A 57,671-nucleotide genomic window follows, 5' to 3' on the forward strand; every position below is an offset into this window, starting at 1 on the left:
ATGGATAATTTCTGGCAGGCCTGTTCCGCGCAGTTGGAACTGGAGCTGACACCGCAACAATTCAGTGCGTGGATCAAACCGCTTATCCCTCTCGATTACGAGGAGGGCAAGCTGCGCATTGCTGCGCCCAATCGCTTCAAGCTCGATTGGGTCAAGACCCAGTTCGCCAGCCGCATCACGGCGCTGGCCATACAATACTTCGAAGCGCCCACGGAAGTGCAGTTCGTGCTCGACCCGCGCCTGGCCCTGCCGAAGAAACCCGTCACCGCCAGCACCCCGGCCAGCGATCCGAATGGCGGCGCGCCCAGCGCGCGCCCGGCGGAGCCGCAGCCGAGCGTGCCGGAACTGAGCATCGGCGCCGCGCCACGGCGCGAGCAGAGCCGCATCAACACCGACCTGACCTTCGACAGCTTCGTGACCGGCAAGGCCAACCAGCTGGCGCGCGCCGCCGCCATCCAGGTGGCGAACAATCCGGGCGTGTCGTACAACCCGCTGTTCTTCTACGGCGGCGTCGGCCTGGGCAAGACCCACTTGATCCACGCCATCGGCAATCAGGTGATGGCCGACAATCCGGGCGCGAAAATCCGCTACATCCACGCGGAACAGTACGTTCGCGACGTAGTGACCGCTTACCAGCGCAAGGGTTTCGACGATTTCAAGCATTACTATCACTCGCTCGACATGCTGCTGATCGATGATATCCAGTTCTTTGGCGGCAAGAGCCGCACGCAGGAAGAGTTTTTCTATGCGTTCGAGGCATTGATTGCCGCAAAGAAACAGATCATCATCACCTCGGATACCTATCCGAAGGAAATCACGGGCATGGACGACCGTTTGATTTCGCGCTTCGACTCGGGCCTGACGGTGGCCATCGAACCGCCGGAACTGGAAATGCGCGTGGCGATTCTGTTGAAAAAAGCCAAGCAGGAAGGCGTGACCTTCTCGGACGACGTGGCTTTCTTTGTCGCCAAGCACTTGCGCTCGAACGTGCGCGAGCTCGAAGGCGCGCTGCGCAAGATCCTCGCGTATTCGCGTTTCCATGGCAAAGACATCACGATTGATATCGTCAAGGAAGCCTTGAAGGACTTGCTGTCGGTGCAGAATCGCCAGATTTCCGTGGAAAACATCCAGAAAACGGTGGCCGACTTCTTCAATATCAAGGTGGCCGACATGTATTCGAAGCGCCGCCCCGCGAATATCGCCCGGCCGCGCCAGATCGCCATGTACCTGGCCAAGGAATTGACACAGAAGAGCCTGCCTGAAATCGGCGAGCTGTTCGGCGGCCGCGACCACACCACGGTGCTGCATGCCGTGCGCAAGATCGCGCTGGACCGCACCAAGAATCCGGAATGCAACCATGAATTGCATGTACTGGAACAAACCTTGAAGGGTTAAGAACACCTGACCAAACCTGCTGCGCGTCGCGCTTTGCGGCCTCCGATGCTCACTGTGCCAAGCACAGCTGCGCGTCTCGGCCACAACTCACTGCCGCTCGCTACGGTTTTGTCAGGCGTTGCAAGCACGACTGGGCAAGACTGGCTCAAAACGTGCTTTACCCTTATTATCTGGGAGGGCGCCGCAGCCGGTCTGTCGGGGCTCCCCATGGCAAGAATTGTTAAATTAATACGTTAAACGTCGTACTGTTCAACCTATACATTGAGGATAAATATGCAATTGGTCAAAACCACCCGAGATACCCTTCTCCGGCCACTGCAGATCGTGAGCGGTATTGTCGAGCGTCGGCACACTATGCCGATTCTGGCCAATATCCTCATCCGCAAAGACGGTGAAAATGTCTCCTTCCTGTCGACCGACACCGAAGTGCAGATCACCACGCACGCGGAAATCGGCTCCGGCGCGGATGTCACGGGCACCACCGTGGCCGCGCGCAAGCTGCTCGATATTTTGCGCGCGCTGCCCGAATCGGGCGACGTCACGATGACCCTGCTCAACAAGCGCCTGACCGTGCAAACGGGCAAGTCGCGCTTCGCGCTGCAAACGCTGGCGGCGGAAGAGTTTCCAACCGTGCAACAAGCGGAAAGCTACAACGCCTCCGTCACCCTGCCGCAGAAAACCCTGAAGCACCTGTTCAACATGGTGCATTTCTCGATGGCGCAGCAAGACATCCGCTATTACCTGAACGGCTTGCTGCTGGTTCTGGATGGCAATAATGTGATCGCCGTGGCCACCGATGGCCACCGCCTGGCGTTTTGCCAGGTCGCCACCGAGCAGACGTTTGCGCGCCAGGAAGTGATTATCCCGCGCAAGACCATCATCGAACTGCAGCGCCTGCTGGAAGAAAACGATGAGCCGGTGCAGCTGGACATCGCCGCCAACCAGGTGAAACTGACCTTTGCCGACATCGAGCTGATCTCGAAGCTGGTGGAAGGCAAGTTCCCCGACTACACGCGCGTGATTCCTAAAGGCTACAAGAACGACTTCACCATCGGCCGCGATGAACTGCTGCGCTCGCTGCAACGTGCCGCCATCATGACCAGCGACAAGTTCAAGGGCGTGCGCTGCATCATCACCCCGGGCAGCATGAAGATCAGTTCGACCAATGCGGACCAGGAAGAAGCCGTCGAAGAGCTGGAAATCGACTACGGCGGCGATTCCGTCGACATCGGCTTCAACGTGACCTACCTGCTGGACGTGCTGAACAACCTGAAGTGCGAATACGTCAACATCGCGCTGGGCGACTCGAACTCGTCCGCATTGATCTCCATCCCGGACAATGCCGACTTCAAGTATGTCGTCATGCCGATGCGGATCTAAAGACCATAGCAGTGACGTAGGTCGGATGAGCGCAGCGTCATCCGACATGCTGAGCGCCGTCTGTCGGGTTACGCCGTTCCGGCTAACCCGACCTGCGGTCATCAGCCAGCAGCCCCGAATCAATCAGCAATCGTTATTTGAGAAAGCAGTCCATGTCCGAGAATCCACAAGACACCCCGATCCAGGCCAAAACGGAAGAATACGGCGCCTCCTCCATCCAGATCCTGGAAGGCCTGGAAGCCGTACGCAAACGCCCGGGCATGTACATTGGCGACACCTCGGACGGCACCGGCTTGCACCATCTGGTATTCGAAGTGCTGGACAACTCCATCGATGAATCGCTGGCCGGTCATTGCACGGAAATCCACGTCACCATCCACAGCGACAATTCGATCTCGATCACCGACAATGGCCGCGGCGTGCCGACCGGCCTGAAAATGGACGACAAGCACGATCCGAAGCGTTCGGCGGCGGAAATCGTCATGACCGAACTGCACGCGGGCGGCAAGTTCGACCAGAACTCGTATAAAGTATCGGGCGGTTTGCACGGCGTGGGCGTGTCCTGCGTCAATGGCCTGTCGAAATTGCTGAAACTGACCATCCGCCGCGATGGCAAGATTCACCATATGGAATTCGTGCGCGGCGTGCCGCAAGACCGCCAGATCGTCATGGTCGGCGACATCGCCACCTCCCCGATCAAGGTCATCGGCGAAACGGACAAGCGCGGCACCGACGTGCATTTCTGGGCCGACGAAGAGATTTTCACGCACGTGGAATTCCACTACGAAATCCTGGCCAAGCGCATCCGCGAACTGTCCTTCCTGAACAACGGCGTCAATATCAAGTTGTCGGACCAGCGTACGGGCAAGGAAGAAGTGTTCGCCTTCGAAGGCGGCACGCGCGGCTTCGTCGAATACATTAACAAGGCCAAGTCGGTCTTGCACCCGACCATTTTCCAGGCCACGGGCGAGCGCATGTCGGACCAGAACACGAACATCTCGGTCGACGTGTCGATGCAATGGAACGATGCCTACAATGAACAGGTACTGTGCTTTACGAATAACATCCCGCAACGCGACGGCGGCACCCACCTGACGGGTCTGCGCGCCGCCATGACGCGCGTGATCAACAAATACATCGATGAACACGAGTTCGCCAAGAAGGCGAAAGTGGAAATCAACGGCGACGACATGCGCGAAGGCCTGACCTGCGTCTTGTCCGTGAAAGTGCCGGAACCGAAATTCTCGTCGCAGACGAAAGACAAGCTGGTGTCGTCCGAAGTGCGCGGCCCCGTCGAAGAGATCGTCGCCAAGACCCTGGCCGATTACCTGCAAGAAAAACCGAACGACGCCAAGATCATTTGCGGCAAGATCGTCGAAGCGGCGCGCGCCCGTGAAGCGGCGCGCAAGGCCCGCGACCTGACGCGCCGCAAAGGCATCATGGACGGCCTGGGCCTGTCGGCCAAGCTGGCCGACTGCCAGGAAAAAGACCCCGCCCTGTGCGAACTGTACATCGTCGAGGGTGACTCGGCAGGCGGCTCGGCAAAACAGGGGCGCGACCGCAAGTTCCAGGCCATTTTGCCGCTGCGCGGCAAGGTCTTGAACGTGGAAAAAGCCCGTTTCGAGAAAATGCTGTCGTCCGAGCAGATCACCACCCTGATCGCCACCTTGGGCACCTCGATCGGACCGGATGAATTCAACGTCGAGAAACTGCGCTACCACCGCATCATCATCATGACCGATGCGGACGTCGACGGCGCCCACATCCGTACCCTGCTGCTGACCCTGTTCTACCGCCAGATGCCGCAACTGGTCGAACGCGGCCACATCTACATTGCGCAACCGCCGCTGTACAAGGTGAAGGCGGGCCGCGACGAGCGCTATCTGAAGGATGACGCCGAGGAAGCGAGCTACATGATGACGGTGGCCCTGAACACGGCCGTGCTGGTGCCGCGCGAAGGCGCGGAAGGCATTTCCGGCGAGACCCTGGCCGAACTGGTGCGCAAGTTCAACCTGTCGAACACCATCATGACGCGTCTGACGCGCGTCATCGACCGCGCCGCTCTGACCGCCATCATGACGGGCACGCAGCTGGACCTGTCGACCCTGGAACTGGCGGAAAAATCCGCGCTGGCCCTGCAGACGGCCATCAACGACACGGCCGTGCAAGTGCACGTGCGCTCGGACGACCTGTCCGAAAAACACATGCTGCGCATCGAACGCATGCACCACGGCAACGTGAAAGTGACGGCCATCGACGCCGACTTCGTGCAAGGCCCGGATTACGCCGTGCTGAGCAACGGCGCCGCCACCTTCGAAGGCTTGATCGGCGAAGGTGCCTTCGTGCGCCGCGGCGAAGGCGAGCGCATGAAGGAAATCGCCGTGGTCGACTTCCACCAGGCCATGCAATGGCTGCGCGACGAAGCCGAACGCACGGTTTCGAAACAGCGCTACAAAGGTCTGGGCGAAATGAACCCGGAGCAGCTGTGGGAAACGACGATGGACCCGACCGTGCGCCGCTTGTTGAAAGTGCAGATCGAAGACGCCATTGCGGCGGATCAAATCTTCACCACCTTGATGGGCGACGACGTGGAACCGCGCAGGGCGTTTATTGAGAATAACGCGTTGCGCGCGGGCAATATCGACGTGTAAGCCAGCTTCGCTCGTTTGCATTGCACCAAGGCGGCCCTCTTCAGGGCCGCTTTTTTTATGCCTGCCAGCATCGCGCATCGCATTGACATGATTGCTAAAAGCAATCAATAATCTGCCATAAGCAAACATATTGGAGACATCAGATGCACACGAACCAACTCGGCGAACGCACGGAGAGCGTGCGCCGCTTCAACCGTTTTTATACGCGCCAGATTGGCGTGCTGCATGAACACCTGCTGGACAGCGCATTCTCTCTGACGGAAGTGCGCATCCTCTACGAACTGGCGCATCAAGCACAGCTGACCAGCGCGGACCTGTGCCGCGAGCTGGGCTTGAATGCGGGCTATCTGAGCCGTGTCATTGCCGGGTTCGAAAAACAGGGGCTGATCGCCAAGACGCGCTCGCCGACGGATGCGCGCGCCACGCAATTGCAGCTGACCGAACAGGGGCAAAGCACCCTCGCGCCCCTGGTCGACGCCTCGCGGCGCGACGTGGCGGCCATGCTCGAGCGCTTGCCGCCGATGGCGCAGCAGGAACTGGTCGACGCCATGGGGCAAATCCAGGGCTTGCTGGGGGAGCCATCGCCCAGCTCATCGCCCAGCTATATCCTGCGCAATCCGCAACCGGGCGACATGGGCTGGATCATCCACCGGCAAGCCGTGCTGTATGCGCAGGAATATGGCTGGAACAGCGAATACGAGGCACTTGTTGCCGACATCCTCGCCACGTTCGTGCGGGAATTTGACCTTGCCCGCGAGCGCTGCTGGATCGCCGAAAAGGACGGCAAGGTGATCGGCTCCGTCTTCATCGTGCACCAGGACGACACGACGGCCAAGCTGCGCCTGCTATACGTCGATCCCTGCGCACGCGGTCTGGGCATCGGCAGCCGCCTGGTCGACGAGTGTCTGCGCTTCAGCCGCCAGGTCGGCTACACGAAAATGGTGCTGTGGACCAACAGCATCCTCACCGACGTACGGCGCATCTACGACAGGGCCGGCTTCCAGCTGGTCGAGGAAGAAGCGCACCACAGCTTCGGCAAGGACTTGCTCGGCCAGGTGCTGGCGCGCGACCTGTGACAAGGCGCTTGCCTCGCGAGAATGAAAGCGACTGTGGCGGCGACAGGACAGTCGCCGCCGTTTTCCTCGCCTCGATTCCCACTGCCCCCAAGAAACCAGTACACTAGTTCTTGAGCGCAACTAATTTTGTACATGCGCCATGCCGCCTGCCGTTGCCGGGAGGCGTCCCTGCCGCAAGGCGTGTTGTTTGCCCGGACGAATGCAATGTGGACCTCGCGCAGCCTGTCTCCTGCCTTCTATTACCTGTTCTTTTCAGGAGAACGGGAGCAGCAGCAGCGCTTTTTCAAGGAACTGCATTTCATTTCGATAGCCATCCTGACATTTGGCCTGGCCAGCTGGATCGTTACGTTCAGTGTCGCGCAGCACCGGGCCACGATCAATATGACGCATGCCGCGCTGGCCGTCATGGGCATGCTGCTCGGGCTGGTGCTGACCAGGTATGCCAGGTCGCTGCAGGCCATCATCGTCAGCGGCACGATCAGCGTGCTGTTCATCAGTTTCGGCTTTCGCGTGCTGATACTGGGTACGGAAGACCCGGCTTTCTGGGTGCTGCCGCTGGGCGTGATGATCACCCTGACGACGGCGCCCATCTTCAGCGGCATCGCGTATTACCTGAGCGTGTCGCTGTGCGTGTGGGCCATGCTGGGGCTGGGGCAGTTTCCCGTGCATGCGGGCCAGGTCGACCAGCATTGGCCCATGCTGGCCGTCACCATCAGCGTGATCATCGGCCTGGCGCTGAACATCTATTTCCTCGTCTTGCGCATCCACAACTACCGCGCCCAGCGCGAACTGGCGACGATGGCCTACAAGGATGGCTTGACCGGGCTCAACAACCGCCGCATGTTTACGCAAAGCGCCCGCGTCCTGCAGCGCACGGCGCGCACGCCCGCCTATTTCCTGATGATCGACATCGACGACTTCAAGCAGATCAACGATGTGCATGGCCATGACGTGGGTGACGAGGTGCTGAAAAAGATCGCCGACGTCATCGCCGGGCTGTCCGGCGAGCACCTGTGCGGCCGCCTGGGCGGCGAGGAATTCGCCGTGATTTATCAGGGGGAAAAGCACGCGGCCTGCGCCTTTGCCGCGCAGCTGGTCGACAGCGTCGAGGCGGCTTTCGTGCCGGAACGCAAGGTGTCCGTCAGCATCGGCGTGGCGGAACTGATCAAGGAAGCGGACCTGTCGCACAGCTACCGGCGTGCCGACGAATCCTTGTACCAGGCCAAGAAGAGCGGCAAGAACCGCTATGTGCTCAACGCCGCCTAGGCGTTGCCGTCAGCCGTCGCATCGAGCAGCGCCAGCAGGGCTTGCGGCGCAATCTTCCACGGATCGCGAAGCTCGGCGTCCACCTCGTCCCAGCTGTCCCGGGCACCGATCTTGAGAATGGTCAAGGGGATGTCCTTGCTCTCAAAGAAGGCCAGCATGCGGCGGATCAAACGGCTCACCTTGGCGTGGTCTTCCTGGTACAAAGAACAGGTATAGAAGTAGCCCTTCTCTCCCATGCGCAATTTCCTGGCCGCGCCGACACGCGAGTGGAGCACGTACTTGTGCAAGAACTCGGTCACGACCTCATCGTCAACGGGAATACTGCAGGAAATGGTGATCTTGGCCATGGCAAGCGGGACAGTGCTTCAATAGCCTAGCTTAGCAGAAAGCGTTTCATTCCTAAAATGCTAAGATCGCCCCGCGCGCATGCCGGCAACCAGACCGGCATGGCGCCTCGACAAGGATTACCATTGAACCTACGCCTCATCTTGCCCCTGCTGCCGCTGTGTGCGGCCCTGGGTACGTCACCGTTTGCGCTGGCGCAAACGCCAGCGACTGAAGACGCCGCCTTCGTGGCCGCCACCGTGCCCGTGCCGTCGCCGCCGCTGCGCCTGAGCGAGCATCCCGAGATCCGCGCCGACGTCTTGAAACTGCTCGGCTATGCGCGCGGCAGCTATACGCGCGGGGATAGCCTGATCGCGCGCCAGGTGCTCGACAGCATGCGCTCGCTGTACGATATCTCGCGCACCATGCTGCCCGACGGACGCTCGGTGCTGGCGTCCATCAACCCGGCCGAACGTGGCGCGCAGCGCGCCGCCCTGCTGTTCGATCCGCAACGCAAGCTGCTGGCGCTGGGCCTGGTCAACGGCCATTGCCAGGCCGCCATCGGCGACGCCGCGCCCGCCTGCTTGCCCGACACGCATGCCGTGCTGACGGTGTTTTTACCGCCGGGTGCGGAAGACGAGATAGCCGCGCCACTGCTCGTGTGGGCGCGGCAACTGCCGCGCAAGCTGACCCTGGCCGAGCCGGAACAGCGGCAATCGATTGCTGCGGTGGAATACATCACGACCCGTCCGGGACAGCCCGGCTGGCAGCCGCGCGACGTGCCACCCGGCTTTCCTGCCAGCTTGCTGCACCTGCTGCTGCCACATGCGGAACTCAACAGCAGCTCCAGCGGCGGCAAGCTCATCGAGCCAAACGTCCTGGCCGGTTTGCCCATGCGCACGCCGACGGAAGCGGCCGAAGCCGGCGACGAGCCCATGCCCGACGCCCATGTCACCCTGCACAGCTACGCCGATTTCCACTGGGTGCTCAACACCTATGCCAAGCTGGCCCAGGGCGCGCAAGTGCAGGGCCATGACGAGAAGGTCGTGTTCAGCGGCAGCGATACGAGCGGCCGCTACACGGTGACCCTGCGCGAACAGGGCAGGGAAGACGGCGTCTTCATCACCGTCGCCAGCTGGCTGCGAAAATAGACGAAACGGTGCGCCAACCGGGGAAAGCATTGCCATTGCGCACAGGAGCATGGCATTTTGGCATTTTACGGTATGATTTCCGGCCGTGCGGCGATGCCTGGCCCCAGCCCTGCCCACCTCTTACGCTCAAGCTCAACCCGGCTTGAGCAGCCATTCTGCCTAAGGAACTCTTATGTTCGGTTTTAACCTGCGCGTCGCCAAGATGGTGTGGACGGCTTTCCTGATCGCCTTCCTGCTCTTCCTCACCTACAAGGTCTCGTCGACCCTGATCGTGGTGGTCTTTGCCATTTTCTTCAGCTACCTCGTGTATCCGCTGATCGGGCTGCTGGAACGCCATGGCCCGAAGCGCTTGCCGCGCACGGCCAATATCGGCATCGTCTTCCTCGTGGTGATCTTGCTGGTGGCGGTGCTGGGCTCGATCTTCGGTGCCCGCATCGAGGAAGAGGCGATCAAGCTCAGCGATCAATTGCCGACCTTGCTCAAAGGGAATAATTTTGCCGAACGCATTCCGCTGCCCGAGTTCATGGAACCCTTGCGCGCGCGCCTGCTATCGTTCATGCAGACGCAGCTGAGCAGCGGTACGGGGCAAGCCATGCCGCTGGCAAAAGAACTGGGCCTGACCGTCATGCATGCGGCCAGCAACCTGATCTATCTGGTGCTGGTGCCCGTGCTGAGCTTTTTGCTGATCAAGGAAGGTCCGGACATGCGCGACGGCTTGCTGTCCCTGCTGAATCGCCCGAACAAGAAGCTCTGGGGCGCCATCATCGATGACCTCGACATCTTGCTGTCGCGCTATGTGCGCGCCCTGCTGCTGTTGTCGATCGCCACGTTTGTCTCCTACAGCATCGCCTTTTCCCTGCTGGGCGTGCCGTACAGCCTGCTGCTGGCCGGCGCCGCCGCCCTGCTGGAATTCATCCCGTTTGCCGGTCCGCTGGCGGCCGCCGTCATTGCCGTGGTCGTGGCCGGTTTCAGCGGTTTCGAACATGTATTCTGGCTGATCGGCTTTATCGCCGCCTACCGTCTGTTCCAGGATTACGTGGTCAACCCGTATTTGATGAGCGAAGGCGTGGAAGTGAGCCCGCTGATGGTGATCGTCGGCTTGCTGGCCGGCGACCAGTTGGGGGGCGTGGTGGGCATCTTCCTGTCCGTGCCCGTGATGGCGGCCATCAAGATCGTCTTCGTGCGCGCGCGGGCGGCCTTGCAGGCGCGCCACGATGCATTGGAGAAAGCTGAACAGGCGGCGGAAGAAGCGCGCGCCCAGGCCCTGGCCGAGGCGGCGCTGCTGCAGGAACAGGGCAGCAAGGTGGCCCTGTAAGCGCAGTAAATTAAGCAGTAAATTAAGCAGTAACTTCAGCAGTAACTTAGAACTCTTCCCACTCGCCGCTGCTGTCTGCGGCGGGCTTGGCGGTACGCGGCTGGGCCGGGGCGGCGGCCGCGGCGGGGCGGCTTGGCGTCAGGCGCAAGGCCGGGCGTTTCAAGGCCGTGCTGGAAGCGGCCATGACAGGCTTGCGCAAGGCGGGCTTGGCCGCTGCCGGACCGCTGTGGGCGGCGTCGAGTGTAAAGATGCTGACCATCTCGGCCAGCGCCGCCGCCTGTTCCTGCATGGCTTCCGAGGCGGCCGCCGCTTCTTCCACCAGCGCCGCATTCTGCTGCGTCACGGTATCCATTTCCGCCACGGCTTGATTGATCTGGCCAATGCCCAGCTCCTGCTCGCGGCCGGCGGCGCTGATCTCTCCCATGATGTCCGTCACGCGGCGAATACTGGCAACGATTTCGTCCATCGTCGAGCCCGTCTGGCTGACCAGCGCGCTGCCGGCGCCCACGTTCTGCACCGACGCCTCGATCAACATCTTGATGTCCTTGGCGGCGGAAGCCGAGCGGTGCGCCAGGTTGCGCACTTCCGTGGCGACGACGGCAAAGCCACGCCCCTGCTCGCCCGCGCGGGCCGCTTCCACGGCCGCATTCAGGGCCAAAATATTCGTCTGGAAGGCGATGCCGTCGATCACGCCAATGATGTCGGCGATCTTTTTCGACGATTCGCTGATGCTGCCCATGGTGTCGACCACTTGCGCCACCAGCGCGCCACCTTTCACCGCCACGTCCGAGGCGGAGACGGCCAGCTGGTTCGCCTGGCGCGCATTGTCCGAGTTCTGCTTGACGGTCGAAGTCAGCTCTTCCAGCGAGGATGCCGTTTCTTCCAGGCTGGATGCCTGCTGTTCCGTGCGGCTCGACAAATCCAGGTTGCCCGAGGCGATTTCATTGCTGGCCGTGGCGATGGCGCCGCTGCCGTCGCGCACGCCGCGCACGGTGGTCGACAGGCGTTCCTGCATCTGTTTCAGGCCGCCCAGCAGGGCACCCATCTCGTCGTGGCGCGTGATGACGATGTCGTTGGCCAGGTTGCCGTCGGAAATGGCGCCGAAATGACGCAGGGCCTGGTCCAGCGGGCCGAAGATGGCGCGCAGCAGCAAGATGCTGGAAATAATCGTCAGCAAGGCGCCTGCCACCATGCCGGCGATGGCCATGGCCACCTGGGTGCGGTAGCTGGACTGGCTGGCCGCATACATCCTGGCGGCCGAGCTGACCTGGTATTGCGTCAAGGTTTCTGCCGCCTGGTCCAGGGTGCGGTAGAGGGCCGACAGGCCCGTCATCATCAGCTTGTCCGCCTGCTCGATATTGTTTTCGCGCAAAGCCTTGCTCATGGCCAGTATGCCATTGTTGATATAGTCGTTGCGCTTCTTGTCCATGTCGTCGGACAGGCCTTTTTCTTCCGCGCTTTGCGGCAGGGCAAGGTATACCTTCCAGGACTTGTTGGAAGTTTCCAGGAATTGCTCGGCGCGCGCCAGCGTATCCTTGGCATCGGCCGCCTCGGGGTGCACCATCACGCGGTCCATCGTGAACCGCGCGCGGCCCAGGGCGATCTGCGATTCGCCGATCGCCTGCGTCGATGCCAGCTGGTTGCTGTAGACCTCATTGAGGTTGCTGTTGGCCGATTTCAGGCTGATGATGCTCATCACACCCAGCAAGGCGATCAACACGCCCAGCACGCTCATGGTGGCGATCAGGCGCATCTTTATTGTTATATTCGACAGCATGCAGTTTTCCTTGGTAAGGGCGCGACCGTGCCACCGCCTGCCGGGTGGGTAGCGGCAAACGCCAGATGGGCGGATCACGTGAATTGTTCAGGGCAGGTCGATACGGCGTGTGCGGCGGCAGGGGGAAGGCGGCCCGCGCATATCGTCAGGAGTGCAATACAGGGCAACGAGGTTGAGGTTTCCTGTATTTTTTAATTTCCTGACTGCAAGATACAGGGAAAGATTACCAGTAGCAATATCCGTCTGGAATTTTCACGCTTTGTAACAAGCGGATGATGTTTTTTGCGCAGAACTGGCATTCCCCTGCCGTGCGTGGTCGCGCGGGAATGCCATTTATGCTAGTCAATTAATTAATACACGATTTCTTCGATCAGTTGGCCGTCATCGCGGAAAAACTGAAACCGGCCCGTTTTCCTGCCCATGTCGTAGGCGCCGATCTGCTTCGGTTTTCCGTTCTGGAAATGTTCGATGTTGACGCCATGCAGCACGCCCTTGTTCCAGTTGCGGTGAAATTGCGGCAGTTCGCCATCGGGATAAAACAATGTTTCCGCGCCATCGCGCTTGCCGTCGGCAAAGCTGCCCTGGTAACGCCGCTTGCCATCCGGATAAAAACTTTCCATCGTGCCATCGAGCACACCGAGGCGATAATGCTCGACCAGTTCCAGCTGGCCGCTGGCCGCATACTGCTCCAGCTTGCCGTCGGGCTTGCCATCGAGCATCGTCAACGCTTGCCGGCCACCGTCCGGCGTCGCCTTCTTCCACGCCCCCTGCTTGACGTCATCGACATACAGGCCGCCGCCACCGGGTTCCACCCACTGGCCCTGCTTTTTGCCATTCACATAAGCACCCTGCCATTGCACCACGCCATCGATGCGGCGCTCGCTGGGGCCGTCCAGGCGGTCTTTCACGAAATGGTCGTAACCGGTGAAGCTGTGCATGTCCGCTGCGCGCCATTCCTCCACGCCCGGGCGCACTTCCCAGCGCCCCGTGCGCTGGCCACGCTGCATCATGCCCGTGGTCGTTTCGTCGCCGCTTGCATACGTCCACGGCCCCTCGGCCTTGTCGTCGACAAAGGCGCCGGACGAGCGGATGGTGTTCGGCTCTTCGTAATGCCATGCGCCGGTGCGCTTGCCCTGCGCATACAGGCCGCGGGCAAACACGCTGCCCACGCAGCAATTGACGTCATATTCGATGAACATCCCGTCCTGGCTGGCGGCAAAGCGCTGCGGCTGCGTTTCCCAGGTGATCCACTTGACGTGATAACTGGGCGCGCGGCCCCCTTCCCAGCCCTTGCCCAGCAGATAGCTCACCGTGAGGAAATGGCCATCTTTTTCCAGGAAAGTTTTTTTATAGGCAAACGCGGGGGCGTCGGCCGGCTTGCCTGGCAATAACTCGCCATCGATATTGAAATAGCCGACCAGGGTGCCATGCGCATGCTCGATGGCGTCGAACTCGGCCACGCCCGAGGGCGCGTAGGCGATGCTGTAATCGATCAGCTGCAAACGGGCCAGCGCGGCGCGCACCTGCGCTTCATCGATGGACTTGGCGCCGCGCACGATGGCGTCCAGCGCCGGCTGCAAGGTCGCCACCTTGAACATCTTGCCGCCGCTGCGCTCGTAGCGGTAGGCATGCAGGCCAAAGGCGTTATCACTGCGGCTAAGCACGAACGTGGTTTCGCCTTCGCTGTCGAGGTCAAGCTGGAACACGGCCGCGATGTTGGCCTTGCCATACTTGTCCAGGTTCATGCGCTTTTCGCTATCCCCGTTGCACTGGCAGTAGTAACCGTTGACTTCGCCATTTTCCCGCAGGAAAGCCAGCACCACGCCGCCGTCGCGGCGCTCGACGGCGCTGGCGGTGGCCATGGACGCGCCTTCGTAGAAACGCGGCGCGGCCTGGGCCGGCGCCAGGGTTCCCCAGGCCAGCGCCATGACCATGGTACTCATCCAAAACGTTTGCCGCATGTCAACTCCACTGCCGAAAGCCGCCATTATGCATGGCCATTCAGGCATTCCCGGACACCCCAGGACGATAGCGGCCAAACAGGGGCCGCTGCACCGTCTGCGCCAGCAACACGCCCAGCAGCGAGATGCCGCCGCCGACCAGATGATAGAGATGCATGCTTTCATGCAGCCAGACGATGGCCAGCAAGGCCGTCAACAGGGGCAGCAGGTTGACGTAGATGCTGCAGCGGTTAGGCCCCAGCAACTTGACGCCTTCGATCCACAGGTAGGACAGCACGATGGACGAGCCGATGCCCGCATAGCCGATCAGCGGCAAGGTGGTGGCATCGAGCCTGGCGCTGCCGGGCGGCAACAGCAGGAAAAACGGCAGCATGCAGGCCAGGGCCGCCAGCGCCTGGCAATAGATGGCTTGCCAGGCGGGAATGGACAGACGCCAGCGGCGCAGCAGCACGCCGTACAAAGCAAAGCTCAGGCAGGCCAGCAGCATCAGCGCATCGCCCGCATGCACGCCCTGCTGCAGCAAGGCCAGCATGTCGCCGCGCCCCACCAGGTACAGCAAGCCGCCAAACGACAGCACGCCGCCGGCCGCCATGCCGACCGTCAATCGCTCGCCCAGCAGCAGCACGCTGAGCAGGGCCGTCATCAGCGGCGCCAGCGCCGTGACGATGGCCATGTTCGTCGCCGTCGTCGATTCGGCGGCGCGGTAGGACAAGCTCTGGAACAGCGCCATCGACATCAATCCGCACAGGGCCAGCTGCCACCACTGGCGACGCAGCGCATGACGGTTGCGCCACAGGGGACGGGCGATAAACGGCGTCATCACCAGCAAGACCAGCACCAGGCGATAAAAGGTGATGGCCGTGGGGGCGATGCTGGACGCGGCCAGCTTCGAGACGACGACGTTGCCGGCCCACAGCAGCATGGCCAGGAAGGGATACAGATAGGCGCGCACAGGCATGCGAAACTCCAGGAATAGTTACGGAAAACCATCATGCCGCAGGCGCGCCGCGCTTTCTCGCGCTAAGATGTCCATACCTAGCGTAAAACTGACCATATTGATGGATTGCTCCTCACCCGCCTTTCAGGAATTGCTGCCCGTCACGGCACGCGCCATGGCGCTGGCCGTCGACTATGCGCATGGCCACGTGATTTCCGTGCATCGCCACACGCATGCGCAATTGCTGTACGCCATCGAGGGCGTGATGACCATCGAAGCGCAGGGCGGGCGCTGGGTGGTGCCGCCTACGCGCGGCGTGTGGCTGCAGCCCGGTATCGCGCACCAGGTGCGCATGAGCGGCGCAGTCAAGATGCGCACGGTGTTCGTCAACTGCGCCAATTCGCCATTGCTGCCTGGCCACAGTTGCGTGCTCGACATCAGCCCCCTGCTGCGGCAATTGATCGTGGCGGCCGTCGACATCGCGCCCGACTTCGCGGAAGGCAGCCGCGACTGGCACCTGCTGCAATTGCTGTTGCACGAGCTGGACAGCCTGCCCGTGCTGCCCCTGTATTTGCCCTTACCCACGGATGCGCGCCTGCGCGGCATTTGCGCGCGCCTGATGGCACAGCCGGGAGAACAGCTGACGGTGGCGCACTGGGCGCAGGAACTGGCGATCACCGAGCGCAGCCTGCACCGCTTGTTCCAGAAACAGACGGGCATGCGCTTCGGCCAGTGGCGCCAGCAGGCGCGCTTGCTGCGGGCGCTGGAACAATTGGCGCGCGGCGGCAAGGTCATCGACGTGGCCATGGACAACGGCTACACGAGCCAGAGCGCATTCACGGCCATGTTCCGCAGGCATTTCGGCACGACGCCGACCGCGTTTTACCAGGCAAAAGTCATCGCGGCATAAAAAAAATGCTGCTATGCATCAATAATCATGGGCGGCAGCCGCCGCTCTTGTTATCATCGCAAGCCTTATCGCACCGCGCCCATCCTGGCAGCGGTGTTGACCTCAATCACACCACCATGACACAGAATTTCTTCCAGACTTTTATCTTGCTCTTGCTCGTCACCGACCCGTTCGGCAACGTTTCCCTGTTCGTCAATGCCCTGAAACGGGTACCCATCGAGCGGCGCTGGAAAGTCGTGGTGCGCGAATGCCTGATCGCCTTCGGCATCTTGCTGCTGTTTATGTTCTTCGGTCGCCATTTCCTGAACGCCTTGCAGCTGTCGGAAGTGGCCCTGCGCATCGGCGGCGGCGTGATTTTGTTCCTGATCGCCATGCGCATGGTGTTTCCACAACCCAACGCCGGCAATAGCGACCACGAAATGGGCGGCGAGCCGTTCATCGTGCCGCTGGCCATCCCCGCGCTGGCCGGCCCGTCGGCGCTGGCCACCGTGCTGCTGTTTTCCTCGCATGAAATGAACGAAGTGATCGCCCACGTGGCGGGCTTGACGGCCGTGGCCGTTGTCTGGCTGGCCGTCTTCCTGTGCGCCGAACGCTTGCAGCGGGCACTGGGTCCAAGAGTCATGACGGCCTTCGAGCGCCTGATGGGCTTGATCCTGACGGCAATGGCCATCGAAATGCTGCTGGCCGGCATACGCGCGTTTTTGAAGTCCGTATAAAATAGTATTTCATTCATTTACGGAGCTTGGTCCATGAGCCGTTGCGCCCACATTTGCCTGATGGCCGATTACAACCAGTGGATGAATGCCAAGGTCTACGCGGCGGCGGCCAGCCTGCCTCCCGGCGAGCTGCAGCGCGAGCGGGGCGCCTTTTTCGGCTCCCTGCTGGCCACCTTGAACCACGTGATGGTGGGCGACACCCTGTGGCTGCAGCGCTATGCGCAACACCCGGCCGGCTTTCCCCTGCTCGACCCCATCCGCGCCATCACGCCGCCCACCTCGCTCACGCAGCCGCTGTTCGCGGCCGACGATTTTGCCGCCATGCACGCGCACCGGCAATGGCTGGACCAGGTCATCGTAGCCTGGGCCGCCTCCATCCGGGACGAAGACCTGGACCACCTGCTCGACTACCGCAACAGCAAGGGGCCGAACCGGCGCCAGTTTTTCAGCCTGCTCATGCATTTCTTCAATCACCAGACGCACCACCGGGGCCAGGCCAGCACACTGCTGTCGCAAGCCGGTGTCGACCTGGGCGAGACCGACCTGCTGTTCCGCATTCCCAACCATCTCTGAGGAATGCCGGGAAAGTATTGTATATATGTTGATACCTGATAAAAATCAGGCAAGTTAAATAAGAAATGCCGCACGAAAAAGTCATGCTGAATAGTATTACCCTGCATACGAAAAAGAGCCGTGATCTATATCATTCACAAAAATTTTACAAGGATTTTAAAGCAAGATTCCCCATAATTTGATTCGTGCGCAATACCATTTTTTAAATGAATGCGTTACCATAGCGCTAGTTTCCCATAGGCAGCACTCTTCGTCCCAACCGGCGACCTGTTTAAGCTCCGGACAGATAACAAGAAAGCAATTAGCCGACCCGGCAGCCTTGTTCCGACGCCATGGCGACAGTACCTGATCAAGCCCTTTCCGGCTCAATCCGAACGACGTTCGGCGAAGCAAACTTTCCATAAGCAGATTGGCGTCCGCTTTGTTTGCAAAGAATGGATTCTTTGACGTATGAAAAACAAATTTTTGAAATTATCCCGCCTGCACAAGCAGATGATCGCGGCTGGTGCCGACCTCGTCTGCCTGCCGCTGATGTTTTACTTCGCGCTGTTCCTGCATTTCGACAGTCTCAGCATGGCACTCGTCATCGAATACAAGTGGCCGGCCCTTGCCGCGGCCGTCACCGCCGTACCGATCTTCCTCAAGCTGGGCCTGTACCGCGCCGTGGTGCGCTATATCGACCAGAAGATCATTTCCACAGTGGTGCTGGGCAGCACGCTGTCGGTGCTCATGCTGGCCGTCCTCGTGCAGATCCTGCAGCCCGGGCATTTGTCGCTGCCGCCTTTCCTGATTTACTGGGTCAACTCCATCGTCTACGTGCTGGCCAGCCGCTACACCGCGCGCGGCTACTTCGTCGGCTTGCGCGAGCGCTCCAACAAGACCCGCGTTGCCATCTATGGCGCAGGCAAGGCGGGCAGCATGCTGGCCAATGCCTTGAAGCCGAGCGGCGAATACCTGCCCGTCATCTTCATCGATGATTCCGCACAACGGCAAAATACCACTATCCACGGCATCAAGGTCTATCCGGCGAAGCAGATTGAACAGCTGGCAAAAAACATGCACATCAGCACCGTGCTGCTGGCACTGCCGTCGATCTCGCGCCGCGAACAGCGCAAAATCCTCGACCGCCTGTCGACCCTGCAACTGAAGATCAAGGTCACGCCATCGATCGCCAGCCTGGTCAAGGGCGTGGCCCGCGTCGAAGACGTGCGCCAAATCGAAATCGAAGACTTGCTCAGCCGCGACCCGGTAGCGCCCGATCCGAAGCTCTTATCGGTATGCATCCGCGGCAAGGCCGTCATGGTCAGCGGCGCCGGCGGCTCGATCGGCTCCGAACTGTGCCGTCAGATCGTTGCCCTGAATCCGACGCGACTGGTATTGCTCGATATTTCAGAATATGCGCTGTATACAATCGAGCAGGAATTGCGCGGCTACTGCGCCAGCCATGAACTCGACATCGAACTGGTCGCCTGCATCGGCTCCGTGCTCGACACGGAAAAATGCCAGCGCCTGATGCACACTTTCGAGATCCACACGGTGTACCACGCGGCAGCCTACAAGCACGTGCCGCTGGTCGAACACAATCCCATCGAAGGCATCCAGAACAATGTCTTCGGCACGCTCAGCCTGGCCAAGGCGGCCGTCGCCGCCCGCGTCAAGTGTTTCGTCCTGGTATCGACCGACAAGGCCGTGCGGCCAACCAACGTAATGGGCGCCACCAAGCGCCTGGCCGAACTGGTGCTGCAGGCATTCGCCCGCCAGGGCAGCGGCACGCGCTTCTCGATGGTACGTTTCGGCAATGTGCTTGGCTCCTCGGGCTCGGTGGTGCCGCTGTTCCGCAGGCAAATCGCCGGCGGTGGCCCGATTACCCTGACCCATCCGGATATCACCCGTTACTTCATGACCATTCCGGAGGCGGCACAACTGGTGCTGCAAGCCGGCTCGATGGGCACCGGTGGCGACGTCTTCGTGCTCGACATGGGCGAACCGGTGCGCATCGTCGACCTGGCGGTACGCATGGTGCACCTGAGTGGCCAGGAAGTGCTCAGCCCTTCCACGCCGGACGGGAAGATCGAAATCCGCTATGTCGGCCTGCGTCCCGGTGAAAAACTGTACGAAGAATTGCTCATAGGAAACAACGTAACCGGCACCGAGCATCCCTTGATCATGCGTGCGCAAGAAGCGGAAATCGACTGGCCTTTCCTCGACATTATGCTCAAGCAACTCAATGAAGCCTGCCAGCGCTTCGACCACACGGCAATCCGCAGTCAATTATTGAAAATTGTCAGCGAATACCAACCTGCATCGGAAATCGCCGATATGTTATGGCTACAAAACGCCGCGACCGGAACGATGGACGCCATACCGCTACAGAGCTAAGGCAATTAACGTGTTTTACCGAGGACTGGCTTCTGTATTAAACAGATCCAGTCCTTTTTACATGCAGGCCAATGAGCCAAATGTATGCCAGGTTCAAGGCCCTTATCGAGGCCTACTCCCTCCCCCCAAAAATGCCAAAAATCAATAGCCGACGTATCTTTTTCGATATGTCCGGACCTAAAATGACATTGTGCTTACTCTATCAGATATGAGCATAGTATAAAATATGGCTCTGTCACCGATAGCTATGGAAAGCTGCCTAGAGTGGCTTTCAGCAAGGCTTCCGGAGAGCGGATGCACCCGGCACCGAGTATCCAGCACCAACCCAGGTAATTGGGAAAATGGCGAGTGGCGACGCCGTGAAACCTGCTCAGCCAGCCGCGCAGACGACTGTGATACGCATGACGTTCTGCATGTGGGCCGCGACGCACAAGATGCCCCGCCCCTCGTGGCTGAGGCCAGTTGCTCGGGAAAGGACCGCATACGCGGCATGGTCCTTGGTAACAAACAATACGTCGAGGTCTATCACGGGCAACGAGTGCTCGACAAGCTCGCTTGCGTTAACTGGCCCTTGCCGCAGACGAAATTCAGCGTCTGCGCCGTGCAATCGCGCGCCACCAGGATGTAAATTCGCTCGCTGACAATGCTAAGCTAGGGTGTATCTGAGAGAACTAAATGGGGATCTGGCGGTCAGACAGCGATGAACCGAACAGACCTAACTGAACAGCAATGGCGGCGGCTGTCACCGCATTTTGCGCCTTACCCGCGCCGTGGACACGTCTATGTCGAGCATCGCCGCGTGATGGACGGTATCTCGTGGCGGCTGAAAACCGGCGCGCCATGGCGCGACGTTCCGCCACGGTACGGTCCTTGGCGGACCTGCTACGACAGATTCGTACGCTCGTCGCGTAACGGTACATGCAGCGCTTACTCAACATCTTACAAGCCCAGGCAAACGAGGCCGGCCGAGTCGACTGGGCTGCCAGCATGAGAAGCTCCCATCTGGCTGGTCTGATCGGTTAGACCTCAGCCATACTGCGAGTTCCCTACTTGCCGAGGACAGAGCCTAAAAAGCCCAATAAGTTGACGCTCCACTTATTGGGCTTGATTGAATTAAAAAACAATCACCGAAATAAAATGCTAGGAACCACTCTGCATAATAGAACGTATCTTGCTGATCACCCGATCCAAGTCGTTTACCGACATATTCGATCCCGATGGCAAACACACACCACGGGCAAACAAGCGATCAGACACCGATTCCGTACCATCCGTAAAATATTCGCAATGCGCAAAGATCGGCTGCATATGCATCGGCTTCCATACTGGCCGCGCCTCAATCATTTCCGCCCCCAACAATTGAATCAACTTGGCACTGCTTACATCGCTGAGTGCCGGATCGATAGTGCATACAGTCAACCAATGAGTCGAAAAGCTCCACTCTGGCTCGGGCATCCATTGCAGCGCCTTGATATCGGCCAAGGCACTGCGATAACGATCAAAGACTGCGCGACGCGCCTCGACCCGCTGCTCTAGCACCTGCAACTGGCCGCGGCCAACCCCAGCGAGGATATTGCTCATGCGATAGTTGTAACCGATCACGCTGTGCTGATAATGTGGCGCCGGATCACGTGCCTGTGTTGCCAAAAATCTGGCACGCTCGATCAATGCCTTGTCATCGGAAACCAGCATACCGCCACCGGACGTGGTGATGATCTTGTTTCCATTAAACGAAAAAATACCAAGCTTGCCGAACGAGCCACTGGCGCGTCCCTTGTAGCGTGCCCCAAGTGACTCTGCCGCATCTTCGACCAACGGCACACCATAGCGCTCACAAAGCGCCTGCAACGCGTCCATGTCAGCGCTCTGACCATACAGATTGACAACCACTACCGCCTTCGGCATCTGTGCGGCAGCTTGGGCAGCCTCAAAGGCCCGTTCCAACGCCGCAGGCGACATATTCCAGCTAACATCATCGGAATCGATGAACACTGGTTCAGCCCCTTGATAAACGATTGGATTGGCGCTGGCAGCAAACGTCAGCGTTGAGCAAAATACCTTATCGCCAACGCCAACATCGAGCATGATCAGAGCCAAATGGATCGCCGCCGTACCCGAACTAATGGCTGCAGCGTACTTCATCCCCACCAGTGCGGCCAGTTCGCTTTCGAATGCATCCACATTCGGTCCTAGTGGCGCGATCCAATTAGTACTGAATGCCTCCTCGACAAACACACGTTCAGCATCGCCCAAGTGAGGAGTGGACAATAAAATCTGTTGATCGATAGCCCGACGCTCCAGCAACTGAGTGGCACGTCCTGCACTGTCGACCACAACCAGATGATTAATACTGTGCTCATTCATCAGCGCCAACATCTCACGCCGGCTGGCGCCAGTCTGGACAACTACCGACTGAATTGTCGGCAAAGCCAGCAGGGAAGCGCGCAGATCCTGCTCCTTGAGAATTAGACGTCGCACATCCCCATCCGTGACAGTGCGTTGAAACAAACCCTCATCATTAACTAAGAGCAAGATTCCGGTTCCTGCCCGATCCAGCGCCGCTAACGCATCAGCGATCGTCGTTGTACGCGTTATTTCAATTTCAGAGACCTTAATCACATCATTCCTTATCTAGAGAGATTGCTGGAACGCCGGCACAAACCTGCCCGACCAGCACATTATTCAGTACTACGGCACCCGCACCTATGACGGCATCGTCGCCGATGTTAATGCCTGGCAACACGTTTGCTCCTGCGCCAATCAGGACGCGACTACCCAAGCACACCGCACCGGCCAAAGTGGCATTCGGGGCAACATGAGCAAAGCATCCAACCGTGCAATGATGATCAACTACGGCACCGTGGTTGATGATCGCACCATCGTCAACCCGCGCTTCCGGGGCGACTAACGCGCGGGCCGCCACGAACACCGCTTCGCCCAAACTGGCAAACGGTGAGACGATCGCAGTAGGATGAAGCACACGGCGCGGGCGAGCGCCGATATCAAGCAGTTGCTCGTGTAATCGCTGGCGCAGTGCCCCCTTACCGATCGCGACGTGAAACCAGCCACCGTGCATCTCCGGCCGTAGCGCCGGTACTTGCACGGGAATCCCTAGAAGCAGCGTGCCACGTAAACGTTCATCACCATCAGAGACGCTAATGCACTCGGCACTGATGCCTGAGACCAGAAGTGCATCAACCACCACCGCTGCATGACCTCCAGCACCTACTACATAAATCATCTCAGTATGCATTGGTCTTCATCAATACCGTTTGATCGAGGGGAAGGTCCGCCAGCAAGGCCGCAATGCGCTGTGCGCTGTCCCCATCGCCATACACGTTCGCACGCGCCAGACGGCCTCGAGTCAATGCGGCAGCGGCCGCCACCGCAATCACCTCGGCGACTGCAGGCACATCAACAACATTCTCGTTGCGTTCACGCAGATTCTGCCGCATGCCAATATTGATCACCGGAGTGCCGAAAGTGGCTGCCTCGATGATTCCAGCACTGGAATTGCCTATCATAAGGTCTGCCGCCGCCATCCAGCAGGCAAAGTATGCGCGCGGGAAATGCGTCGCCACATGCATGCCTGGCTGATGGGCACGCGCTCTTAATGCGGTGCGAATGGCCGCACTGCCGGCATCGGCGTTTGGCAACAGCGCTACGATCTGTATCCCTTGCGCTAACAAAACATCAATAATCTGGCCCGCTTCATCACCAGCTGCCGTGGCCTCCTGCAACACTGGATGGTAAACCATGAGCGCCAGCGGTGCATCTGTACGCAGGCCAGCTTGCGCTAACAACGTCGCACGTGGCACGGTCGCCAGCGCGCCCAAACCATCCAGGCCCGGTGCGCCAGTAACAAACACTTGCTCACGACGCTCGCCCATGCGTACCAGTCGCTCGGCAGCATCGGCAGTCGCTGTACAATGCCAATGCGACAGTTTTGAAATGGCGTGACGTACCGGTTCGTCCACAGTGCCTGAACGCTCGCCGCCATGGATATGTACCACCGGAATATTCAGGTGAATCGCAGCTAATGCACCAGCCAACATTTCACCACGGTCGCCAAGCAGCAACACCACATCCGGTGTCAATGTTTCGAAGGCATCGACAAAAGCTGTCAACATACGCCCCACATTGCGCGCCATCGTAGCACCGGTGGCGGGTTCCATATCAAGCGGGACCCGGATTGACACCGGCAACCCGGCACCCTCGATATCGGCAACGGTGTCGCCATAACCTGGCGCCAAATGCATACCGGTGACGATCAGGCTCAGTTCCAATTCTGAATGAGCGTGGATGGCTTGCAAGGTCGATTGCATCAAGCCAAAATCGGCCCGCGTACCGCTTACATAGCAGACCTTTCTCATTGCAAGTCCGGCCACAGAAGCGTTGTGCCCGTAGGCAAGTCACGCGCGGCACGCCGACCGACCACTTGGCCAATTTCACGTGGCTCAATGCCGTTACCGGGCCGCAGCAATACCAGATCATCAGCCGCCAGTACGCTACCTGCCGTGACGGCACGGGCCGTTGTAACACTCCGCCTTACCAATGCACGCACCTGCAACTCGGACGCGGTCGGGGCCTTGACGCTTGAGCCGAGTGCCACCTCCACGTCGCGGATTTGCCGGACAAGCGCAGCAAGCTCTTGCGGGCTAAGCGATGCTTTATGGTCCGGGCCAGGCATATCCCGATCCAACGTAAAATGTTTCTCAATCACTGTCGCACCCAGCGCCACAGCAGCGGTCGATACCGCCAACCCCAGGGTATGATCGGAATATCCCACCGGCATGCCGGTAGCGTCAGCAATCGTTCGCATTGCTCGCAGATTAACATCGCTGCATTGTGCCGGGTAATTCGAAGTACAGTGTAGAATGGTCAGCGAAGATGCCAGCTCCCCAGTATAGCCAGCGCGCAAACGTGCGGCGCCAATCACTGCAACCGCTCGCTCGATCTCGGCCAGCGTCGCCATGCCTGTCGAGACAATCAACGGCATTCCCTTGCTTGCAAGGAAGTCGAGGAAAGGCTCGTTGCTGATCTCACCAGACGGCACCTTGATGCGACGCATGCCTAACTCAAGCAAAAAATCAACCGCATCCTCATCAAACGGTGTCGACATGAACTCGATACCAACCTCTTTGCAACGTGCCAACAGCTTGCGATGCAGTTCTGGCGACATCTCCAATGCCTTGAGCATCGAATGTTGGTCGCCGCTACCCGTCTCGCGTTTCTGGTATTCGGCCTTGTCAGCACCAGGACGTACCAGTTTATCGGCAGAGAATGTCTGGAACTTAACCGCATCCGCGCCACAGGCAGCGGCCGTCTCGACTAGTTGCAAAGCCAATTTTTCGTCGCCATTGTGATTGACGCCCGCCTCGGCAATAATATATGTACTCATATAGTTGATCTACTCTCGATTGAATGACAGTTGGCTACAAGGTAAAGCCATCGTCGACCACAATATTCTGGCCGTTAACGTAGCGCGACGCATCCGACAGCAGAAACGACAAGGCCCCCAACAGGTCGCCAGGACTGAGCATGCCCTTGGTACCGGCCATCTCATTGTATTTCGCAACAAATTCAGCTGGTTGGTTATCAAAAATACCACCTGGACTCAGGGTATTAACGCGGATGCCATCGTCCTTGAAGTATTTCGCAAAATATTTTGACAAATGAATAACACCAGATTTAATGGCGGCGTATTCTACTGGCATCGTCATCTTGGTACCGGCGTATACTTCAAAACGGGGAGCAATCACGCCATAGATCGATGCCAGATTAACGATATTCCCGTGCCCTTGGTTTCGAAATGCCAAGGCAAAACGCTGTGAGGTGAGGAAATAACCACCAAGGTGCATTCCCGTATTGGCGCAGAAATCTTCATATTGCACCTCTTCCAGACGCCGACCGTAGTTGCTATTACGCGGATAGGCATTGTTGACCAATGCATCGATGCGACCAAATCTCTGCAGAAGGTTCGCAATGAGAGTATCGACCGATGCAACATCGGTAATGTCCAGTTGCGCTGCGTAGGCCTGTCCATCTGCTGCGAGTACTGCAGTCACTGCCTTCGCAGCCTCCTCATCCCTGTCAGCAATGACCGCTATGCCGCCGCGTCGCACGATCTCGGTACAGAATTCCCGCCCTAGCAGCCCGGCCCCGCCCGTTACCACCACGACTTTGCCACTCAAGCACTGATCATTCATGACCGTCCTCCTGCTGGCGCTCCGCAAGCAACATATCCACAATCTTGAAATCAATCGGGCTGTCGATATCAATGGAGCGCTCGCGCGGCATCACATGCATCTTGACACGCCCATTCCATAGCCCTTTGTTCAACGTACTACGGTGCCACACATAAATGGATGCGTTCATCGAATAAACGGCCGGTGCCATCTGCCGCGCGACGACGCCAGTTAAGGAAGGACAAACGAGGCCAATATTGCCATCCTCTTTCTGTTCAACCATATTGAAATACGGATTTTTCTCTGACTCGAAGGCTGTAATCACGACATCGGTATCTGTGTCAAGCAAGCGCATGCAAGCGTCAATGTCGGCGGCAATACGCAATGGCGAGGTTGGATCCAGGTCGACAATGGTATCGAACGAACCGACATGCTCGGCCACCCAATCCGCCAAATGGGAGATGACGGGAACTTTAGCCGCAGAACTCGTCGCAAGATGGGCCGGACGCAGGAAGGGTACCGTTGCACCGTAACTACGCGCCACCTCCGCGATGGCCTCATCGTCGGTAGAAACGAAGACCCTATCAATATCTTTGCAAGCCTGTGCTTGCAATATCGTGTGGGCAATCAGAGGTAAACCGCGCAGCATCTTGATATTCTTGCCCGGCACACCAACAGAACCACCGCGGGCACAAATTGTAGCTATGGTTTTCAACTTAATTTTTCCTAACAGTAAACACCACATCCAACGCGGCTAGACCCTCTTCAATTGTCTGGGACGTCGGTCTGTTGCCGGCAATTGCCGCTAACATTTCCCGCATCGCAGTCAAGTAGGAATCCACCACTGAAAAATCCGACTCGGGTAAATCAAGTAATTCAACTCTGCCATCGGCTTCACTGAGCGTGAGCGTTTTGCGGCGAAGATCCCACTCAATGCTACCCAAGTCTCCAACAAAACTATACTTCCTAACTGGAATCCTGCTGATGTAATCGAGTTGAATTGTCACCAACGGTCCTTGCGGCCGACTCAGGATCAATGCAGCCACGTCCTCGGTTTCAATGGACAAGTTGCTAAATTTTCCAAGGGCGCCTTGCACTGTATCAAATTTCCCGAGCAACCAGTTTGCAGCGTCAATCTCGTGGATCAAGTCAAGCAATACCCCCCCGCCAAGTAGCGACTTGGCGCTGTAGCTATTAGAATAGTCCTGTGTTGGCCGCCAATCCGGTAACCATTGCCCCGCCTCAAACGAAGCACGTACCACATTACCAATACGCTTAGCCTGCAACATTTCATGCAGACGACAAAGCGATGGTAAAAACCGCAAATTACATCCCACCATATTGATCGGCATCTTGGGACACGCCTCGACCAACTGACGCAGTTGCGCAAACTCGGCGGCACTTGTTACCAGAGGCTTCTCGATATAAAACGGTACGCCATGTAGAATAGCCGCTTCGATATAGCGAAAATGCATGGATGAAGGATTGGCGATGACCATCAGGTCTGGCGGCTGTGACAATGCAGCATCCAGTGAGGAGAACATTCCATACTCCTCGCTCAAATGCGGCGACTGATCTGCGCGCCCAAATTCGCGTAAAAAGGATATCTTGGCATCAGGGCAAATCGACTTGATCGAAGTGGCATGGCGCATACCAATCGATCCCGAACCAACGAGTAACACATTCTGGAGCATGACTAGCAGCTTTTCGTTTTAAAAATCTTGTGTAAATACTTTGCCTCACCAGCATCCCAATGAGCCAAATCCAAACCTGCGGTGAAAAGAGCTTGACGCGTCTTGTAAAGCCCATCGCCAATGAAATTGAATAAATTCGCAGTAGCAACCGCATCAACAGCAGCGTGGCACAAACCTGCATAAATATGGTCTGACTTGCCACTGCCACCGCACAGTATCAGTGGTTGCTCCAAGCCATCCGGCAATTGCGACAATACATCCAAGTCTAGCCCAAAACCGGTTCCATCGAGATCGATGGACTGAATCATCAACTCGCCGAAACCGATCTCGAGCATTTTATTCAGCCAACCAGGAAAGGCTGGCCCAACGTTTTCGCTAGCATTCAACACGTAGGCGTCATAACCCTGCTCTGTGCGCTTTACGTCGATACAGCCGATGACACACTGTTGACCATAGGTAGAAATGACTTCCCGTACAACATCCGGCGCAGTCGCATAGGCCGAGTTAAAAATCAACTTGTCCGCACCACTATTAATGAATAAAGCTGCGTCACGGAATTTTTCAATCCTTCCTCCCAGCGTCACCGGAATAAAACAGTGCGAGATTACCTCTGACACAGCTGCCAAAAAAAGTGATCTATCGTGGTTGCCACGGCTCACATCCAAAATGACGAGTTCATCGATTGAGCGCGACAATTCAGAAAAGCGAAAATTCTTCAACAGCCATCCAACGTTGCCGCCTTTTTGCAATCTGAAATTCCGACTCAGATAGAAAGAACCTTCGTTATACAAAAGCGTAAAAATAACTCTATTCTTCGCCATAATCAGCCGTTCATACTCAAAAAGTTCCTCAACAAACTTAATCCGTTTGTTTGACTTTTCTCAGGGTGAAATTGAGCACCGCACAGACTGCCAATTTGAAAGGCTGCAACAAACTCGATGCCATGCCGGCACCTGGCGATATTCGCCTTCGGCTCATTGAAATCCTTTAATGCATAGGAGTGGGTGAAGTAGAAGTCGGGCTCAGCACAAAGGTGTGAGAACAGCCCTTCCGCATCAAAACCATACACCGCAGAAAAACCGACATGTGGCACCTTTACGGCATCCTGGCCCGACAGCGTTCCAGGAATGCGCTCAATCCGGGCCGGCACTAAGCCAAGTCCGGCACAATTACCCTCTTCGCTGTAGGCCGCCAGCAACTGCATGCCCAGACAAATGCCCAGTAACGGCTTGCCTTGCTCAATCGATGCAACACGAATGGCCTTATCCATTCCCGCCGCACGCAAAGCACGCATGCCGGCGTCAAAGGCACCAACGCCAGGCAGAATGACATGTGTTGCCGCATCCAGCGACGCAGCATCAGACACGGTGCGGCAATCAACCCCGAGAAAATCCAGTGCGGCCAGGACCGACTTGATATTTCCTATTCCAACATCAACTACCGCCACATCCATCAAGATTTACTCCACCTCGAAATTAGGCATCCAGCGGCCATCAATCTTGTCGAACAAGGCACGGTTCACCCAACGATCCAATACGCTGTCAAACTCGGCCTCGGTCATTTGATAATAGTCGAGATACAGTTGCAGGAACTCTTCCGGATAATGATTGTCATAGACCCGTGTCAGATTAACTGCCTGTGCACGATCCATTGCACCTCGTCGCACTTCAATTCCCGAATCTTGGGTAGCGCGGCCAAAACCGAACTTCAGGTACATTAAATACGTATGCAAGGAATAGAGTGCCTGATCATTCTGCGAGAAATTGGTAAACGTACCAGTGTTGCTCTCACTTGCCTCTTTCAAACCGCAGTGCTCTTTCGCAACCAAGTAGTTGCGATATGAATCCCAAGCCTCAAAATATGACCAATGGGCGATTTCCAAAGACGAGCTTTCGAGAACATCGTTATTAGGGAAACGGAAAAAATTCAGTGCCGCATCCGGCAACCCTGAATTTTTCAACACCTTATCATGTCCACCTTCAAGATAAATCTTGCGCATGTAATCGACGTCATACACGGGCTTGGTGCTAGTGGCTGTCGAACCGCCATATTCGACCTCCCCATCTTCACCGTAGAAAATCAGGTTAATACCCATATTGACTGTCAGACGAACCACTGCGGCCTGGATCGCGATAAGCCAACCGTAATATGGAAAACCCATTTCGATAAAGCCGGTACGATTCATCCGGCGCATTGCTTCGTGATCCGGTGAAATCTGGATATGGTTGTACCCGCTGTCAATAAATGCCTTCAGATTTTCATTACCCAAAGGCAATGCCAAGGCCGGAGTAACCGTAATGGCCAATGGATTCATACCATATTTATGCTTTAAATTATAAGCAACATATGAACCATCTTTACCGCCACTAACTGGCACCACGCAATCAAAATCACCATTGGATTTTCTGTGTTTGGCCAACAGCGCTTCCAGTTCCAGCCCGCGTGCGCTCCAATCCATGGTTTTCTTTTTCTCGCACCATTGGCATGCATTGCAACGGCCCTGTTCGTCAAATGTGATTCTCGGACGAGTTGACATATTCAAACAGCAAGAGCACCACTTCAAATCTTTATTCTTTTCCATATTTCTCTTCAATTATTGATCCGATTGAATTCTGCTGCGATCTCGTCCGCAACACGCTTTGCCGAACCGCCCACGTTGTTACGCAATGCTTGTACGCCAACAGCCGGCGTATTCTTACCTTCAAAAACGTCCATCACACTCTGTCCAATATTGCCGAGTTCACCAACAGCATCTGCCAACTTCATGTCAGCCAATGGTAACGAATTGGAAAAAATCGATTGTGTATACTGGATGACCGGTGTTCCAAGGATAGCTGCCTCCAGCGCGACTGTAGACCCTGTCGTCAAGACACAATCCACGCCACACAATAACTCATCCAGACTCTCCAGCGTTTCACTGTAGCTGACCTGACTACCAAGCTGGCGCTTCTCCCGCTTTTCACTAGGATGGAAGCGCACCACGATTTGCACCTCAGGCTCACCTGCGAATCTTGCCACCAAAGCATCTTCAATCAGTTCAGGCAATTTGGGGTTGCCTGTGACGTCAGCAAAGGGGTGCCGCAGCGGCTCTTCCTGGGAAACCCAAACCACTACCCGCGCATCGTCCGAAAATCCCTTATTCTTGCGGAAAATCTTGCGTAGCGCAGGCTTGTCGACCATGCTGAGACGATCGAACGAAGGATTTCCTGTAATAAACAATTTATCCCGTGGTACACCATGGTTTTGGAAATGACTAGAAACAGCGTCATTCAGCACACAGATCTTATCCGCGTAGCCCTTCGAAGCACACCATTCTACCTCAAACGGTGCGTATAAATCGACAAGGCATAGCCTTTTAATATCTAACGATCTGGCCGCTTCCAGTGCCGCCCGCTCAGACCGCGGAGCGCTTGTCGAAACGACAAATGCCGGGCTCAAACGTAAGAAAATCTCCTTGAAAAATTCAGTTGGACAAAATATCTGGCGCCCACGTACAGAATATTTTTCCCTGGCAGCACGCAGACCGAACGCACGGACTTGACTATAGAAACCTATGCCCAGATACATTTCGGTTTCTGCCAGATCTACGAGTGCATGGGTATTTTCCCTCAACAATCGCTTCCCTAAACGATTCGCGTCACGATAATGTTCAGAATACCGCGCAAGTTCCTTCATGCCAATCGCTTCGATACCGAACCGTCGATACACTGTCGGCGCAGTGGTCAGCCCAACGCAAACGAGCACATGCCCGGCCAGCACCAATTCTCTGGCGACTGGCGCCAACGCGGCGGCATGACCGGCGCCATACGATATTAAAAATATAAATTTTGCACTTGGCGTATGCTCAGCATTGGCCAAGGTTGCCAGTTGCTGTTCCTTCTTTAATATTATTTCCACAATCCCTCCCGAATCTTTCTATTTACCAGAGAGTCCGGCGACACCTCTAATTTAGCAATCATCATTAATAATGGGATAAGCAACGCGATTACACCCAATCCCTCAAAAAACATAACGGGAACCCCAGCCGAAAATACAAATCGATACCACCGGGCGTCCTCATCCAAAAAACTCTTTAATAGAAAAAAAACAACCAGCAAACAGATTAATATATAGACGGCAGCGCGCAAATAATTGCCTTCCAATATACTGACAATAATTGTATTTCTTGATATAGCAGCAACTAAGCCCGTAGAATCACCAACAGTCGATTGATAACCGCTATCGCCACTGGCAAAACCCACCAATTTATTTTGAACAGATATCAACAAAGACGTCAAACTCAGGAGAAAATAGAGCAAGTATGCTTTTCTTTTCCATATACATTGAATTCCCTCCCGTGCCACCAACATCACGCAAAACAGGACTGCACCGGAACTGAGGGAAGCAAAAATGAAAGAGACCAGTAGATACATACGTTTTGGCCGCCGCAACTGATAGAGCAACAAATACCCTACGGAAAGGCATACCAACACGCTTCGAAAACTCAGTAAGAAAACAAGAAAAAACAACAGAAAACTGATCCAGCCACGCTTCGCACCGACAAAAAGATCCACTACCGGCAGGATAAACAGCGACAGCACAAAAACTTCCAACGGTGCGCCGCCCATACTATTCAACAGACTAAAAACAACGGAAATGAAAGTACGTATCAAATGCACGAAAAATAGCGGCTGCTCCGAAAAAATATCGCCACCAGATGACAGTACACCCAGTACATAAAAAACCTGACTTGCATATCCGTCAGTAAAAATAGTGGTCTCATCGAGCAATAAGAACGTACGAGGGAAAAAAATTGCCCCAGCGCTCACGATGAGCGCGATAAAAAGGCCCAAGCGCAAGGAAGTTTTCTTCAAAAAATACCTCATATATTGTTTAATGCAATGGGCAAAAAATTGACCATGCGACCTGCAAAGATAATTTCAAAGTATCGCCAACGCATGCCCCACCACGAACTGAATACCCCACTGAGGATCAGGCGATCACCCGAATACTACTCAGCAAGCAAGACACAAGCAATCAATCTTCCTGTGTCATTGCAAACCAGACACCCCTATTTGCACGACATAACAGTTAGATGTTTGTGAAATGAGAAAATGCCAGCAAGGCGCGTATTTCGCGGGTATTGTTCTTGGTGTCGTTCAGATGATCGCTCAACAGTTTGTTAATCGTTGATGGCAGAAAATGTCCTTTGGCCGCCAATGATTTGAGCATGCCTTCACAATAGGCCTTCTTGCTGCCTTTGAACCACTCTCCCACTGGCACGGTAAACATCTGCTTGCGTCGATAGGCCAGATCCTCGCCGATCAAAGGCGCAACGGCCTTTTTGTACAAGTATTTCGTGACGCCATCCTTCAACTTGAGCTCGCCTGGCATGCGGAATGCCAATTCCATCATACGATAATCGAGGAAGGGGGTACGCGCCTCGAGCGAGACAGCCATGCCCATACGATCCGGCTTGACCAAGTTATTGCCGGACAAAAGCAATTGCATATCCAGATAAAGAGCTTGGTTGATACGATCTTGATGCTTCACCTCTTCGAAGTATGGACGCGCCACCTCGAAGGAGTCGACCACAGCGAGACGGTCTTGTAAGCCGGGAACATACAGCGCGCGCTTGGCATCGTCGGAAAACAGCGAAATGCTCTCGAAATAGGCACGCTGGAAAGCGGCATCATCCATCGCATCAAGGCCAGGCCGGGCGAAAAAGTCGCGGTACTTGTCATAGCCTGCGAACAGCTCATCTGCACCATCCCCGGTTAACACGACCTTCACTTGTGCGGCGGCCAGTTGCGACACACGATAAGTTGGCAAGAAAGAAATATCGCCGTGCGGCTGATCGCAATGATAGGTTGCCATCGGCCACAGATCCAGCATGTCCGGTGCCACCTTCTCCATCGTGTGGGCGGTACCAAAACGTGTCGCTGCGGCCTGAGCAAAGGCCGACTCGTCGTAACGGGGATCTTCGAAACCGATACAGAAAGTCTTGACTGGATCGCTCATGTGGCGTGCCATCAGGCCCACTACTGTGCTTGAGTCCACACCTCCCGACAAGAATGCGCCAAACGGCACGTCGCTACGCAGACGAAGACGGACAGCGTCGTCGAGGATAAAGTTGAACTCCTCGATCCAGTCTGCCTCGCTACGGCCATGTACGGGCTGTACATCCGCCAGACTCCACCAGCGTGTCGTACTTGTACCGGCGCGCGTCACCTTCATCACGTGACCCGGCATCAGATGACGCACGCCCTGGTACATCGTATGTGGCGCCGGCACATAGTTAAACGTCAAATAATGATGCAGTGCGACTTCGTCCATTGGTGGCTGGGACATACCAGCTTGCAACAGCGATTTGATCTCCGAACTAAAAGTGAGCTGCGTACCATCGTCGTGAATGTACAGAGGCTTGACGCCGATCCGGTCGCGCGCCAAATAGACGGCACCCTCACGCGCGTCATAAATGGCAATGGCGAACATACCGTTGAGTTTGCTCAGGAAGCCAATGCCTTCCATCTCGTACAAGCGCAGCAGAACTTCCGTATCGGAATGAGTGCGACAGGGGTTACCACGCGCAGCGAGTTCGCTGGCCAATTCAATGTGATTGAAAATCTCGCCGTTCTGTACGACCACAATGCGACCGTCATCCGAGACAAATGGCTGGTGTCCACCCTGCAGGTCGATGATCGACAGGCGTTGATTACCCAGCGCCACGCCCGGCACAGCAAAGATACCTTGGTCGTCAGGGCCGCGGTGCACGATCGCCTTGCCCATCGATTGCAGCATCTGTTGCGGCAACGATACGCCAGCACGATGGAAATAGCCGAAAATTCCGCACATAATTAGTTGCCCCCTTTAGTCAATACTTGTTTAACGGTCATAGCTATAATTTTGATATCAAATCCGACACTCGCCTCGCGAGCGTACTGCAGGTCCAGCGCCTTGCGCTGCTCTGCCGTTGCCGCCGACCTCAAGGTCGCCTGAGCCAGACCGGTAATACCGGGCCGTACACTGTTACGCGCAATCCACTCCGAATCGCTATAGAGGCTACGCTGCGCAGGGACATCCGGGCGCGGACCAACAATACTCATATCACCTAGCAGCACATTGATAATTTGCGGCAATTCGTCAAGACTCGTTCTACGGATGAAACGCCCCACCGGCGTAATGCGAGGATCTTGGTCGAGCGTTGAAAACCCCCCACGCCGCTCGGCATCGATGACCATGCTGCGAAACTTGTACATGCCAAACGTACGCCCTCCCAAGCCAACCCGTTGTTGCTTGAAAAAAATTGGGCCACGGTCAAAACGGTAGATGGCCAGTGCAACAAGCAACATGGCCGGGGCCAAGGCGAGAAGCGCCATGACAGAAATCAGAAGATCAAGTAAGCGTTTCATACTGCGGTAGGGAGTTGTTGTAAGGTTGAATGGAAGCGCAGAAAGTGCCGCACCGGCAATAGCACCACAGCGGCCAGACCACACAGTGGAAATAGCAAACGCAGCCAATGCAAAGATGGATGCAATACAAGGTCTGCCACTACCGCCAGAGCGGCAATTATTGCAACGGCGATGAGATAGGGCCAGCAGGCAAACAAACCATTCTCGCCCAGCAGGCGCAGGGTGGATGCCCGTCCCAGCGCAATGGCGACAACCGCTTGGAAGGCGACGACGGCAGCCATCAGACCTAGAGCTGACGAATTTGCCAGTCCCGGCCACGCCAACAAGGGCAGCGTCAGCACACAGAAAAATGTAATCTTCAGTACCAGATGCGTTTTCTTGCTCGCATTCAAATCGGCAACCGCCATGCTGCTAATGGCGATCAAAGGCACGCTAAGCAGGGCAACACGGGTCAAGGCTGATACTTGCCCTAACGCAACAGTGTCCATTTTTCCCCGCGAGAATAGCACATGCACTACCGAATCACTAAACCATACACCAAGCAACGTCACGGCCACTGCCAGCAGCAAGGCATACTGAGTATCACGACTGACAGCAGTAGCAGCGGCGGCAGCCATTTTTTTTGCGTGCAAGACACTCAGACGCGACAGTGCCACCGTGCTAATCGAGGTAATCAGTATGGCCACCGGTAATTCCATCAGCTTCTGGGCATAGTTGAAGCTGGCAATAGCGCCAGGTCCAATCGTTGACGCCATCGCCCTCACCAGTATTGGAGCGAGTAACATCAACGCTGCAGCTAGGGCCGCCGAGCCAAAGGCACGCACCAGCGTTCGATCTATCGGTGGGGCCGGTGGCGCAGCACGCCACACGGAACGATCCAGGGCGAGTAATTGAGCCCCCCAACGAAATGCGGCGCCGCCAGCGATGCCGCAGGCCAGCAATAGCAGGGGATCGGCATGGCCACGGGCACACAGCAGCGCTACCAGTACCACCGTGTTGAAGATCAGCGTGCCACAACCGGTGACAAAAAAACGCTGCGATGCATTAAGGTAAGCGCCGGCGACACCAGCCATACCTGTCAAGGGAATCGCCATTGCCACTGCAAGCAGACCGGCCGTACCCCCAAGAATTTGCCAGCGCATGCCTGGGGCGATCAGATAAAACAGCCCTTGTGGCCAAGCTACAAGCAGTGCGCCGGCAGCACCGAAAAATAGTGCCACAATGATCGAGGTTTGGCGAAACAACGCCACAGCTTGAGGGCGAGCAAGTGTATTAAAATGTGGCACCAAGGCAGCGCTCAGGCCGCCGGATAACAATAGATTGACAAGCAGGTCGGGAATTGCAAGCAACAAAACAGCAGCATCGGCCTGCGAACTGATACCGAACAGCGCAGCCAATTCCAGCTCCCGCAGTAATCCGGTCAGGCGGCCGGCCAGCAACGCCAGACTCAACGCCACGCTGGCGCTGAGCACGATACGCATGCGATTACTCACCCGTCGGCGCGCTAGTGGTAGCGGGACGGATCTTTTCGGCAATCTGCAGGACACGTCGGCTTACTTCCTGTTGAAGCGCCTGCAATTGTTCCTTGCTTGAACTCAGGTGATGCGCATAAGCTGTACGCAACTTCCTGATTTCGTCGCTAAAATCCATTTCAGCACGAATTTCCGCCACCGATGTCGCTTGGCGGTGGAAAGTACGCGACAGAATGGCGGCCGTTGAGCCCAGGCGTACATGCTCGGCCAGAATCAGCTCAGCCGGCAGCAATCCCTCGCTTACCCGGGCGACGCCCCCTATGCCGAACGGAATGTTAGCTGCATTCAGCGTCGCTGCCATGGTATCGACCAGGCCCTCGATCAGCGGTTCGAACATGAAACGACGCCCCAACTCCAGATGCAGATCGTTCAAGCCGATATGTACCTCGTCCACCCCTGGCACCGCGATACAAGCGGCAAGCGACTCCATCGCGCCAACGGTTTCGACCAGCAGACAAGTGCGAGCACGACCAGCCACAGCCTGTGTAAACACCTCGACCTCTTGCGATCCACGAAACATTGGTAACATGATTATATCGGCGCCAGCTGCAATCACCTGGTCCACTTCGTCACGCGTCCCTTCATGCACGGGATTAATGCGTACCATCAAGGATCCCGAAGGTACATAAGGCCTCAACGCCGCCACGTCAAGCATCGAATGCCGGCTGATGACGGTATTCAAATGCCCCTGACGCTGGACCTTGCCAAGAATTTCAAGGTCAACAAAGATCCGGTCGACACCGTTTTCAACGGCGAATGATGCCAGTTCAATAGAATTTGTAATAAAGAAAAATATCATGTGTTTTCCGCGCAGTATACATGCGCATTGTTTACTATTTTGCCTTCCCTATGAGGTAGCAAAAAAGTACTTGAGCCAATGGGTACGCTATCACCCAGGAATGCAGCGTCATAGCGCACGACCTTGGTCGGTATGAAAATGCCTAACTTCTCCTATTTCCAGCGTAGCTGCGCCATCATACGATCCCACTGCGCAGCACGCCCAGGCATCGTCAGCAACGTCCTCTTCAGGTCAGCCACGAAAATCCATGCGACTGTAAAGAAGAACGTCAATATCCCCGCCAATACAGCAAGCAGCAAGCGTCTCGGCTTTGCATGACGCTCTGGCTCAACCGCGGTATCCAGCACCTGAATAACCGAATTTTCCTTTGCCTCATCAAGACGTGCCATTTCATACTGCTTCGACAATAATTCATACAGCATTTGGTGATACTTCACTTCACGCAATATTTTGATATTCTCGAGACCAGGTTGATCGCCAGCATTCTTGCGCAGTGGAATCTCTTCGGCCGGTCGGCCATTCTGCAACTTGGATAATTCGGTGCGCAGACTGGACAGTTCCTCTTGGACACGCTTGTAATCAAAATGGTTGGGTGTCATAAATGCCTGCATGGAGCCAAGCTGTATTTCTTTTGCAGCGATTTGCGCCCGCAGACGGCTGACTGTCTCGACGATGGCACGGCTGTCGCTGTCGACACTGATCACTCCGTGCGTATCAAGCGCTTGCTTGAGTGCCATTTCCGCCTTGGCGAGATTATCCTTTGATGCTTCCAACTGCCGCTCAAAAAACACGCGACGTTGCCCCGCTTCTGTTACTGCGATAACCCGAGTCAGGTTAAGCAATTCTTCAATATATGCATTTGTCAACTTAACCGCTCGCACTTTATCCTTGTCTTCGACCTCGACAGAAATGAAGCCATCTTTACCCGAACTAATAGTGGTATTTTTAGCAAGCTCCGCTCGGATTTTTTCTGGCGACTTAAGCTGATATACGGTCGCCAGGTCATACTTTGCAATCAGTTTATCGGCAATCATACGACTCTTTAACATCCCGATATACAGGTCACTGGGATTCTTCATTCCGGTTGCCCCGGCAGCTGCGACGCCAGCCATGCCGTTTAATTGCGACAATAAGGCAGAGGCGCCGGACTGGGCTTGCTGAGGCGGCAGAACCCTGGTGTCGGCTTTATAGACATTAGGCAATAGTAAACTGAATCCTCCGACAACTATCGCGACCACTACTGGCAGCAAAATAATTGTCTTCTTGTGCCTGGCCAACAAAATCATAAATTCAAAAATGTCGAATACACCCTGACTACTATTCGGGCTAGGGGCGGCGGGGAGGTTCTGCGTTTCATTCATACTGGGAGAGCCGCTCATATTGATGATGTAGTTACTGTGATTGCTTAGCGGAGGAAGAGAGTATTTCGTCTCTTTCCACCAACCCGCTTATTTCAATACCTTGATAGCCGCCGCGCCCAAGCCAAAATTAGCAAGGATTTGAGTCCATTCGCGCACGCCGACGGTAAAGCGCGACCATGCCGTCGATTTATCGAGCTTCTCTGGGACCACAATGGTATCGCCTGGCATCGTAGATACGCTGCCAACACCGCGTGAGAACCAGGTTCCGGAATCGGCACCGACAATACTGCCATCGGCACGGATAATGAAGACGTTTTCCAAATCCGCGTCGGCAGTAACACCAGCACCTTTCAGGTATTTGTCCACTGTAGTACTCTGCCGCCAGATTGCCGACGACTCAGCGTTAACTGCCCCGAAGACATGAACAAAGTCAGGCTTCGACGGCACCACCAGCTTGTCGCCATTTTCCAGCTTCAATGCCGGCAGACTGGCTGATGAAATTCCTTCGGTAGGCAAGCCAAACGCAATGCGACCGGTCGGTTTCATCTGGCGGAAACGAGCAATGGTTTCTTGTGCATTCCGTAATTCAGCCTGGCGCTGAATTTCCGCCAATTGAGCATCAACTGCATTGGCCGCGTGGCTATTCGCGGTATTGCGCGTTTGCTCGGAACGCAGCTGCGACTCCAAGCGGCTGGCAACCTTGTCCAAATTCCGCTCCTGATCCTTGCGCACTTGCTCACGGTAAAACTCAGTACCGAACAGATACGCGTTTGGCGTCGTACCGCCTGCACGTGCCAACAGCGCTTGCAAGTTTTCGCCTGGCGTCATCTGATATACGCCGGGCACATTGACCTCGCCCTCGACGCGGACAAACACGCGCCGTTTATCCAGCGGCACCAATACGTCTTGCTGCGAGAAGATCGTAACAGTATCGCCAGGCTGGAGTTGCACGTTCTCCGCGCTGGACGGGTCCTCGAATACTTTACCCAGTTTGAAAGGAATCAAACTCACGGTTAAGTCATTACGATTGACCCGCTCAACCACCGCATAATCCCAGTTGATTTCTTCCACCAAGCCGCCGATACGCGAAGCAATATTGCCAACATTGACAGTATCGCTCTGCTCAAGCGTACTGTTCTGGCGCTGGACCGACGCCCGCGACATCAGAAAGTCACGATTAGGAATCAAGTCACTTATACGCATGCCCGATTTGAATGGTGCACGCACAGGCTGGTCTACATTACCGCGCAACACCACCGCATTTGAGAAATCAGGAGTTATCGATGTAATATTAAGCACATCACCATTCTTCAGGGATTTCTTGAGACCCTCTCCGCTCAAAGCGAACTGTTCGACACTACGCGGCTGCGACTTCGTCGGATCGACGCGTTCCAGGAAGGCACGACGCGGATCTGCCACAATTGGCAACCCACCGGCAAAATCAAGCACAGATTCAACCGTATCCTTGGCAGTGCGCAGTTCGTAAATAGCTGGGCTGTTGACCTTACCGGTCAGCGCCACGTAGCCACCGGCGGCGGGAATGTAGATCGCATCGCCATCCTGCAGCTTGATGTCGGCCGATTTATCCCCCTTGGCGATGAAGGCGTACAGATCCAGCTCGGCAACGACCTTGCCAGCACGCTTGACCTGTACCCGGCGCATACTGCCATTGGCATTGGGTCCGCCACTCGCGAACAGTGCGGTGACCAGTGTCGACAAACTAGACACAGTATACGTGCCGGGACGGCTGGCCTGCCCCACCACATACACCGTAATTGCACGCAACTGGCCAAAGTTCACGCTCAAAGTGACTCCCTTGTAGAGCCTGCCAATCGCGCCTCGCACCACATCCTCGGCCTCGCCAGCTTTGACGCCACCAAGCACGACAGCGCCAACCGTCGGAATCGTCACCGTACCGTTACGGTCGATGGTGGCACGGAAATCGATATCGATCGAACCCCAGGCACGTATCAACAGTTCGTCGCCGGGCCCCAGCAGATAATCCGCAGGCACGGGAGAATTCAGGATAGGAGCAAAGGTAGATGGGGTATTGGCGAAAAACTCGCTGCCAAAGATGGGCAGGTTCTTGCCAGTGTTTTCAAAAAGAAATTTTTGAAACTCACTCATCACGATGGGACGCGGGGCTGCGGCACCCAGCACGGTCTGCTGCTGCAAGACTTCACGTCCGGCCGCGGCCCCATTGCGACCGCCGTTAACAGCATCCACCGCATTCGGGAGGGCATTGCCGGTCGCGTTGCTGATACGGACCTTGCCTTGCGAACCACTTTGACCAACAGGCACATCACCTGGACTGACCGGGACTTGATCAAAGCTGGTACGGGGATCCGGCAGATCTCCTTTGTTAATTTCTTGAGAAGTAGCAGCAGCACTTGCAAAAACTAAAGTGGCAGCAAAGGCATAACGGGAGATTTGGCGCATGGATGAATTCTGTTAGTCAAAAAAAACCGCGTCAGCAGCATGTATCGTTGCGTTGTGTTTTTCAGCCTGCAAATCGACCAAAAGGCGCGTTCAGCCGTAGGGGAATTGGATGCGATGACAGAAAATGGCGACGCTCAGGTGTATCAATGGCAGCGAGTGAACCTGTCATAAAATGTGGCGGATTTTAACATAGAGTGCTCGTATACGCCCATCATATTGCAAATTTAATAACTAAATATTGCAAGATGCAACTGTAGCAACATGCTCGGACTTAGACTTTACACTGCCAGGCCAGCCCCGCCATCGCCATCCAGGCCGGCCCGGACAATATCCATCTGCTATTGCACTTGCGCCGCCCTCCCACCGGCTGCGGGGCTGCGGTAGCGCCATGCCTTGAATGCGATGAGCAGCAGCGCCAGCGCGGCCAGTATCAGGCCGCTGGCGATGGCGCCCTGCATGCCGTAGCGGGCGATCGCCAGGCCGCCTGCCAGGGCGCCAGCCGTCACGCCCAGGTTGATGGCGGCGATGTACACGCCGATGGCGAACGCGGGCGCCTCCCTGGCTTCGGCGCTCAGCCACACTTGCGTGACGATCAGGCCGCTCGTGTGGGCCGCGCCCCAGAACAGGGCCAGGAGCGCCAGCGCCGCCACGCCGATACCGGCACCCGCATAGCGGTACAGCAACAGATATGCCAGTCCCAGCAGCAGCGGCTGCAGCAGCACCGTGCGCAGCACGTGATTGCCCAGCTGGCGCCCGGCGAACAGATTGCCCGCCACGCCGCCCGCGCCAAACACCACCAGCACCAGGCCCGTCTGGCGCGCCGACAAGCGCGCCACCTGCTGCAGATAGGCGGCCGCATACGCATACACGGAAAACATGGCGGCAAACACCAGCACGGCGGCGGCGATATTGAGCCACAGCGCGGGCTTGCGCAGCACGGCCAGCTGGCGCCCGTAAGCCATGGGCGCGGCCCGCGGCGTATCGGGCAGGAACAGGTACAAGCCCAGCGCGGCCAGCGCGTTGACCAGGGCACAGGCAAGGAAGGATTCTTCATAGCCATATTGCGCCGCGATCCAGGTGGTCAGCGGGATGCCCAGCACCATGCCCATGCTGGTGCCCGTGAACGCATGCGCGCCAGCCCGCGCCGCCTGCCGCGGCGGATACAGGGCGGCGGCGGCCACCATCGCCAGCGAAAAATACACGGGATGGAACAGGGCCGGCACGATGCGCAGCGCCAGCAGCAGCTCAAACCGGGGCGCAAACGCCGAGGCTGCGCTGGCCAGCGCAAAGACGCACAAGGAGATGATCAGCACCGGCTTGCGGCGCCAGCGCGTGGCCAGCAGGACAAGGAAGGGGCCGCCCACGGCAATCACCAGCGCGAACAGGCTCACCAACCAGCCCGCGCGCGCCGCCGTCACCTGGAAACGCGCCATGATCATCGGCAGGATGCCCACCACGCCAAATTCGATGCAATACACGCCGAACAGGCCCAGCGCGAGGAAAACCACGGGATGCGGACGCCTCATCGCCGCTCCCCCGCGCCGTACACGGCCTGGCACAGCTCGCCCACGAACGGGCCCGCCATGCCTTCCAGCGCCGTATTCGTGAAGGCCACCACGGACAGCTCGCGCGCCGGGTCGACGAACCAAGAATGGCCGTAGGTGCCGCCCATGCGCCAGCTGCCGGCCGCTTCCGGCGTGGCCGCCGCCTGCGGGTCGTCGAGCACGGTAAAACCCAGGCCGAAGCCGCGCCCGGGCCAGAACGGCAGGTCGACCTCGCCGGTCTGGCTGCGCCCCATCTCGCGCGCCAGCGCGGGCGGCAGCACGGGTGCGCCGCCAAGACGCAAGGCTTCCAGCAAGCGCATGAAGTCGGGCGCCGAGCCGACCATGCCGGCGCCGCCCGATGGATAGGCGCGCGCATCGAGGGCGCGCGCCGGCGACAGGGCAAAACCGGCCATGCCATCGAGGAAGGGCAAATGATCGTCGCCGTGCTCGAGCAGGCGCCGCGGCTGCGCCTGCCCGTGCGCGCGGTCCGCATAGGCCACGGCCAGGCGCGCCGGGTCGCAGGCCACGAAAGCCGTGTCATGCATGGCCAGCGGCGCCGTCACCAGCGCTTCCACCGCGCGCGCCAGCGGCAGGCCGGCCGCCTGCTCGATCACGGCGCCCAGCACATCGGTGGCGATCGAATACGCCCAGCGCTCGCCCGGCGCATATGCCAGCGGCAGCGTGGCCAGGCGGCGCAGGTTTTCTTCCAGCGAGATAGCCGCCGCATCCATGCCGTCCGATATCCCGGCCTGCGCGTATGGCCCGCCCGGCGGCTGGAAAAAACCGTAGTCGAGCCCCGCCGTATGCGTGAGCAGATGGCGCACCGTCATGGCCGCCACGGCGCCGTCGGGCTGGCGCGGCTGGAAGTACGGCAGCCAGCGCCGCACCGGATCGTCCAGTTGCAGGCGGCCTTGCCCCACCAGCGCCAGCGCGGCCGTGGAAACGATGGGCTTGCTGACGGACGCCAGGCGGAACAGCGCATCCTCGCGCATGGGCAAGCCCGCTTCCCGGTCCAGGTGGCCCGCCGCGCGGCCGTATACCGGCCGGCCCTGGTGGCGCACGAGGATCACGGCGCCCGCCAGCCGCTGTTCTTGCAGTACCTGCGCCAGCAAGGCATCGATGCGGCCAGACAAGGCCGAAGGAGATAAGAATGGATTCATGGCAACCTTTCAAATGATCAGGCTTGCAAGGTAAAGCCGGCGCGATAAAAGAAAAATAGGCTATAGTTTCTTTCTGAGCGGACGCTTGTATCCGCAATTGACGCAGCGATATGGATAACCTGGCAGGATTCACGGCCTTCGTGCAGGCGGCGGAAACGCGCAGTTTCGTGGCGGCCGGCCGCGTGCTGGGCATTTCCGCCTCCGCCGTCGGCAAGAGCATCGCGCGGCTGGAAGAGCGCCTCGGCGTGCGCCTGTTCCACCGCAGCACGCGCAGCATCGCGCTGACCAGCGAAGGCACGGTCTTCCTGGAACGCTGCCGGCGCATCCTCGGCGAAATCGAGGCGGCGGAGCTGGAGCTGTCTGACAGCAAGAGCGCGCCGCAAGGACGCCTGCGCGTCAGCCTGCCGCTGGTGGGCAGCCTGCTCAATCCCGTGCTGGCCGCGTTCGCGCGCGCCTATCCGCAGGTGGAACTCGATCTCGACTTCAGCAACCGGCGCGTGGATGTGATCGAAGAAGGCTATGACGCCGTGGTGCGCGCGGGCGAAAGCGCCGATAGCCGCCTGATGAGCCGGCAGCTGGGCCAGTTTCATCTGCAACTGGTGGCCTCGCCCGCCTACGTGGCCCGGCACGGCATGCCGGCATGGCCCGGGGACCTGGTCCGCCATACTTGCTTGCTGTACAAATTTCCCAGCAGCGGCAAGATCGAAGCATGGCCGCTGCCGCAGTGGACCGGCCTGCTGGCCACCGGCCTGTGCGCCAAGCTCACCTCCAACAGCGTCGACACCCTGCTGCACTTCGCCGAAAACGGTCTCGGCATTGCTGCCCTGCCCGACTTCGCCGTGCGCGACGCGCTTGGCGCCGGCCGCCTGCAAGTCGTGCTTGGCGAGCACAGCCGGCATGATGGCGCCTTCCGCATCCTGTGGCCCAGCAGCCGCCACCTGACGCCCAAGCTGCGCGCCTTCATCGATTTCATGGCCAGCGAGGTCTTCCCCCGGCGCTGATGGCGCATGCAAGGCCTTTGCACGTTGTTTCCAGACGACAACTTATTTCATAAGCTGCCAATTATTTAACTTTTCACCCACTTGATACAATTATTTGTATTGCCCTGTGAAATTTTGAGGAACAATTACATGCTGGCTCCGCTACGTATAAACCCGTAGTAACACGGTATCGCCGTGCCCGGCCAGCAGTCTGTCCGCCGTTTCCTCTCAATTCAGAAACACGAAAGCAATCATGTCACTCACACAATACAAAATCGGTACCCGGCTCGGGATCGGATTTGCTGTCGTCCTCGGCCTGCTGGTGGCCGTCTTGCTTGTCGGCCTGTATTCCATGGCGCAACTGAGCGAGCGCACGCACGACATCGTCGCCGACAAGAACGTCAAGATGGCGGCCGCCAATACCATGAGCGACAACGTGCGCAATATCACACTGGCGATCACCAGCGTGGTGGTGGCACCGAGCGAGGCGCTGGTGCAGGCGGAACTGGCAAAAATCGGCGAAGCGCGCAAGAAATACGGTGCCGCCAAGGAAACCTTGCAAAAGAAAATCTCCACGGACAAGGAAACGGCGCTGATGGCCGAACTCGACGCGGCACTGAAATCGGGCGCGCCGCTGAATAACAAGGTCATCGAATTGCGCAATGCGGGACAGACGGACGAAGCGATCGCCTTCCTGACCCAGCAGGCGGCGCCGAGCCTGAAGCGCGTGCTCGGCGCGCTCGACAGCCTGGTGGCCTATGAAGGCGAGCAGGCGGCGCAGGCGGCACTGGATGCGGAAACGCTGAGCACCAGCGCGCGCGCGTCCATGATTACCCTGGGCAGCGTGGCCGTGCTGCTGGGCGCCTTCGTTGCCTGGATCATCACGCGCTCGATCACCCGTCCCATCAATGCGGCCGTCAGCGTGGCCGAAACCGTGGCCTCGGGCGACCTGTCGTCGCACATCGTCGTCAATTCCGGCGATGAAACGGGCCGTTTGCTGGGCGCCCTGAAGGCCATGAACGACAGTTTATTGGGCGTGGTGGCGCAGGTGCGCCACGGCACGGATGCCATCGCCACGGCATCGAGCGAAATTGCCGCCGGCAACCTCGACCTGTCCTCGCGCACGGAAGAGCAAGCCAGTTCCTTGGAAGAAACAGCCTCGTCGATGGAAGAACTGACCTCCACCGTGAAGCAGAATGCGGACAATGCGCGCCAGGCGAACCAGCTGGCGAAAAGCGCCTCGGAAGTGGCCGTGCGCGGCGGCAGCATCGTCTCGCAAGTGGTCGAGACCATGGGCACGATCAACGAGTCGTCGAGGAAAATCGTCGACATCATCGGCGTCATCGACGGCATCGCCTTCCAGACCAATATCCTGGCCCTGAACGCGGCCGTGGAAGCGGCGCGCGCGGGCGAACAGGGCCGCGGCTTCGCCGTCGTCGCCACCGAGGTGCGCAACCTGGCGCACCGTTCGGCCTCGGCCGCCAAGGAAATCAAGGAATTGATCGCCGCCTCGGTGGCCAACGTCGATACGGGTTCGCGCCTCGTCAATGAAGCGGGCCAGACCATGGGCGACATCGTCGACAGCATCGTGCGCGTGACCGACATCATGGGAGAGATTACCTCCGCCACGCACGAGCAAACCATCGGCATCGAACAGATCAACATGGCCATCGCCCAGATGGATGAAGTGACGCAGCAAAATGCGGCCCTGGTGGAAGAAGCGGCGGCCGCCTCGCAAAGCATGCAGGAACAGGCGGGCGAACTGGCGCACGTGGTGGGCTTCTTCAAGACGGGCAATGCCGTTGCGGCACATCAACCGGCAGTAAAACCGGCCGCCGCCCGCAGCAGCATCGCGGCACCGGCGCCGGCGCGCCCCGCCATCCGCAAGGCCCCCGTGCGCCAGGCCGTGGCCGCCGCGCCGGCGCGCCGCGGCAATGCGGCTGCCGAAAGCGAATGGGAAGAGTTTTAAGACACGAGTTTTAAGACACGAGTTTTAAGACACAAGTTTTAAGACACGAGTTTTAACGCCCAGCAACATCGCGACGGGGAAGGCCAGGCAGGAAGTTGCTGCCTGGCTTTTTTTCGCCTGCAAGCGCCACTTTTTTTGCGGCAAAGCCCGCGCAATAGGCAAAAGTGCAAAACACGCGCCGCGCATACGCTTTACAATCCTCGCTCGCTTTACAAAATATTGGTCATCATGAATCAGGCAGAACAGCAGCGCCTCCTGGCTATCCTGGAGTATTGGCACAAGATCGAATTTTTTATCCCGTTTGACCTGAATCAAATCACGGAAGTCGAAGACCAGTCCACCGTGCGTCTCCTTCACCGCGAACAGCTGGCGCAGCTGCCGCCGCAGTTCGCCACGCAATGGCCAGTGCCTTCCGACCGCGAAATCGACGGCTTTTCACTGTTCCTCGGGGTGTTCGACAAGGCCGAAATCCACAAGGCTTGCCCGCCGGCCAACGGCCCGGAAAACATCGCCGAAACCGAAAAGACGGAACTGCTGGGACGCTCCTGCTTTGCCCGCCTGAACCTCAATGCGCTGGGCGAGCCGCAGTTCGACCCTATCTCCGTATCGACCTTGCCTTGGGCCCTGGGCCGCGCCCGCACGCCGGACTGGTCGGGCCTGAGCCTGGACGCCTTCAGCGACAGCCAGCTGACCCTGCAGGACAGCCTGCGCAACTTCGCCGCAAGCCGCATATCGCAGCAGGTGACGGACGAGGCAGGCAATGTCTCGTCGCCCCTGTCCGGCATGGAAATCGCGGCCCTGGCCGACCTGCTGCGCGACTGGGCCGGTTTCCACCCGTCCGCCGGCCAGCCGCTGGCCGTGCTGGAGTTGCGCACGCGCAAGAAACGCACCGCCAGGGAGGTGCCCGACGGCGCTGAAAAAAGCGAGAACCGCACGCTGGACTTCGGCGACGCGGTGGAGCCATCGATCGATATCCTCAACAGTTTTTACCTCGACGACCTGGAACAGATCATCCGCGCCTTGCGTGGCGGCAAGTTGCCCGCGACGGTCGCCGCCTACCTGACGCCGCTGGCGCAGGACGAGCGTATCGACCTGTACAGCCCGGCAGGACGCCAGGCGCTGGCCGCCATGCTCAATCCCGGCAACATGAACCGCGGCCACTGGCTGGAAGACGCCAGCTACGCCATGAGCCTGATGCAGCAGTTCGCCATCCATGGCGCGCGCACGGGCTTGAGCGAACGCGGCATCTTTTCCGTCAATGGCCCGCCCGGCACGGGCAAGACGACGTTATTGCGCGAATTGTTCGCCGACAACATCGTACGGCGCGCCAGCGTGCTGTCCTGCCTGGACCGCGCCGCCGACGCTTTCATCGGCAAGGTGGCCGTGGCCTTCGAAGGCGTGCGCGACCCGATCACGATTGCCCGCTTGCGCCCGGAACTGACGGGCTTTGAAATGGTCGTCGCCTCGTCAAACAATGCGGCGGTGGAAAACATTTCCGGCGACCTGCCGAAACCGAAACAACTGGGCAAGGAATGGGCGCGCACGCGCTACTTTGAAAGCGTCGCGCGCCGGGTCGTGGCCGATGGCAATGGCGCCAACCGTACGCTGACCGAGGAAGAGGCGCCATGGGGCTTGATGTCCTGTGCACTGGGCAATGGCGCCAACCGCCGCCGCTTCATCAGCAATTTCTATGACGACGACTGGGACAAGAGCACGCCGCGCAAGACGCCGAACGCGCAGAACATCCGCCAGTGGCTGGCCAGCTACCAGGGCGTGGGCTTCGCCCAGGCCGCGCGCGAGTTCCGCGAAACGCAGCACGTGGTGGAAAAGGCGCTGGCCGAGCAGGCGCAGTATGCGGCCCTGTGGCAGGCCGTGGGCACCTGCACGCAAGCCGAATTCATGCACGCCAGCCAGCAGGCGCTGATTGAAGCCGAGCAAGAAATGGATGCGGCCAATGGCGCGCTGTCCGCCGCGCTGGCGCAGCAGGACACTTTGCTTGCCAGCAAGAAGGAATTGCTGGAAGAAGAGCGCCTGGTGGCGCTGACGCAACCGGGCTTTTTCGCGCGGCTGTTCCGCACGGCACCGGCGCGCGCCTACAAGGACGCCGTCATCGCCAACGCCGAGGCACAGCGCCAGGCCGCGCGCGACGTCTCCGCCATCAAACTGCTGCTCAAGGGCGAGCTGGAGCCGCGCTGCGAACGCGCCCGCAACAGCCTGCACGTCGCCCTGCGCACGGCGCAGTCGCGCCAGCGCGAATGGGACGACAGCACGGAACTGCTGCGCCGCGCGCGCATGCGTTTCCCCACCATCGTCGCGCCGGCCACCCTGGACGAGCTGGACGGCGACGCCCTGCAAATTGGCGGCCTGTGGCATGAAGCGGCACTGGCCCGCTTGCGCTCGCGCCTGTTCGCCAAGGCCCTGGCCCTGCACGAAGCATGGCTGGCCGAAGTGGCGAAAAAGGGCGGCCCCGGCTTTGGCGGCAACTTGCTGGCCGTGTCGAAATTGCTGAAAAACAAGCGCGCCTACGACCAGTCGCACATCGCCATGGTGTGGCACAGCCTGTTCATGGTCGTGCCTGTCGTGTCGACCACGTTCGCCTCGTTCGCGCGCCAGTTCCAGGGCATGGGTCCCGAGTCGCTGGGCTGGCTGTTCATCGACGAGGCGGGCCAGGCCGTGCCGCAGGCGGCCCTGGGCAGCCTGTGGCGCGCCCGGCGCGCCGTCGTCGTCGGCGATCCGCTGCAGATCGAACCTGTGTTTACGGTGCCGGGCCGCCTCGTGCAGACCCTGTCCGCCCTGTCGCCGCATACGCAGGACGGCAGCTATGCGCCGACTTCCGTGTCCGTGCAGACCCTGGCGGACAAGGCCAACCGCTACGGTGCCCTTGTCGGCGCCGGCAGCGCGCAGCCGCTGTGGATAGGCAGCCCCCTGCGCGTGCACCGCCGCTGCGTGGAACCGATGTTCTCGCTGGCCAACGCCATCGCCTACGAGGACAAGATGGTCTACGGGCTGGCGGAACGCACGCCGCCGGCCGGCGCGCGCGGCCTGACGCGGGGCCCGAGCTGCTGGATCGACGCCGTCGGCCCCGTCAGCTACAAGCAGGTGGTGCCGGTGCAGCTCGATTTCGTGCTGGAAGTGTTACTAAAACTATACCGCCGCGATGGCAAGTTGCCCGAGATGTATGTGATCACGCCGTTCAAGGCCGTGCGCAACGAATTGCGCTCGCGCATAGTCGACATGGACTGGGACCGTCGCCTCGGCTACGGCAAGGCTCCGACGGCGCGCGACTTGCGCCAGTGGAGCAGCCAGATGGTGGGCACCGTGCATACCTTCCAGGGCAAGGAACAAAGCGTGGTGATGCTGGTCCTGGGCGCCGACGACAGCACGGCCGGCGCCGCGCAATGGGCGGCCGGTACACCGAATTTGCTCAACGTGGCCCTCACGCGCGCCCAGCATTATGTGTACATCGTCGGCAACCCCTTGCTGTGGGGCCAGTTGCCGCATTTTGCGCCAGCGTGCGCGCAATTGCCGCATACGGGCATGCATGAGTTTTTGGTGGAGATGGGCTGATTGGCAGGCGTAGGTCGGATTGGCGCGCCAGCGCGTAATCCGACACCAGCACCGTCAATATTACGCCGGGAAAACCAAGGTAAACGTCGTGGCGGCCGCGTCGGACGCCACGCTCGCGCTGCCGCCATGCAACTGCATGATGGCCGTGACGATGGCCAGCCCTAATCCTGTGGAGGCGGCCGAATCGCTGCGGGCCGGGTCGGCGCGGTAGAAACGCTCGAACAGGTGGGGCAAGTGGCGCGCGGGGATGGCCGGCCCCAGATTCGTGACGCTGAGTTCCATGCCCGTGCCCGTTTGATGCGAACGCAATATGATCGTGCTGCCGGGCGCCGCATGGCGGATCGCATTCGACAGCAAATTGCCCAGCGCGCGGCGCAGCAGTTGCGGCTCGGCCGTCACGGTGCCGCTGCCGTGGCAGGCCAGCGCCAGCCCCCGCTCCTCGGCCAGGCCTTCGAAGAAATCGGCCAGGCGCAAGAACTCTTCCTGCACGGGCAAGGCTTGCTTGACGAGCACCATTTCATCCTGCTGCGCGCGCGCCAGAAACAGCATGCTGTCGATCATGCGCGACAGCCGTTCCAGCTCTTCCACGTTCGACGATACCAGCTGTTCATACTCGTGCGCGCTGCGCGGGCGCGCCAGCATGACCTGGCTTTGCCCCAGCAGATTGGTGACGGGCGTGCGGAATTCATGCGCCAGATCGGCGGAAAACTGCGACAGCCGCGCATACCCTTCCTGCAACCGCGCCAGCATGGCGTTCAAGGCCTGGATCAGCGGCAGCAATTCCGTCGGCGCATCGCGCGCCTCCAGCTGCTGGCCTAGCTTGCCAGGCCGCACCAGGGCCGCATGGGCGGCGATATTGCGCAGCGGCCGCAAGCCCCGCAGCAGCATCACGCTGGCCAGCAGCGCCGCCACCAGCGCGCTGACGGCCACGGAGACGACGATCTGCCAGCGATAGGCGGCAAACATGGCCGTGCGATCGCCATACACGCGGGCGACGACAATGTCGGCCATCTGCGCCGGATCGCCGATGCGCGCGCTGGCCGCCACGACCCGGGCCGGATAACCGTCGCGGCTGGTCCAGCTGACAATCGCACTGGCCGCCACGGGCGCATCGACGGCCACCGGAACAGCATGCGCGACGTTCTCGCCGTTCGGATTGACATCGATCAAACGCGTGCCATCGGCGCGCACGATGCGCACCAGGGAATTCTCTTGCCCGCTCATGGTGTCGCGAAAATACTGGGGCCGCTCGCGGATGATGTCGAGCGTGCCTGCATTGCCGAGTAGCTGCTGGATCTGCCGCAGTTTTCCCAGCAACAAGATATCGTCGCGGCGCTCGATTTCCGCCACAAATGAACGGTACAGATGCATGCCCAGCCCGGCCGAGACGAGCGCCACGATCAATACGAAGACGAGCGTGACGCGCAGGGTCAGCGAGCGGCGCAGTTCTGCCAGCTTCATGCGGCGGCGCCATGGTCGGGCGCCGTGGGCGCGCGCAATTCGCAGACATAGCCCATGCCCCGCAAGGTGTGGATCAGCTTGGGTTCGAACGGGTCGTCGAGCTTGCTGCGCAGGCGGCGGATGGCCGCGTCGATGACGTTGGTGTCGCTCTCGAAATTGATGTCCCACACTTGCGAGGCGATGATGGAGCGCGACAAGACCTCGCCCTGGCGCCGCGCCAGCAAATGCAGCAAGCCGAATTCCTTGGCCGTCAGGGCGATGCGCTGGCCTTGCCGGCTGACCTTGCGTTTCATCACATCGATTTCCATGTCGCCAATGCGGATGACGTCGTCCTCGCGCGGCGGCCCGCGCCGCAGCAGCGTGCGGATGCGCGCCACCAGCTCGGCAAAGGCGAACGGTTTCACCAGGTAATCGTCGGCGCCCAGTTCCAGCCCTTTTACGCGGTCTTGCACCTCGTCGCGCGCCGTCAGGAAAATCACGGGCACGTCCGCGCCGCCCTCCTGCAGCCGCAGCGCGCGCAGCACTTGCCAGCCATCCATGATGGGCAGCATCACGTCAAGCACGATGAGATCGGGCGACTCCGCACTTGCCATGTGCAGGCCGTCGCGGCCATTGCGCGCCAGGCTGACCGTAAAGCCGGACTCGGCCAGGCCGCGCAGCAGGTAGTCGCCCGTCTTCGGTTCGTCTTCGATTACCAGGATACGCATGGCGGCTTTCTAAAGGGAAGTTAAAACCATTCTACGCCGCGCACGGACCGCCGCGGATGATAAAAATGTCATGCGGCGATCATCTTCGCGTAGGGTAACACTGAGCATACTGGCGCCACTTGATTCCATGGAGGCCACATGAAAACCCTACTTTTCGGCAGTACCCTGCTGTGCCTGCTGGCCAGCCCAGCCCACGCCCAGCTGCGCCAGGTCGACGACCTGTCGCTGGCGGCGGCCAACAAGCTGGCCAACGCGGCCGTGGCCGCGTGCCAGGCGCAAGGCCGGCACATCGTCGTCAGCGTGCTCGACCGTGGCGGCAATCTCGTGACCGTGCAGCGCGCCGATGGCGTCGGGCCGCACAACACGGAAGCCAGCCGGCGCAAGGCGTATACGGCCCTGTCGACGAAAAACGATACCCAGGCGCTGGCCGTGGCCGCGCGCGGCAATCCCGACATGGCCAATCTGACGACCGTGCCGGAACTGTTGCTGCTGGGCGGCGGCCTGCCCTTGCGGGCCAAGGGCGAAGTCATCGGCGCCATTGGCGTGGCCGGCGGCGGCGGCGCCCTGCCAGACCGGGCCTGTGCCCTGGCCGCCCTGGCCGCCGTCCCCGAACTCGATTCCCCCACCCTGTGAAAGCAACAACAATGACCTATTTGAAAAAAATCACCGCCGCCCTGGCCTTCGCCAGCCTGTCCACCCTGGCCCTGGCCGCCAACCCCTTAAGCGTGCACATCCTGGATTTACAGAGCGGCCAGCCGACGGCAGGCGTGACGGTGACTCTGGAGCAAAAGCAGGGCCCCGACTGGAAACAGCTGGGCAGCGCCGTGACGAATGCGCAGGGACGCATCGCGGCCATGTATCCGGAAAATCAACCCTTGCAGGCGGGCGACTACCGCATCGTGTTTAAAACAGGCGAACACTATGCGCGGCTGAAGCAGGAAACATTCTTCCCGGAAATTCCCGTGCAATTTCACGTGGAAAAGACCGACCAGCACTACCACATTCCGCTGCTGCTCAGCCCTTTCGGCTTTTCCACGTATCGCGGCAATTGAGGCGGCAACTGACGCTTAGCCGAGCGTCTTCGCCGTCTGCCCGAACAGCACGCTTTTCGCGTCGCCGCTGACGGTGGGCTGCACGTTGATCTCGGCCGCGCGCGCATACGCGCGCACCGTGGCGGGACGGGCGGCAATGGCCGCGAACCAGCGCGCCAGGTGCGGGAAGTCCTCCAGCTTCTGGCGCTGGCGCGCGTGCGGCACGATCCACGGGTAGATCGCCATGTCGGCGATGGAATACGTGTCGCCGGCAACGAATGCGCGGTCCGCCAGGCGCTTGTTCAGCACGCCGTACAAACGGTTCGTTTCGTTGACGTAGCGCGTGATGGCGTAGTCGATCGGTTCGGGCGCGTATTGCACGAAATGGTGGTTTTGCCCGGCCATGGGGCCCAGGCCGCCCATTTGCCAGAACAGCCATTGCATGACCTCGGCACGTCCGCGCACGTCGGCCGGCAGGAATTGCCCGCTTTTTTCGGCCAGGTATTGCAAAATCGCACCCGATTCGAACAGCGACAGCGGCGCGCCGCCATCTGCCGGCGCCTGGTCGACGATGGCGGGAATGCGGTTGTTCGGCGCAATGGCGAGAAATTCGGGCTTGAACTGCTCGCCCTGGCCGATATGCACGGGAATGATGTTGTAAGGAATGCCCGCTTCTTCCAGGAACATCGTCACTTTATGCCCGTTGGGCGTGGTCCAATAGTACAGATCGATCATCGTGGTCTTTCGGTCTCGGTGGTGGTCGGGGCCTGCTGGCGGCGCCGGCCGTTATATTGTCGCGCCGCAACTGGTGTGCATGGATATAATGCCACGTAAGCGAAAAACAAGACGGCGCCTGCCTCGACGCTCAACGGTGCAAGCACCCACTCGCGGCACGGCACCACGTATTTCGTCATTCCCGAGAACCATTGAAGAAAGCCGACCATGCGCAAACTCCTGATCGTCACGCTGTCCATCCTGCTGTCAGGCTGTGTCCAGGACTTCGCCATCTATATGTTCGACGGCCATGACCATTCGCTGACCGTACGGCGCCAGCAGAATTACTTTTGGCAAGATACCGTGGAAGTGCAGCTGATGGCGACCAATCTGCCGCACTGCCAGCGCCTGCATACCTTGTCCAGCGACGCGCCGGCCGACATCAAGGTCGAAGTCTTCGCGGCCGGCGACGGCATCTGGAATATCCGCATGGGCAAACAATTGTGGCAAGCGGAAACCAATACCTGCAATAGCCTGACGGAAATGGAAAACGACCCGAAAGCCGACCTGGGCCAGCCGGTCGGGCAATTCGTGGTCGTCGATGACAAGCTGGAATTCGAAGCGGCGCCGCAGGCGGCGGCGCCCGCCCAGTAAGCGCCTGCTGACCAGCTAGCGCGCGGCCAGGCGACGCACCGGTTTCCCGCCCACGCTGCGCGAGGCGGGCGCCGCGGCCGCCATGCGCGGCGCCTGCTGTTCGACGGACGACAGCTTGAAGCGCGACACCAGTTGCGCCAGCACGGCCGCCTGGTCCTGCATGCTGCCCGCCGCCGCCGCCGCCTCTTCCACCAGCGCCGCATTTTGCTGCGTCACGCTGTCCATTTCCGTGATCGCCTGGTTGACGTGGCCGATGCCCGTGCTTTGTTCGTGCGAAGCGGCCGTGATGTCGGCCATGATGTCGGTCACGCGCGAGACGCTGGCCACCACCTGATCCATGGTCGTGCCCGCCTGTGCGACGAGGGCGCTGCCGGCCGCGATGCTGTCCACGGATGCACCGATGAGTTCCTTGATTTCCTTCGCCGCGCCCGCCGAACGCTGCGCCAGGTTGCGCACTTCCGACGCCACCACGGCAAAGCCGCGGCCCTGCTCGCCCGCGCGCGCCGCTTCCACGGCCGCATTCAGGGCCAGGATATTCGTCTGGAAGGCGATGCCGTCGATGACGCCGATGATGTCGACGATCTTGCGCGACGAGGCGTTGATGGTGTCCATGGTGCCGATCACCTGCGCCACCACGGCGCCGCCCTGGCGTGCCACGGCAGAAGCCGATTGCGCCAGTTCGTTCGCCTGCACGGCATTGCCCGCGTTTTGCGTCACGGTCGACGTCAGCTCTTCCATCGATGCGGCTGTTTCTTCCAGCGAGCTGGCCTGCATTTCCGTACGCGCCGACAAATCCATATTGCCACTGGCAATTTCGCTCGATGCCGTGGCGATCGTCTCGGCACTGTGGCGGATTTCGCTGATCGCGTTGACCAGGTTGCCCTGCATGGTTTTCATCGCATACAGCACGCTGTGGCGGTCATTCGCATGCGTGCGCACGACGCCGCTCAAGTCGTTGTTGGCAATCTGTTCCGCCACGTCGGCCGCGTATTCCGGATCGCCGCCCAGCGCATGGCGCAGGCTGCGGTTGATTACCACCACGACGGCCGCCAGCAGGCCGCACACCAGCACCAGCACGCCGAGCGAAGTGAGCAGCGACTGGCGGAAGGCGGCGTCGATGTCATCCATGTACACGCCCACCACGATGGTCCAGCTCCACGGCTTGTAGGCCACCACGCGACTCATCTTCGGCTCCGCGTTCTTCTGGCCGGGACGGGGGAAGTGATAATGGACAAAGCCCTTGCCCGCCTCGCTCTTGCCGACGGCCACGATGTCGCGGTACAGATAGGTGCCGTTGGCATCCTTGAAGTCCGACATGTTCTTGCCGTTGGTTTGCGGCGCGGCGGGATTCATCACGACCACGGCGTCGAGGTTGATGATGGACAAATAACCGGTCTCGCCAAAGCGCATGCTCTTGATGACGGCCGTCGCCTGTTTCTGCGCCTCTTCCGTGGTCAGCGCGCCGCTGGCCGCCAGCTCGCCGAACATCTTGACGGCACCGAGTCCCAGGTCCGCAGCATTGCTCAGGTCGGCACTGCGCTCTTCGATGCGGATCTTGCGGATTTCCAGGGCGTTATAGACAAAAATAACAGTAATGCACAGCAAGCTGCAAATCAGCGGGATCCATAATTTCTGCCGGAATGTCAATTTCTTCATGCGGGTCTCCAACTGTATGTTTGCGGCGATAAGGGCAAGGCCCGCTTCCAGCTGTGCGGCCAGGAATGCGGCGGCGACGGCACTCTGGCGGCACCGTTCAGACGTCTCCAGCATACGCTCGAACGACCGATATTTACAATGCTGAAAAGCAATGAATTTTGCACGGTGTTGTTAATGAGCTGCGACAATTGATGAGAATTGATGCTGCGTTGCAGTAAAAAAGATGGGGATAGGCAGTGGCAAAGGAGGCGGGTGGCGTGCCTGTGTCAAAATGCATGGACGACGAATCACGACGAATCACGAAAGAACAGCATGACCAAGAATGAAGCCATGAAACGCATCAACGACCGCCTGGGCAAACCCGCCTTGACGGACAAGAACACGCATTTTGCCAGCGTCGCCAGCTATGGCACGGACGAAGGCTGGTGGTTGAAGATCCCCTTCCTGACCTTCAAGCAGGAATTGCACTTCATCCTCAACAATGAAAAGACGAAAAGCTTCCAGCACCTGAAGATCGGTGCCAACCAGATCCTCAGCCCGGGCATGAAGTTCCGCAGCACGGGCGGCGCGGCCGACGCCTTCATGTCGGCCTCGGCGCCGAAACGCCTGGTCGACCTGCTCGACGGCGGCAGCAAGTACAATTTTACAAAACACTTCGTCAACGACTACCGCTACTAAAACACCTGGGCAAACCTGCTGCGCGGCGCGCTTTGCGGCCTGCGATGCTCACCGTACCAGAGTACGGTTGCGCTTCTTGGCCACAAAACACTGCCGCTCGCGACGGTTTTGTCAGGTGCTCTTCATGCCGTCAGTCTTCCCTTGGCGGCAGCCACGCGTGCAGCAAATGCCGGGCGATGTCGAGCGCGTCGTCGCGGCTGCTGCCGAAATGCAGGGGGTAGCCCCAGAACTTGCCGAACATGACGGCGAAGGCCTTGCCGGCCAGGCGCTTGGCGGCGCTCGGCTCGACCAGCACCATGGCCTGGATATATGCGCGGATGGCCGCCTTGTTCCGC

Annotated in this window: 49 protein-coding genes and 1 pseudogene (1 of these 50 running past the window's edge); 19 read left to right on the forward strand and 31 right to left on the reverse strand. The window is 58.7% G+C overall.

The window, feature by feature from the left end; all coding sequences use genetic code 11:
• The 5 genes from dnaA (at position 1) to AC3RCJ_RS00025 (ending at position 7,768) form a co-directional block, all read left to right on the forward strand.
• On the forward strand, positions 1 to 1,395 hold the full coding sequence (dnaA, locus tag AC3RCJ_RS00005) for a chromosomal replication initiator protein DnaA (RefSeq protein ID WP_070224767.1): 1,395 nt from the start codon (positions 1 to 3) through the stop codon (positions 1,393 to 1,395).
• A 273-nt stretch (positions 1,396 to 1,668) separates the two neighbouring features.
• Positions 1,669 to 2,775: a DNA polymerase III subunit beta gene (dnaN, locus tag AC3RCJ_RS00010; RefSeq protein WP_034754341.1), complete on the forward strand. Its 1,107-nt coding sequence runs from the start codon at positions 1,669 to 1,671 to the stop codon at positions 2,773 to 2,775.
• Between the two features lie 152 nt (positions 2,776 to 2,927).
• Positions 2,928 to 5,426: a DNA topoisomerase (ATP-hydrolyzing) subunit B gene (gene gyrB, locus AC3RCJ_RS00015; RefSeq protein WP_492961201.1), complete on the forward strand. Its 2,499-nt coding sequence runs from the start codon at positions 2,928 to 2,930 to the stop codon at positions 5,424 to 5,426.
• Positions 5,427 to 5,569: 143 nt separating this feature from the next.
• On the forward strand, positions 5,570 to 6,502 hold the full coding sequence (locus AC3RCJ_RS00020) for a bifunctional helix-turn-helix transcriptional regulator/GNAT family N-acetyltransferase (RefSeq protein WP_492961203.1): 933 nt from the start codon (positions 5,570 to 5,572) through the stop codon (positions 6,500 to 6,502).
• A gap of 204 nt (positions 6,503 to 6,706) precedes the next feature.
• Complete coding sequence (locus AC3RCJ_RS00025) at positions 6,707 to 7,768, forward strand: GGDEF domain-containing protein (RefSeq protein ID WP_492961205.1); 1,062 nt, start codon at positions 6,707 to 6,709, stop codon at positions 7,766 to 7,768.
• Here AC3RCJ_RS00025 and AC3RCJ_RS00030 read toward each other — a convergent pair.
• A complete protein-coding gene (locus tag AC3RCJ_RS00030; RefSeq protein ID WP_492961207.1) occupies positions 7,765 to 8,115 on the reverse strand; it encodes a hypothetical protein in 351 nt (116 codons plus the stop codon). The genes AC3RCJ_RS00025 and AC3RCJ_RS00030 overlap by 4 nt on opposite strands.
• 123 nt (positions 8,116 to 8,238) lie before the next feature.
• On the opposite strand from AC3RCJ_RS00030, the gene AC3RCJ_RS00035 reads away from it, so the two are divergent.
• On the forward strand, positions 8,239 to 9,243 hold the full coding sequence (locus AC3RCJ_RS00035; protein WP_492961209.1) for a hypothetical protein: 1,005 nt from the start codon (positions 8,239 to 8,241) through the stop codon (positions 9,241 to 9,243).
• A gap of 172 nt (positions 9,244 to 9,415) precedes the next feature.
• Entirely contained in the window at positions 9,416 to 10,558 is a 1,143-nt protein-coding gene (locus AC3RCJ_RS00040; RefSeq protein ID WP_492961211.1) for an AI-2E family transporter, read from the forward strand.
• A 46-nt stretch (positions 10,559 to 10,604) separates the two neighbouring features.
• Here AC3RCJ_RS00040 and AC3RCJ_RS00045 read toward each other — a convergent pair whose 3' ends face one another.
• The 3 genes from AC3RCJ_RS00045 to AC3RCJ_RS00055 all read right to left on the reverse strand — a co-directional run bounded on the left by AC3RCJ_RS00045 (position 10,605) and on the right by AC3RCJ_RS00055 (position 15,254).
• A complete protein-coding gene (locus AC3RCJ_RS00045; RefSeq protein ID WP_492961213.1) occupies positions 10,605 to 12,335 on the reverse strand; it encodes a methyl-accepting chemotaxis protein in 1,731 nt (576 codons plus the stop codon).
• Positions 12,336 to 12,685: 350 nt separating this feature from the next.
• A complete protein-coding gene (locus AC3RCJ_RS00050) occupies positions 12,686 to 14,296 on the reverse strand; it encodes a toxin-antitoxin system YwqK family antitoxin (protein WP_492961215.1) in 1,611 nt (536 codons plus the stop codon).
• Between the two features lie 40 nt (positions 14,297 to 14,336).
• Positions 14,337 to 15,254: a DMT family transporter gene (locus AC3RCJ_RS00055; protein ID WP_492961217.1), complete on the reverse strand. Its 918-nt coding sequence runs from the start codon at positions 15,252 to 15,254 to the stop codon at positions 14,337 to 14,339.
• Between the two features lie 67 nt (positions 15,255 to 15,321).
• Between AC3RCJ_RS00055 and AC3RCJ_RS00060 the strand changes: the two genes are divergently transcribed.
• The 4 genes from AC3RCJ_RS00060 to AC3RCJ_RS00075 all read left to right on the forward strand — a co-directional run bounded on the left by AC3RCJ_RS00060 (position 15,322) and on the right by AC3RCJ_RS00075 (position 19,811).
• Positions 15,322 to 16,143 (forward strand): AraC family transcriptional regulator, encoded by an 822-nt coding sequence (locus tag AC3RCJ_RS00060; protein WP_492961219.1) that lies wholly within the window; start codon positions 15,322 to 15,324, stop codon positions 16,141 to 16,143.
• A 116-nt stretch (positions 16,144 to 16,259) separates the two neighbouring features.
• The gene (locus AC3RCJ_RS00065; RefSeq protein ID WP_034781292.1) at positions 16,260 to 16,859 is read left to right on the forward strand and encodes a MarC family protein; all 600 of its coding nucleotides are present in this window, start codon (positions 16,260 to 16,262) and stop codon (positions 16,857 to 16,859) included.
• A 33-nt stretch (positions 16,860 to 16,892) separates the two neighbouring features.
• Entirely contained in the window at positions 16,893 to 17,432 is a 540-nt protein-coding gene (locus tag AC3RCJ_RS00070) for a DinB family protein (RefSeq protein WP_492961221.1), read from the forward strand.
• A gap of 450 nt (positions 17,433 to 17,882) precedes the next feature.
• On the forward strand, positions 17,883 to 19,811 hold the full coding sequence (locus AC3RCJ_RS00075; RefSeq protein ID WP_492961223.1) for a polysaccharide biosynthesis protein: 1,929 nt from the start codon (positions 17,883 to 17,885) through the stop codon (positions 19,809 to 19,811).
• Between the two features lie 245 nt (positions 19,812 to 20,056).
• Here the strand turns inward: AC3RCJ_RS00075 and AC3RCJ_RS00080 are convergent.
• Positions 20,057 to 20,456 (reverse strand): annotated as a pseudogene (locus tag AC3RCJ_RS00080) (IS1595 family transposase); the annotation flags it as partial.
• Between the two features lie 55 nt (positions 20,457 to 20,511).
• Here AC3RCJ_RS00080 and AC3RCJ_RS00085 point away from each other — a divergent pair.
• Positions 20,512 to 20,802, forward strand: coding sequence for a transposase (locus AC3RCJ_RS00085; RefSeq protein WP_492961225.1), 291 nt, complete (start codon positions 20,512 to 20,514; stop codon positions 20,800 to 20,802).
• Positions 20,803 to 20,951: 149 nt separating this feature from the next.
• Here AC3RCJ_RS00085 and AC3RCJ_RS00090 read toward each other — a convergent pair whose 3' ends face one another.
• The 20 genes from AC3RCJ_RS00090 to AC3RCJ_RS00185 all read right to left on the reverse strand — a co-directional run bounded on the left by AC3RCJ_RS00090 (position 20,952) and on the right by AC3RCJ_RS00185 (position 43,919).
• Positions 20,952 to 22,430: an aminotransferase class I/II-fold pyridoxal phosphate-dependent enzyme gene (locus AC3RCJ_RS00090; protein WP_492961227.1), complete on the reverse strand. Its 1,479-nt coding sequence runs from the start codon at positions 22,428 to 22,430 to the stop codon at positions 20,952 to 20,954.
• A 1-nt stretch (position 22,431) separates the two neighbouring features.
• Positions 22,432 to 23,064, reverse strand: a complete 633-nt coding sequence (locus tag AC3RCJ_RS00095) for an acetyltransferase (RefSeq protein ID WP_492961229.1) — start codon at positions 23,062 to 23,064, stop codon at positions 22,432 to 22,434.
• Complete coding sequence (gene neuC, locus AC3RCJ_RS00100) at positions 23,054 to 24,184, reverse strand: UDP-N-acetylglucosamine 2-epimerase (RefSeq protein ID WP_492961231.1); 1,131 nt, start codon at positions 24,182 to 24,184, stop codon at positions 23,054 to 23,056. Before neuC ends, AC3RCJ_RS00095 begins: the two co-directional genes overlap by 11 nt.
• Entirely contained in the window at positions 24,181 to 25,212 is a 1,032-nt protein-coding gene (gene neuB / locus AC3RCJ_RS00105) for an N-acetylneuraminate synthase (RefSeq protein WP_492961233.1), read from the reverse strand. The genes neuC and neuB overlap by 4 nt, the downstream gene beginning before the upstream one ends.
• A gap of 34 nt (positions 25,213 to 25,246) precedes the next feature.
• Complete coding sequence (locus tag AC3RCJ_RS00110; RefSeq protein WP_492961235.1) at positions 25,247 to 26,020, reverse strand: oxidoreductase; 774 nt, start codon at positions 26,018 to 26,020, stop codon at positions 25,247 to 25,249.
• The gene (locus AC3RCJ_RS00115) at positions 26,013 to 26,714 is read right to left on the reverse strand and encodes an acylneuraminate cytidylyltransferase family protein (RefSeq protein WP_465047465.1); all 702 of its coding nucleotides are present in this window, start codon (positions 26,712 to 26,714) and stop codon (positions 26,013 to 26,015) included. Before AC3RCJ_RS00115 ends, AC3RCJ_RS00110 begins: the two co-directional genes overlap by 8 nt.
• Before the next feature lies 1 nt (position 26,715).
• A complete protein-coding gene (locus AC3RCJ_RS00120; RefSeq protein WP_492961237.1) occupies positions 26,716 to 27,693 on the reverse strand; it encodes a Gfo/Idh/MocA family protein in 978 nt (325 codons plus the stop codon).
• 2 nt (positions 27,694 to 27,695) lie between these two features.
• Entirely contained in the window at positions 27,696 to 28,514 is an 819-nt protein-coding gene (locus AC3RCJ_RS00125; RefSeq protein WP_492961239.1) for a HisA/HisF-related TIM barrel protein, read from the reverse strand.
• Positions 28,515 to 28,516: 2 nt separating this feature from the next.
• On the reverse strand, positions 28,517 to 29,146 hold the full coding sequence (gene hisH, locus AC3RCJ_RS00130) for an imidazole glycerol phosphate synthase subunit HisH (protein ID WP_465047504.1): 630 nt from the start codon (positions 29,144 to 29,146) through the stop codon (positions 28,517 to 28,519).
• 6 nt (positions 29,147 to 29,152) lie between these two features.
• Complete coding sequence (locus tag AC3RCJ_RS00135; RefSeq protein ID WP_492961241.1) at positions 29,153 to 30,274, reverse strand: N-acetyl sugar amidotransferase; 1,122 nt, start codon at positions 30,272 to 30,274, stop codon at positions 29,153 to 29,155.
• 8 nt (positions 30,275 to 30,282) lie between these two features.
• Positions 30,283 to 31,590 (reverse strand): glycosyltransferase family protein, encoded by a 1,308-nt coding sequence (locus AC3RCJ_RS00140; RefSeq protein ID WP_492961243.1) that lies wholly within the window; start codon positions 31,588 to 31,590, stop codon positions 30,283 to 30,285.
• Positions 31,581 to 32,546: a hypothetical protein gene (locus AC3RCJ_RS00145; protein WP_492961245.1), complete on the reverse strand. Its 966-nt coding sequence runs from the start codon at positions 32,544 to 32,546 to the stop codon at positions 31,581 to 31,583. The genes AC3RCJ_RS00140 and AC3RCJ_RS00145 overlap by 10 nt, the downstream gene beginning before the upstream one ends.
• 217 nt (positions 32,547 to 32,763) lie before the next feature.
• Positions 32,764 to 34,527 (reverse strand): asparagine synthase (glutamine-hydrolyzing), encoded by a 1,764-nt coding sequence (gene asnB / locus AC3RCJ_RS00150; RefSeq protein ID WP_492961247.1) that lies wholly within the window; start codon positions 34,525 to 34,527, stop codon positions 32,764 to 32,766.
• A gap of 2 nt (positions 34,528 to 34,529) precedes the next feature.
• Complete coding sequence (locus AC3RCJ_RS00155) at positions 34,530 to 35,051, reverse strand: sugar transferase (protein ID WP_492961249.1); 522 nt, start codon at positions 35,049 to 35,051, stop codon at positions 34,530 to 34,532.
• A 29-nt stretch (positions 35,052 to 35,080) separates the two neighbouring features.
• Positions 35,081 to 36,565, reverse strand: coding sequence for a lipid II flippase MurJ (locus AC3RCJ_RS00160; RefSeq protein ID WP_492961251.1), 1,485 nt, complete (start codon positions 36,563 to 36,565; stop codon positions 35,081 to 35,083).
• A gap of 4 nt (positions 36,566 to 36,569) precedes the next feature.
• Entirely contained in the window at positions 36,570 to 37,415 is an 846-nt protein-coding gene (locus AC3RCJ_RS00165; protein ID WP_492961253.1) for an aldolase/citrate lyase family protein, read from the reverse strand.
• A gap of 152 nt (positions 37,416 to 37,567) precedes the next feature.
• Positions 37,568 to 38,776, reverse strand: coding sequence for a GumC family protein (locus AC3RCJ_RS00170; protein WP_492961255.1), 1,209 nt, complete (start codon positions 38,774 to 38,776; stop codon positions 37,568 to 37,570).
• Positions 38,777 to 38,863: 87 nt separating this feature from the next.
• Positions 38,864 to 41,215 carry a polysaccharide biosynthesis/export family protein gene (locus AC3RCJ_RS00175; RefSeq protein WP_492961257.1) on the reverse strand — a complete coding sequence of 784 codons (2,352 nt, stop codon included), beginning with the start codon at positions 41,213 to 41,215 and terminating at the stop codon, positions 38,864 to 38,866.
• A gap of 338 nt (positions 41,216 to 41,553) precedes the next feature.
• A complete protein-coding gene (locus tag AC3RCJ_RS00180) occupies positions 41,554 to 42,741 on the reverse strand; it encodes an MFS transporter (protein ID WP_492961259.1) in 1,188 nt (395 codons plus the stop codon).
• Positions 42,738 to 43,919, reverse strand: a complete 1,182-nt coding sequence (locus tag AC3RCJ_RS00185; RefSeq protein ID WP_492961261.1) for a serine hydrolase domain-containing protein — start codon at positions 43,917 to 43,919, stop codon at positions 42,738 to 42,740. Before AC3RCJ_RS00185 ends, AC3RCJ_RS00180 begins: the two co-directional genes overlap by 4 nt.
• Positions 43,920 to 44,029: 110 nt before the next feature.
• Between AC3RCJ_RS00185 and AC3RCJ_RS00190 the strand changes: the two genes are divergently transcribed.
• Both AC3RCJ_RS00190 and AC3RCJ_RS00195 read left to right on the forward strand, forming a co-directional pair.
• On the forward strand, positions 44,030 to 44,920 hold the full coding sequence (locus AC3RCJ_RS00190; protein WP_492961263.1) for a LysR family transcriptional regulator: 891 nt from the start codon (positions 44,030 to 44,032) through the stop codon (positions 44,918 to 44,920).
• A 232-nt stretch (positions 44,921 to 45,152) separates the two neighbouring features.
• Entirely contained in the window at positions 45,153 to 46,868 is a 1,716-nt protein-coding gene (locus AC3RCJ_RS00195) for a methyl-accepting chemotaxis protein (protein WP_492961265.1), read from the forward strand.
• Between the two features lie 24 nt (positions 46,869 to 46,892).
• Here AC3RCJ_RS00195 and AC3RCJ_RS00200 read toward each other — a convergent pair whose 3' ends face one another.
• Positions 46,893 to 47,225: a hypothetical protein gene (locus tag AC3RCJ_RS00200; protein WP_492961267.1), complete on the reverse strand. Its 333-nt coding sequence runs from the start codon at positions 47,223 to 47,225 to the stop codon at positions 46,893 to 46,895.
• On the opposite strand from AC3RCJ_RS00200, the gene AC3RCJ_RS00205 reads away from it, so the two are divergent.
• Entirely contained in the window at positions 47,211 to 50,435 is a 3,225-nt protein-coding gene (locus tag AC3RCJ_RS00205) for a DEAD/DEAH box helicase (RefSeq protein WP_492961269.1), read from the forward strand. The two genes, AC3RCJ_RS00200 and AC3RCJ_RS00205, sit on opposite strands and share 15 nt — an antisense overlap.
• A 60-nt stretch (positions 50,436 to 50,495) precedes the next feature.
• Here AC3RCJ_RS00205 and AC3RCJ_RS00210 read toward each other — a convergent pair whose 3' ends face one another.
• Together AC3RCJ_RS00210 and AC3RCJ_RS00215 are read right to left on the reverse strand one after the other, a co-directional pair.
• On the reverse strand, positions 50,496 to 51,896 hold the full coding sequence (locus AC3RCJ_RS00210; RefSeq protein WP_492961271.1) for a heavy metal sensor histidine kinase: 1,401 nt from the start codon (positions 51,894 to 51,896) through the stop codon (positions 50,496 to 50,498).
• Positions 51,893 to 52,603: a heavy metal response regulator transcription factor gene (locus AC3RCJ_RS00215; RefSeq protein WP_492961273.1), complete on the reverse strand. Its 711-nt coding sequence runs from the start codon at positions 52,601 to 52,603 to the stop codon at positions 51,893 to 51,895. The genes AC3RCJ_RS00210 and AC3RCJ_RS00215 overlap by 4 nt, the downstream gene beginning before the upstream one ends.
• Before the next feature lie 138 nt (positions 52,604 to 52,741).
• Here AC3RCJ_RS00215 and AC3RCJ_RS00220 point away from each other — a divergent pair, with 138 nt between their 5' ends.
• Complete coding sequence (locus tag AC3RCJ_RS00220; protein ID WP_492961275.1) at positions 52,742 to 53,236, forward strand: GlcG/HbpS family heme-binding protein; 495 nt, start codon at positions 52,742 to 52,744, stop codon at positions 53,234 to 53,236.
• Positions 53,237 to 53,247: 11 nt separating this feature from the next.
• On the forward strand, positions 53,248 to 53,655 hold the full coding sequence (gene uraH / locus AC3RCJ_RS00225; RefSeq protein WP_492961277.1) for a hydroxyisourate hydrolase: 408 nt from the start codon (positions 53,248 to 53,250) through the stop codon (positions 53,653 to 53,655).
• Positions 53,656 to 53,670: 15 nt separating this feature from the next.
• On the opposite strand, the gene AC3RCJ_RS00230 is transcribed toward uraH, so the two are convergent.
• Entirely contained in the window at positions 53,671 to 54,369 is a 699-nt protein-coding gene (locus AC3RCJ_RS00230) for a glutathione binding-like protein (RefSeq protein ID WP_492961279.1), read from the reverse strand.
• A 207-nt stretch (positions 54,370 to 54,576) separates the two neighbouring features.
• On the opposite strand from AC3RCJ_RS00230, the gene AC3RCJ_RS00235 reads away from it, so the two are divergent.
• Complete coding sequence (locus AC3RCJ_RS00235; protein WP_492961281.1) at positions 54,577 to 55,002, forward strand: YdgH/BhsA/McbA family protein; 426 nt, start codon at positions 54,577 to 54,579, stop codon at positions 55,000 to 55,002.
• 15 nt (positions 55,003 to 55,017) lie between these two features.
• Here AC3RCJ_RS00235 and AC3RCJ_RS00240 read toward each other — a convergent pair whose 3' ends face one another.
• Positions 55,018 to 56,658, reverse strand: a complete 1,641-nt coding sequence (locus AC3RCJ_RS00240) for a methyl-accepting chemotaxis protein (protein WP_492961283.1) — start codon at positions 56,656 to 56,658, stop codon at positions 55,018 to 55,020.
• A 312-nt stretch (positions 56,659 to 56,970) separates the two neighbouring features.
• Between AC3RCJ_RS00240 and AC3RCJ_RS00245 the strand changes: the two genes are divergently transcribed.
• Positions 56,971 to 57,336, forward strand: a complete 366-nt coding sequence (locus tag AC3RCJ_RS00245) for a hypothetical protein (RefSeq protein WP_465050924.1) — start codon at positions 56,971 to 56,973, stop codon at positions 57,334 to 57,336.
• Positions 57,337 to 57,466: 130 nt separating this feature from the next.
• On the opposite strand, the gene AC3RCJ_RS00250 is transcribed toward AC3RCJ_RS00245, so the two are convergent.
• On the reverse strand, positions 57,467 to 57,671 hold the 3' portion of the coding sequence (locus tag AC3RCJ_RS00250; protein ID WP_492961285.1) for a hypothetical protein. It continues 200 nt past the right edge of the window; only the last 205 of its 405 coding nucleotides appear in the window; its start codon lies off the right edge, out of view — the gene reads right to left on this strand; the stop codon is at positions 57,467 to 57,469.

It is taken from the genome of Janthinobacterium sp. GW822-FHT07H11, from assembly GCF_058798615.1.

What these genes read in the sequence shown, in the direction of transcription:
- AC3RCJ_RS00235 (WP_492961281.1), top strand. Translation starts at nt 54,577, where the DNA reads ATGCGCAAACTCCTGATCGTCACGCTGTCCATCCTGCTGTCAGGCTGT.
- AC3RCJ_RS00070 (WP_492961221.1), top strand. Translation starts at nt 16,893, where the DNA reads ATGAGCCGTTGCGCCCACATTTGCCTGATGGCCGATTACAACCAGTGG.
- dnaN (WP_034754341.1), top strand. Translation starts at nt 1,669, where the DNA reads ATGCAATTGGTCAAAACCACCCGAGATACCCTTCTCCGGCCACTGCAG.
- AC3RCJ_RS00190 (WP_492961263.1), top strand. Translation starts at nt 44,030, where the DNA reads ATGGATAACCTGGCAGGATTCACGGCCTTCGTGCAGGCGGCGGAAACG.
- dnaA (WP_070224767.1), top strand. Translation starts at nt 1, where the DNA reads ATGGATAATTTCTGGCAGGCCTGTTCCGCGCAGTTGGAACTGGAGCTG.
- AC3RCJ_RS00195 (WP_492961265.1), top strand. Translation starts at nt 45,153, where the DNA reads ATGTCACTCACACAATACAAAATCGGTACCCGGCTCGGGATCGGATTT.
- AC3RCJ_RS00020 (WP_492961203.1), top strand. Translation starts at nt 5,570, where the DNA reads ATGCACACGAACCAACTCGGCGAACGCACGGAGAGCGTGCGCCGCTTC.
- AC3RCJ_RS00050 (WP_492961215.1), bottom strand. Translation starts at nt 14,296, where the DNA reads ATGCGGCAAACGTTTTGGATGAGTACCATGGTCATGGCGCTGGCCTGG.
- uraH (WP_492961277.1), top strand. Translation starts at nt 53,248, where the DNA reads ATGACCTATTTGAAAAAAATCACCGCCGCCCTGGCCTTCGCCAGCCTG.
- AC3RCJ_RS00030 (WP_492961207.1), bottom strand. Translation starts at nt 8,115, where the DNA reads ATGGCCAAGATCACCATTTCCTGCAGTATTCCCGTTGACGATGAGGTC.
- AC3RCJ_RS00220 (WP_492961275.1), top strand. Translation starts at nt 52,742, where the DNA reads ATGAAAACCCTACTTTTCGGCAGTACCCTGCTGTGCCTGCTGGCCAGC.
- AC3RCJ_RS00155 (WP_492961249.1), bottom strand. Translation starts at nt 35,051, where the DNA reads ATGGCGCTTCTCGCCTTGGCCCCGGCCATGTTGCTTGTTGCACTGGCC.
- AC3RCJ_RS00125 (WP_492961239.1), bottom strand. Translation starts at nt 28,514, where the DNA reads ATGGCGAAGAATAGAGTTATTTTTACGCTTTTGTATAACGAAGGTTCT.
- AC3RCJ_RS00095 (WP_492961229.1), bottom strand. Translation starts at nt 23,064, where the DNA reads ATGCATACTGAGATGATTTATGTAGTAGGTGCTGGAGGTCATGCAGCG.
- AC3RCJ_RS00025 (WP_492961205.1), top strand. Translation starts at nt 6,707, where the DNA reads ATGTGGACCTCGCGCAGCCTGTCTCCTGCCTTCTATTACCTGTTCTTT.
- AC3RCJ_RS00060 (WP_492961219.1), top strand. Translation starts at nt 15,322, where the DNA reads ATGTCCATACCTAGCGTAAAACTGACCATATTGATGGATTGCTCCTCA.
- AC3RCJ_RS00180 (WP_492961259.1), bottom strand. Translation starts at nt 42,741, where the DNA reads ATGAGGCGTCCGCATCCCGTGGTTTTCCTCGCGCTGGGCCTGTTCGGC.
- AC3RCJ_RS00170 (WP_492961255.1), bottom strand. Translation starts at nt 38,776, where the DNA reads ATGAATGAAACGCAGAACCTCCCCGCCGCCCCTAGCCCGAATAGTAGT.
- gyrB (WP_492961201.1), top strand. Translation starts at nt 2,928, where the DNA reads ATGTCCGAGAATCCACAAGACACCCCGATCCAGGCCAAAACGGAAGAA.
- AC3RCJ_RS00120 (WP_492961237.1), bottom strand. Translation starts at nt 27,693, where the DNA reads ATGCTCCAGAATGTGTTACTCGTTGGTTCGGGATCGATTGGTATGCGC.
- AC3RCJ_RS00210 (WP_492961271.1), bottom strand. Translation starts at nt 51,896, where the DNA reads ATGAAGCTGGCAGAACTGCGCCGCTCGCTGACCCTGCGCGTCACGCTC.
- AC3RCJ_RS00175 (WP_492961257.1), bottom strand. Translation starts at nt 41,215, where the DNA reads ATGCGCCAAATCTCCCGTTATGCCTTTGCTGCCACTTTAGTTTTTGCA.
- AC3RCJ_RS00110 (WP_492961235.1), bottom strand. Translation starts at nt 26,020, where the DNA reads ATGAATGATCAGTGCTTGAGTGGCAAAGTCGTGGTGGTAACGGGCGGG.
- neuC (WP_492961231.1), bottom strand. Translation starts at nt 24,184, where the DNA reads ATGAGAAAGGTCTGCTATGTAAGCGGTACGCGGGCCGATTTTGGCTTG.
- AC3RCJ_RS00165 (WP_492961253.1), bottom strand. Translation starts at nt 37,415, where the DNA reads ATGATATTTTTCTTTATTACAAATTCTATTGAACTGGCATCATTCGCC.
- AC3RCJ_RS00045 (WP_492961213.1), bottom strand. Translation starts at nt 12,335, where the DNA reads ATGCTGTCGAATATAACAATAAAGATGCGCCTGATCGCCACCATGAGC.
- AC3RCJ_RS00065 (WP_034781292.1), top strand. Translation starts at nt 16,260, where the DNA reads ATGACACAGAATTTCTTCCAGACTTTTATCTTGCTCTTGCTCGTCACC.
- AC3RCJ_RS00230 (WP_492961279.1), bottom strand. Translation starts at nt 54,369, where the DNA reads ATGATCGATCTGTACTATTGGACCACGCCCAACGGGCATAAAGTGACG.
- asnB (WP_492961247.1), bottom strand. Translation starts at nt 34,527, where the DNA reads ATGTGCGGAATTTTCGGCTATTTCCATCGTGCTGGCGTATCGTTGCCG.
- AC3RCJ_RS00040 (WP_492961211.1), top strand. Translation starts at nt 9,416, where the DNA reads ATGTTCGGTTTTAACCTGCGCGTCGCCAAGATGGTGTGGACGGCTTTC.
- AC3RCJ_RS00240 (WP_492961283.1), bottom strand. Translation starts at nt 56,658, where the DNA reads ATGAAGAAATTGACATTCCGGCAGAAATTATGGATCCCGCTGATTTGC.
- AC3RCJ_RS00135 (WP_492961241.1), bottom strand. Translation starts at nt 30,274, where the DNA reads ATGGAAAAGAATAAAGATTTGAAGTGGTGCTCTTGCTGTTTGAATATG.
- AC3RCJ_RS00055 (WP_492961217.1), bottom strand. Translation starts at nt 15,254, where the DNA reads ATGCCTGTGCGCGCCTATCTGTATCCCTTCCTGGCCATGCTGCTGTGG.
- neuB (WP_492961233.1), bottom strand. Translation starts at nt 25,212, where the DNA reads ATGAGTACATATATTATTGCCGAGGCGGGCGTCAATCACAATGGCGAC.
- hisH (WP_465047504.1), bottom strand. Translation starts at nt 29,146, where the DNA reads ATGGATGTGGCGGTAGTTGATGTTGGAATAGGAAATATCAAGTCGGTC.
- AC3RCJ_RS00075 (WP_492961223.1), top strand. Translation starts at nt 17,883, where the DNA reads ATGAAAAACAAATTTTTGAAATTATCCCGCCTGCACAAGCAGATGATC.
- AC3RCJ_RS00185 (WP_492961261.1), bottom strand. Translation starts at nt 43,919, where the DNA reads ATGAATCCATTCTTATCTCCTTCGGCCTTGTCTGGCCGCATCGATGCC.
- AC3RCJ_RS00085 (WP_492961225.1), top strand. Translation starts at nt 20,512, where the DNA reads ATGAACCGAACAGACCTAACTGAACAGCAATGGCGGCGGCTGTCACCG.
- AC3RCJ_RS00245 (WP_465050924.1), top strand. Translation starts at nt 56,971, where the DNA reads ATGACCAAGAATGAAGCCATGAAACGCATCAACGACCGCCTGGGCAAA.
- AC3RCJ_RS00160 (WP_492961251.1), bottom strand. Translation starts at nt 36,565, where the DNA reads ATGCGTATCGTGCTCAGCGCCAGCGTGGCGTTGAGTCTGGCGTTGCTG.
- AC3RCJ_RS00215 (WP_492961273.1), bottom strand. Translation starts at nt 52,603, where the DNA reads ATGCGTATCCTGGTAATCGAAGACGAACCGAAGACGGGCGACTACCTG.